Source organism: Anaerobacillus sp. CMMVII (assembly GCF_025377685.1).
Lineage (GTDB): Bacteria > Bacillota > Bacilli > Bacillales > Anaerobacillaceae > Anaerobacillus.
This window is the reverse complement of the sequence record NZ_JACEHK010000002.1, coordinates 288,358-346,028: the sequence shown is the minus strand read 5'-3', so window position 1 is coordinate 346,028 and position 57,671 is coordinate 288,358. Positions and strand designations below refer to the sequence as shown.

The following is a 57,671-nucleotide window of genomic DNA, read 5'->3' as shown; positions in this document are numbered from 1 at the left end:
GGTACAGAAGTGCTATGCCACCTGTAATGATCATCGTGATCGTCAATATCTCTCGTGGCTTCTGGGTATAGTCACTAAACATGCCCCACAATGGCTGAGCAAAAATCATAATTATCGGCCCAATGGAAATGATCGTACCAATCTCTGCTCCCGTTAGACCTACCTCATCTCGTAAATACACACTTAAAAGAGGAAATAATCCTCCAAAACTAAAAAATATTAAAAAATAGACCGATTTAAAAATCGTGACTTCACGCTTTTGCGCCATGAACCTCATCCTTTTATATTGTAGAGTTTAGAGTGTAAAGTGAAGAGTTGTTGTAAAGAAGGGACTCCAAAGCCTCCCTTTGAGCAACTTCTAACTCTACACTCTACGCTCTTAACTATTTTGCTAACTCGTATATCGCTTCTGCGTAAATAGCTGTCGCCTTTAGCAAATCTTCTACCTCGATGTATTCATCCTTTTGATGAGCTAATTCTGGGCGACCAGGAAATAACGCACCGAAGGCAACTCCTGCTTTTAGACTTCTAGCATAAGTCCCTCCACCAGTTGATAGAAGTGTAGCTTTTTCACCTGTTTGCCTTTCATAGACTTGTTGCAATTTTTGGATTAAGGGATGATCCTCTTTTACATAGTGCGGCTTTGCATGTGTCTTCAAATCAATGACAAGACCATTTTCAGCAATAATAGCTTCTAAGGCCATTAGTCCTGCCTCAAAATTATAGGTTACTGGATATCGCCAATTTACTCCCAATTTGCCACTATTCTCCTCAAACTTCATCGTACCCAAATTCATAGTCAGAGGTCCAGTTTGTTCATCCTCATATTCAAGTCCAAACTTTGCTCCTCTTGAATCGTTATAGAAGTGCTGATCGATAAATGCAACGAAATCTGCACCGCTCCCCTCAATTTGTAGAGATTGCAAGTAATGGGCAAGGTAAATCCCTGCATTTATCCCCTTATTAGGCTCCATTCCATGAGCTGAAATTCCAAAAAGCGTAAAGGTTAGCTCTTTGCCATTCACCGTTGTTTCGCCTTGAAGCTGATTTTGTTGCAAGAATAGCGAAAATTGCTCTCTCAGCTCTTCTGTTTTGTTAGTATGAAGAGTAGCCGTTGCAAAATCAGGTACCATATTAAATCTCCTACCTGCTTCAAAAAATCTTAAAGTACCACTCTCACTTCCGTTTGGAAAAACAATTTCAAAATCACAAATACCTTTTTCTGCATTTATGATTGGAAAATCAGCATCAGGGGCAAAACCGATTGATGGCATTTCTTCTGTTTGAAAATAACGATCGACACAACGCCACTGGCTCTCTTCATCTGCTCCGATAATTAACCGAACACGTTTCGAAAGCGGTAGACCTAATTCATTAATAATCTTCATTCCATAAAAGGCAGCCATCGTCGGCCCTTTATCATCAATAGCACCACGAGCATATATTTTTCCATCACGAATTTCTGCTCCATACGGGTCATTTGACCAACCATCCCCTTCTGGAACAACATCAATATGACCTAAAATCCCTACTAACTCCTCGCCAGCACCAAACTCAATATGTCCAGCATAACCATCTACATTTTTGGTATCGAACCCAGTTTCTTCACCTTTTTGGAGCATAAACAGAAGTGCCTTATTAATTTCTTCACCAAATGGAGCATTTGCAGTCGCTCCTTTTTCATCCAAGACACTTTTAATTTTCAATAAACCACACGTATCCTTCAATAAGTTTTCTTTTCTAAGTTCAACTTCTTCTTTCCAGTTAATATGCATTTATTTCTCTCCTGACTATATGTATTTTTTATCAGTAATAGGAACATCTAGTGAGATACACTTTCTCTTTTATTAACGCTCTTTTCTAAAAAATTGTTGCTATTAGCTTTTAGGTCGTAACCAAGCGAATGCTCGGTTCTTCACGCTTTGCGTGAAGCTTTTGAGAATAAATAAGCCATTGGGACAAATAAATTTGTCCCAAAAAGCTTATTTATTCTAAAAAGACGACCTTAAAAGCAACAACGTTTATGAAAACAACCTTTATTAATCATGTATATCGATGTATATTAATGTATATTGATGTATATTGGCGAACGTGAACTTCCATTATCTTTACCATTAATAATTTACTATGCAAACGATTTAACAAAACTGTAATACTTTAACATAACAGTAACACCCAATTCGTCGCTTTCCTTTGCTAAATAGTTGGAATTATTGTACAATTACAATGAAGATTACTTTGTTGTGAAGCAAAGGAAATTGAGATAAGAAAATATCCATGCGTTAAACTAACAAACCAGCATGAAAGTTTTACTATCAGAAAAGTGCAAAGCGCCCTGAAAAAAAGTATTGTGTGCTGTTCCCTGCAAAGCTCAAAAAAAGGCGTATAAAGCTCATGTATTCACCATAAAAATGAAGTAACCTTCATTTATGCAGCTGCCTTAAGTTGTATTAGAAATACACTGTATTTCTTTATGCTTGAAGAAATGAAAAATGATAAGGAGTGGTATTTTGGAAACTTCAACTGATCGGATGTTAAACCGAATTAAGTCCGTCTACCTCTATATTAAAAAAAGGGGAACTGTTTCGACGAATGAATTAGTTGAAGAATTTGGAATAACCCCTAGGACCATTCAACGTGATCTCAATGTACTAGAGTACAACAAGCTCGTCAGAAGTCCTAGTCGCGGCAAGTGGACCACAACAAACAAAAAAACAAAAGTGTCGTAATGTGAGTAAATTTCATAAATCCCTTAATCAAGCTATAGTAGTTGAGAATGTGTATAAGCAACTAATTATAGAACCTAATAGCAGGATTAATGAATTATGAAGTTCACTAAATGTAATATAGTAAAAAAAGCGCAAGGCGCCCGCCTATCGGCGACAAGCAAATGTTCTGTCAGATTAAAAGTGCGCTTTTCACTTTTATATCTGGCAGGTTATTTGACCTCGAGCCAAGAACTTCCATGAGTCAACCTTCTCTGCACCTTTGCGACGAGTAACCGCAGGAGCAGATGTTTTTTTGCGACGAGTAACCGCAGGAGCAGATGGCGCCTGAAGCTAGACACCAAGTTCTAAAAGCGCATATGCTTTCTTATCTTTTAAAAAACTCCCCCGACTCGTTTAGAGTTGGGGCTTTTTTTGAGTTTTGAGTTTTGAGTTTTGGTTTTGGTTTAGCTTCGTAGCCATCACTTACACTAACTCTACACTCTAATCTCTATTCACTAACCTCTCAACCTCTTCATCGGTAAGCTCACGATACTCCCCCAATTCAAGTGTGGGATCTAATTCAAGTGGACCGATCGTGAGGCGTTTTAGATATGTAACTTTTTTTCCTACGGCAAGGAACATCCTCTTTACTTGATGAAACTTCCCTTCAGTAATTGTTAATTCAATTTCTGACGTATCCCCGCTTTTTAATATTACGAGGTCGCCTGGTTTTGTTACGTATCCGTCATCAAGAGTAACTCCCTGTTTGAACTTAGCCGCATCTTCTTCAGTAACAATTCCTTGGATTTTAGCGTAGTAAGTTTTTGGTACATGTTTTTTAGGCGCTAGCAGTTCATGAGCTAATTTACCGTTATTCGTTAGTAAAACAAAGCCTTCTGTATCTTTATCCAATCTTCCTACAGGAAATGGTTCGTAACGTGCATCCTCAAACTCCAATAAATCTACAACTGTTTCATCCTTAGAATCTTCCGTTGCAGAGATAACCCCTTGTGGTTTGTTCATCATTAAGTAAATATATTCCTTGTATTCTATTGCTTCTCCGTTTACGAAAACTTCGTCCTTATCTACTTCAAGATGTGCTTTTGCATCTTTACAGTTACATCATTTACTCGAACAGCACCTGTTTTAAGTAACTTTTTTACTTCTTTTCTACTACCAAAGCCCATATTGGCCAAAAATTTGTCTAACCTCATCCTAAATCCTCTCTTTCCTAATATCAGCAACGATTTTTTGGGCAAAGCCTCCTAATTCATTGTTTAGAAAGGTTTTAATGCTGCCCCGTGTCCCTTGGCAAAGCACCTGCTCTATAACCGGCTTTTGTACCCCGGCTTCTATTAGCTTTTCTTCTAAATTAATGATCATTTCAATTGCTGCCTTGGTTGCTAATGTATTCCCTACTAATACTTCTTCTTCTGTCCCGGTCATAATTATAAAATTTGCACCAAAAAATGGACTAACGGGTCACAATTTACCCCCTCTGGCACAACAAAAAGTCCACTCTGATCCTCAACCATTTGTTTAGCATGCCCAGCTAACTTACAAGGAATAACGTTTCGTATCGTTGAGACATCCTTTGTTAGCAGTGCTGTTGCAAAAGAATAAAATATGACATCTTCTTTAAAATAGCTATGATTGCTTTCTAAAAATGGCACAATTTCTGAAGCGGGTAGCATAAGAAAGACATGACTAGCTTTGTGAAACTCATCTTTCCCTATGTAGGATACCCGCTCGTCTTCAATCTCATCTACCTTGGTTTTGGTACGTGAATATACATATATTTTTTCTTGGTACGAATTTAATTTTAAAATACTTTGGGCAAGTTTACCAATTCCAACTACTAAATACATCTTTTTCACCTTCCTTTTTAAAGATTGTTCCTACTAGTTGTTTTATACTAACCAATTCCTAAACTGAAAAAAGAAAAAGTGATAGGGAATAGTTACTCAATCAACCATTTTCAAAAGCTATTTTAGCATAGATGGTTGCTTTTCAACTATGCAGCCTATAGCATAATCCAAAGTTTGGCGGGCATTTTTTCCTAACTTGTTATTTGAATGAGTAAAGCATGTTAGCGGGAACAACAATTAAAGCTAGTGAATAGCACAAAGATTACGAAAATAGCGTAAAAAAAAGAAGAAAGGCTGCAATCATAAGATTAACAACCTTTAACTTATTCTAAGCTAATTCCTCTGAACCAAACATATAGTGTCGGGTTCGTATGTTTACATTAAGCACAATTCCGATAGCTATCATATTGGTTAATAGCGCGCTACCGCCGTAGCTAATAAATGGAAGAGCTAAACCGGTAATTGGCATAAGACCAATAGTCATGCCAATATTTTGAAAGATCTGGAAGACAAGAAGTCCAATGATACCTGCAACTAAATAGCTGCCATACATATTATTACAGCTAAAAGCAATTATGATCATCCGATAAAAAAGTAAGAAATAAATAACAATTAAAACTGTCGCACCTAGAAAACCAAACTCTTCACCAATAACTGTGAAAATAAAATCTGTGTGAATTTCTGGTACTGCACCACTTTTGGATAATACGCCTTCAGAAAAACCTTTACCATAAAGTTTTCCAGAACCTATGCCCTGCATCGCGTTTAATAATTGATACCCCATATCTCCTGGATCACTTTCAGGGTCTAACCAGCCATAAATCCTTTTTAGCTGATGGGGTTTAATGATTTTTATAAAGATGTCAAAGTAATTGTTATGCAGCCAAACCAAAGTGGTCAAAAACGTAACTATCACCGATCCAAGTACAGCAAAAATTTTCCATGAGATACCAGCCATTAATAGCATCGTCCCCATAATACTTGCGATAACCAATGCTGTGCCTAAGTCAGGCTGAATTAAAATTAGAAAAAATGGTGGGAAGCCAACAGCAAGTACTTTCAAAACAACGATAATATCCTCTTCTAGTGTGCGTTCGCGATGTTCTTTCGTAATTAAGAAGAGCAAATGCGCTAGCGCTAGCACTAAAAGATTTTTACAAATTCTGATGGCTGAAACTCGTTGCCAGCAATGCTGATCCAGCGTTGCGATCCATTTCGTTCAATTCCATAGAACTGTACGATTACTAATAAAATAATCCCAATGACATAAAGAGGGATTGTAAAATTCTTAAACATGTCGTAATCAATCACCATAGCGGCAACCATTAAAATCGTCCCTAATATAAACCAAATCACTTGTCGTTTAACAAAAGCAGCTGGTTCGACATTATATTGTCCTGCCATTGCAGCGCTGTAAATTGCTAGCAAGGATATGCACATTAATAAAAAGATTAAAAAAAGTAATGTATAATCTAACTGTTGAAAATAAGTTTTACGCTCATTCATGGCACTAGTTTCCTCCATAATTTATCAAAAACATCCATAGTGGATTGTTTAAAATTCCTAACTACTAATGTTAACATAGCCCCTTTATTTAAACAAAGGTATTTTTGAGGAAACACTTACAACATTTTGGAATTAATGCTCTTTATGATCCTACAAGAGTATAAATTCGCTTCGGTAAGACAATCTCCACAGTTGTTCCTTTACCTACTTCACTCGTAAAGTTAACCTTACCCTTATGTCCTTCAATTATTTTGTACGTAACTAAAAGTCCTAATCCAGTTCCTTTTTCTTTCGTTGAGTAGAAAGGTTCACCTAGTTTATGTAGACGTTCTCTAGGTATTCCACAACCATCATCTTGAATTTGAATGATAATATGATTTAAATCTTTTTCCTTCAATTGAATCTGGATGCATCCATTTGAATGGCATGCTTCAATAGCATTTTGGATCAGATTAAGAAACACCTGTTTCATTTCATTTTTGTTACATTGTATAACATAGTCTTCTTGAAAGCTTGTATTGATTGTCACACCTTGTAGGTGCGCTTGAGCTTCAAGTAATTGAATAACCTTTACTAATATTTCTGTTATATTAGTTTTTTCCATGTGCTTTATTTCATTAGGCTTGGCTAATGATAAAAACTCATAAATGATAGATTCTGTCCGCTCTAGTTCAGATAGAATAATATCAATATAAAAATCTTTGCATTCTTTAGTTGATTTTACTAGTTGCATAAAGCCCTTGATCGATGTCAATGGGTTTCGTATCTCATGGGCAACACCTGCTGCAAGCTGTCCTACTAATGAAAGTTTCTCTGTTTTCCTTAACCATACTTCCATCTTTTTTGTTCTGTTATATCCAAAAAATAAACTGAAACAATATCTTTCATAGGGTACATTCTAACTGCAAACGTTGCATCTAATAATTCACTGTAAATTTCAAACTTCACGGCAACATTTTGAGCCTTTACGCTTTCATAGTATTGTAGGAGCTCAGTCGTGATAAATTCAGGCAGAACATCCATACATTTATAGCCTAGTAATTTATCACGACTTTTATTCAGTAGCGATACTGCCGCTCTGTTTACATAAATAAAACGAGCTTCATTGTCCAGTGCAACAAATCCATCTGATATACTCTCTAGTATAATATGAATTCTTTCGATGGAGTCATGAAGCTTTTCCTCTATCTTTTTCCGTTCACTAATATCGCGACTAATTAGTAAGATCTCTTTACAGTCATCATCTTTTTTTATGCTTTTTATATTCGTCTCTGACCAACGATAATAACCTTCTTTATGTTGAATTCGGTAACTGATAGAAACAGTTACATTAGAGTCTATTACTTTTCTAAGTGCTTTTTCGAAAATTGGTTTATCATCTACATAGATCAAATCTAATGGTCCTAGACCTTTTAATTCGTTATTTTCGTAGCCTAAATGATCTGTTAATGCTGGAGAAACATAGTCGTATTTTCCTTCTTGAGTCAGAATGATAATTCGGTCGGATGAATTCTCTGCAATTAATCGAAATCTTCTCTCGCTCTCCACTAGTTTAGCTTCCACTTGTTTCTTCTCAGTTATATTTTCTATTTGCCCCATCATGTATAAGACTGAACTTGATTGATCATGGATTAAACTTACACTAACCATACCCCAAACAATATGACCGCTTTTGTGAACAAAGCGTTTTTCCAATTGGTAGTTGTTAATTCTACCGCTAATTAAAGCTTCTATTTTACGCTCGGTTTCCTCTATATCATCTTCATGGGTAAAGCTTTTATATGTTTCGTTAATCAGTTCTTCCTTCTTGTAGCCTAAAAATTTAGAGAAAGCCTCGTTCATATATAGGAACCTACCATCTAATCGAGTAAATACTATGGAGATTGCAGACTTTTGGAACATCGCATTAAATAAAGTTGTATCCATTTTATTTCCTCCTGAATTAACATTAACTCTATAATTAGACACCAATCGTCAATCTCCTTTATAATAGTTTGTCAATAAATAGAACTTAATATTGAAAAAAAATGCCCTTTTGTAGCTGTCGTCTAAAACTAATCTATTAAGTAGAAAAAACCAATTTAATATAAACTTATATTACCAATAATCATACTAAAAAAGATGTTTTAGTAATCTACTAAAACACCTTTTGGTTAGCCAACTTTTTCAAGTTCAATATTCTGTTTGACTTTTCTTGGAGAGCACCTAGCAATGTTAGCTAATATTCCTAAGCTTATTGCTGTTATCATTAGTGACGAACCGCCGTAACTCATAAACGGAAGAGGAATACCTGTTATCGGTAGCACTCCGGAAACTGCCCCTACATTCAGACATACCTGAAGTGCGATTTGAAATGAAATCCCAAATGCTAACAAGCTTCCAAATGGTGTATTAGCTCGGGTCCCTATCACAATCCCGCGAAATACAATCAGCCCTAAACAAGTGAAAACAAATAAAACTCCAAACATACCTAACTCTTCTGCAACAATTGCCATAATAAAGTCCGTATGAGCTTCGGGTAAATAAAATAATTTCTGTACACTTTGGCCAAATCCTGCTCCAGTTACCCCTCCATGTGCCATCGCAATATACGATTGGATTAATTGATACCCTGTCCCAGTCTCATCAGCAAAAGGGTCCATGTACCCAGTAAGCCTATTCATTCGGTACTCTTCTGACTTTGCATATGTCCAGACGACAAAACCAGAAATACTTGCTAAAGATACAAGATGAAACATTTTGGCCCCTGAACAAAATACCATTAAACCTGCAACAGCCAAGATCAAGGAAGCAGTCCCTAAATCCGGTTGTTTCATAATCAGTGCGAAAATGCCAACGATAATAATTAGTGGCGGTAATACACCTCTACCAAACTGATTTATGTACATTTGCTTTCTTGAGTAGACATGTGCGAGATAGATAATCATCCATAACTTTACAAATTCTGAAGGTTGAATGTTGGTGAAACCGACATTGATCCAGCGTGTTGCCCCTTTTACTTCCACTCCTAATGGTGTTAAGACTAAGCCTAATGATATAAACGATACTAAGACAATTAGAAAGACCAACTTTTGATATAAACGGTAAGGAAACATCATGAAAAACAAAAAGAGGATGGTTGATATCGAAATCCACTGAAGTTGTTTTTTAAAAAACCATAAATAATCACCATTATGTCGATCGTAGCCAATGACATAACTAGAACTGTAAATCATGATAAGACCAAATGAGGCTAGTAAAATAACAGCAGCAATCAAAATCCAATCATTTTCTTTTTTTAATGAAACTTCCATTCTACCACCCCTCCTTTTGACTTTCTGATTGGTTTCATTATAGCAGACTGTTATTTCTAGAAAAAGGGATTTCGTTCTACTAGATAATTAATCTGAAAAATAATTTTTTACTAACAATATGGTAAATTATTAAACAACGGCGCTTAACAATGCCCATTTCATTCAAAATTAGGCTTTTATCTAACGCCTTTCATTGTCGCTAGGCATAGACTGTTTACTGAGTGACAGATACCTATTTTAAAAGGAGAGATCTTATGTACGATTACCGACAATTTCCAGATACTCAATTCTTCCCTGGGTTTCCATTTCCACCAACACCAGGTCCTGGACCTGGACCCGGACCTGGTCCTCGTGATCTAGAGCGACGTGTAACTCAATTAGAAAGAACCGTCCAACGGCAATCGCAAGAAATTGAACGATTAAACCGCCGTCTTAGTCGTTTAGAGCGTCAACTAGGCTTCGGTATTGGTGGCCCTCAATACTAATTTTTGTATAGAGTTAAGTTGAAGGTAGCTCTATTAGCTACTTTCAACTCTCTACTCTTTGCTTCTTTTTTAGAAATTTAAATCGTGCTCCTAAAATTTGTCCAGCTAAATTCGTTCTTACCCCTAAATATAAATATGCAAGACCACCTGCACCAACTGATGCTAATAAAACAATTAGGGCATTAAGTCGATTTTCTAATGGTAAAGCAAACATGAGAAGCTCTTTGACCGCTACAACTACTCCTGCCATAATGACGGTAAAAATAAAAATTAAGATGAAACGTTTAAGGATAAAGCGATAATTATAGTTACCGTAATTGCCAATCGCCCATACGTTTACTCCTAAGGAAGTTAGATATCCTAATCCAGTAGCGTAAATTGCTCCGATTGCTTCAAATTGAGATATGAAAAGAACATTTAAAGTAAGTTTGACTAGTAAACCAGCTACCAATCCGATAACCGCAATTCGTTGCCGATTAATTCCTTGTAAAATTGCTGATGTAACAGCAAATAACGAAAATAGAACAGCTACAGGTGCATAGTACCTTAAAATTAACGCTCCAATCTGTAAATCTGCCCCTAAACCAAACAATGTTCCATAAGCAGGATATGCCAAAATGGACAAGCCTATCGCTGCTGGCAAAGTTAAGTAAAGAATGATTTGATAGGTTTGAGTTACTTGTCGTTGTAGTGATAAGTGATCATCATTTATAAATGATTTAGTTATTGTCGGTAATAGCGTAAGTGACATTGCCGTTGCGATTGAGACTGGAATTAAGATTAGCTTATGTGCTGCTTGAGCAAAAGCACCAAATGCTTCTTCTGCTGCAAATTGACTAAAGCCGATCCCCATTAATGCTTTATTAAACGTCATCAAATCTATTGTTTGATAAAGTGGAATTGCAAGCCCGATAAACGATAATGGCAACGCGTATGAAACAAGCTCTTTGTAAATCGTTCTAAGTGGCAGGTTATGATTAACCTTACTTTCAAGAAGTTGTTGTTCCAAGTGCGCTTTTCTTTTATACCAATAAATAAGTAGAACTGTTAAACCACCTAAGGCTCCAACAAATGCTCCGAACGTAGCAAAAGCTACTGCCCATCCAATAGAACCATTCAACATATAAACAATAATAAATGTTAAACAAAGGATAAAAATGATTCTAACTAATTGTTCAACAACCTGAGAAACCGCAGTTGGTCCCATTGATTGGTGTCCTTGGAAGTAACCACGAATCAATGACATGATTGGCACGATTAGGAGTGCTACGCTAACCATGCGGATTGTTAAGATGACATCTTCAATAGAATTTCCTTTTAAATCTTTTCCGTCTACTACCTGGTAAGCAATTGGTCCCGCTAATAAAAATAATAGTAGAAAAGCTATCATGCCCGTTACGGACATAACAACTAAGCCTGATTTAAATAATCTCCGACCCGTTTCGTAATCTCCAAGAGCATTATATTTTGAAACAAACTTTGAAACAGCAAGTGGTATTCCTAGTGTAGCTACGCTTAATAACACAGTATACGGTACATAGCCATATGTATATAATGCTAGTCCTTCTAAGCCCACAATAGCCTTAAAAGGAAATATGTAGATCAGTCCCAATATTTTCGAAATAAAAATTGAGGCCGTTAAAATCAATGTACCTCTTACTAACTTCGAGTCGGCCATAAGACACCTCTTTTTAGTTTATAGTGAATACTTTAAAGTGTATAGTTGTCCGTGGTTTAGCTCTAAAGCTTTTTCCGTGAAACTCTAAACTCTAAACTTCTGACATTCATTTTAGCAGTTTGCATCAGAACGTACAATCACAGACGGGATAAATTATAGTAGTAATTGTCTAGTTTTTTAAATTTAATAGAAAAGGCTATCACTTCTAGAAATTTGTACTATATAATTGAACTGTTATTTATGCTTGTTTTTTAAGGAGAGGTCCAAGAATGCTTTACAGACCGATAGCTGAAGTTACCTCAGGTGACTGTAACGGTAGAAATATTTACGGTGCCAAAAAGACAATTTTAGTGAAAGAAGATATTACTTTAACTGTAGGAATGATTTCAAAGCTTAAAAAGTTGGGCGTTAGCGGTATCTTTGTAAAAATAAAAATTTTCCTACTATCGAACTTGAAGAAAACGTCTCACAGGAAACAAAGCTTGAAACATTAGCTTGTCTTTATTATGTCTTTGATATGATTAATAGTGACCAGGAAATAGATTTGTCACATATTAAAAAAAATGTAGATAAATTAATTCAGGAAATTGAGCTCCATAAAGATCTTCTAGTTCAATTTACTGATATTCGATCAAGAGAAAATGAAGTCTTTATTCATACATTACAAGTCTGTATTGTTGCTACAACAATTGGTGCAAAGCTAGGAATGACAAAAGAAGGTTTAAAGATCGTAGCTACTACAGCCCTTCTACATGAGATGATCAAAAACAATAGTAGTAAAAAGCATTTAATTGAAATAAACAAAATCAGTGCAGACGTTTATTCCTTGTTCCGAGAGAGAAAGCAAAGAGTAGATTTCTTTTTAAGTGATCATATACCCTTTCCCCCATATAAGAGCCATCCCAATAAGGAGGTTCAATTATATGCAGAAATTCTAACAGTAGCTGATTGCATAGATAATCTTTCATCCCAATTTACGTCATATCCAACGTTAAGTCCAAACGATTCTATTGAATTTATGATGATTTTAACTGGAAAAGTTGTACATATTGACGTAATGAACGCATTTATTAGAACTTTCTCTGCGTATCCAAATGGACATGCAGTAGCACTAAGTAATGGAAAACAAGGCTTAGTTATTAGACAAAATCCCGCCTTACCAACTAGACCAGTTGTAGGTGTTTTTGAAGGTGATTTTCAAAAAGAAGAGGCTATTACATTAGATGTTCAAGAATTTAATTTATCAGAGTTACCTACCGTATTTATTACAAATATGGTAAACCAAAATTGTCTTGCCTTAGAAGATAAACAAACAAGTGTAAACGAAATTATAGATTAGGTAACCTAAATGGTTGTCTTTTAATTCTGGATTTTTTGACGAAATTTATGGTAAAGTTATTAAGGTTCCAAAACAAGGCTGTTTCTTCAGTTTGTTGTAGTTCAAATAAATAGGTTATACCAATATTTCAAGTTTTCAGGGCTCTTTTTCTAACTACAACTTGTATATCGAGCAACCAATTTGTTTTAATTCTAAACAATGATTACGAAATGAGCCTTATACAATTTAGATTGGAGTGATAAATAATGAAAAAAATAGGTTACCTACTTACCTGTTTTCTACTTAGTTTCCTAGTAGCTTGTGGCGGGTCAAATACTGAAGGTACATTAATCACGTTTTTAGATGAAACAATTACAGAAAAAGATGCAGAAAATGCACGTGTTACACCTGAAGAGACTTTGGAAGATGCTGCAAAAGATTTATTGTTTCAAGAGATGATGTTGGTAGAAGCAGAACAAGCTGGAATTAGCTTTGATCAGTTTGATCTAGATGCATTAGTAAACCAAACACAACAACTTTTTGAATACGACCAGGAAGCAATTTCTTTTCTAAATGCTAAAAGTGAATTATACAACATTTCACCAGAGGAATATATTGAAACAATATGGAGAGATGGATTACGTAAAAAGTTAATCGCAAATAACTATCTAGCTGAGTTTATTGATTTCCAATCATTGCAACCAGAGGACGTTCAGAGCGAGGTTGAGAAAATCCGCAATGAGCTGTTAGCTAAATACGAAGATCAAATTGAATATCATTTTTAAAATATCTTCTAAGACTAGTTTAGATGCGCTTCATGCCAATTGCTAGACTCCAGAACCAATCATAATGCAGCGGTCATCCTTGTATGGTCGCTGCTTTTTCTTAATGTTAGCCGTAGAAACAAATGAATTTGTCTCTACGGCTCTTTTCATCTCAAGAAGACGACCTAAAGTTTTTAAAAATTTTACTTGCAGATTGAAGCTTTTAGGGTAGTGCCTATCTAAATGTCAGGCATCTTCATTAACAGGCTAGACTTAGCTAGAGTGGAAATACTATGTTATAATACGTAAATTAATTAGAAGGAATCTGGTAGGTGGATACATATGTATGATGTTATTGTAATTGGTGGCGGTCCTTCAGGGCTAATGGCAGCTATTTCTGCTAGTCAGCATGGTGCTAAAGTTCTTCTTGTAGACAAGGGAGACAAATTAGGTAGAAAACTAGCGATTTCTGGTGGGGGGCGTTGCAATGTTACGAACCGAATGGATGAAAAAGAGTTAATTGCTCATATTCCAGGGAACGGGAGATTTATGTATAGTCCGTTCTCCGTCTTTAATAATGAGGATATTATTCTTTTTTTTGAAAAACTAGGAATTAAACTAAAGGAAGAAGATCGTGGTCGGATGTTTCCGATTAGTGATAAAGCATCTACCGTTGTAGATACTTTGTTAAAAAAACTCCGAGACTCGAATGTGCAGATGTGGACAAATACACCAGTCAAAACTGTCCGTTATGAAGATGGGAAAGTAGTAGGGATTAAAACAGAAGATGGAAAAGATATTAAAAGTAAAGCCGTCATTGTTGCTGTAGGTGGAAAGAGCGTGCCTCATACTGGTAGCACTGGTGATGGCTATCCTTGGGCTATAAAGGCTGGACACACCATTACTGATCTATTTCCTACTGAAGTACCTATTACATCAAATGAACGATTCATCAAGGAAAAAGTCCTCCAAGGAATATCACTGCGAGACGTTGGCCTTTCTGTAATTAATCCAAAAGGGAAAACCATTATTCGTCATGAAGGTGACATGATTTTTACCCATTTTGGGGTTTCAGGTCCAATCGCCCTTCGATGTAGTCAGTATGTTGTAAAGGCCTTAAAAAAATTCAAGGTTGATCAAATAGAAATGAGTAGTGATCTTTTCCCACAGAAAAATAGCGAGGAAGTGTTCCAAGAATTAAAGAACATAGCAAAGGAAGGTGAGAAAAAGTCAGTAAAAAACGGCCTTAAAGGATACATGACTGAACGCCTTCTACACTTCTATTTAGAAAAGGCAACGATAGACCCGAACCAAACTTTTGCTACTGTCTCAAATGATTCTCTTCGACAGCTTGCGGCACTCATCAAACATTTTGCTTTCAATGTTAATGGGACGCTTTCTATAGAAAAAGCTTTCGTTACAGGTGGTGGAGTTTCTGTTAAAGAAATAAATCCCAAAACAATGGAATCTAAATTAATGAAAGGCCTGTTCTTTTGTGGAGAGGTATTAGATATCCATGGCTATACAGGTGGTTATAATATCACGGTTGCCTTTTCTACAGGCTATACAGCTGGAAAAGGTGCTGCAGAAATTATATAGTTAGTTCACACTATTAAGAAAAGCGCAAGCGCCCTGTTAAGCCCCGACTAGCAAATGTTCTTCGAGAAAAAAAGTGTGCTCTTTCACTTTTATTCTCGAAGGTTATTTGACCTCGAGGGGCTGGGCGGTGGAGCTAGACAGTTATTACGTTGAAATTTTATACATTCTTATCTTTTAAAAAAGTATGATGGGAAAATTTTTCTTTTCATACTTTTTTGTATAATAAATTGAATTATTAGAATTTTATTGCTATATTTTAACTAGGCTCTTTTCGTAAACATTGCTCCTGCGGTTACTCGTCGCACAAAAAAACTTGTTGCTATTTAACCAAAGATAATTAGAAAAATCCCTTAGTTGAAGAATTCACCCAGTAAAATAAGTAAGAAAAGAGCAATGCTTACTAAATAAGTAGTGAAATCTTAGTGTTCACTTAAGCAATAAACTTTACGAAAACAACCTTTAACTAAAGAGTCGTGTAAGGGGGAAAAAGATGGAGAAAACTGAGTTGTTAATAAAACTAAGAGAATACTTATTTTCTGGGGAGATAGCTAAAGGTGTTTATATCGATGTAAATGTTGAAAAAGAGCCACGTTATTCTCCTGTAGGCTTTCTATTAAAAGAGTTTGGGCTATCAGATCTCGATCTAGTTTATTTAACTGAAAGTATGAAATCAACCTTAGATATTAAAGGCCTTTTAACTGGAGAGGTAAAGTTACCTGAGAGAATTGTGAACAAGGTAAAAGTACCATTAACGTTCCTAGGCTTTAACGAAGCAGATTTATCACTTCTAGAAGAAAAAAATGACGGACTTGTGCACGAAGAGCTTTATATCGCCATCTTTGACCTCCTAAATAATGACCAGTTTGATTACAATAATTGAAAGCGGTTACATTTGATCGATACCTTTCTTAGATACTAGTCAGTACACTACTAATCCTAACTAAACGCTATTAGTAATTGATAAAGTAATCGCCAGGAAGCAATTCCTGGCGATTTTTTCCACAGCTTATTCAAACGAATCGGCAATTTCAACTAATTCCGCGATGGTATATTTCTCGACGTCTCTTTCATCTAAATACATAATAATCCTGTAATTCAACTCACCGTCATCCCAGAGCAGAACTTGTGTCCGGCCATCTAAGATATAAAGTGCCTTTCTGCCGTCACTCAGTTGTACTTGTTGAAAAGATTCCCTCGGTAGTTCGTGTTCACCCGGTGGATCTTCAATTGAAATATGTGACAAAATAAAGACTTGCATTCTATTTTCTTCGTCACTATAATCAATGTTCAAATAAGAAGACCTATATGGAACAATACTACCCTCTACTTGTGTCCATGTGGGCTCAAATGGCATTATGGCAGGCTTTTTAATATCATAAGGAAAATCCTCAATTTTACTTATTGCGATAGCTCCTGACATTGATTGTTGCTGTTGTACAAAATCCATAAAACTCTCAACATCCTCTAATTCGTTGGTTGTCATGTAAATGCCAGTGTGGTCGAAACCAATAAACGTTGGAAATTCTGTCACGCCGAACGCCTCTACATATTCAGAGTCAGGAATTAATATATGAAATTCCTCTAGCCTATCAAGTGAATCAATTGTCATCAACTCTTCATAAATTTGGAATTGTCTTTTCAACTCCGGATCTAGGCTTTCATCCTCACTCCAAGATTCATACGGGATTTCTTCAAAAAAGGCAACGAGGCGAAACTCATAAAAATCCGTTGGCTTTAACTCATTAATAGCCGTTTCTTCATCCATCAACTCCGTCCCTGGGACAACTTGTTCATTCGTAAATAATAGATGCGCTCCGAACAAACCTCCGATTATCAGGAGAAACGTGGTCAGAGCCACAGGAATTGCCGAGTGGAAAAAACGAGCCAATTTTGCTTTTTTGTTTGTACGGTCAATGCTGTTTATTAACATTCTATACGTTTCTTTTTTTTCTATCTCATTTAGGTGGAGATCTTCAAAGCGTTGAAAGGTGCGGTCCAATTCATATTCAGTGTCATGCTGTTTCATGATTGTATCCCTCCTTTTCCATTTGTTGTTTTAATGCTGCCAAGCCCCGAAATAACGTATTTTTTACTTTGCTTTCATTCCAGTTTAAAATTTCGGCAGTCTCCTCAATCGTCAGTCCTTTTATTTTTCGTAATATAATAACCTCCTGATAGGGCCGCTTTAACTTTTTTAACGAACGATATAAAATCTCTTCTGCCTCTCCTAAAGTTGCTAGTTGCTCTGGACAACGTTCGGCCGAAGGATATGTCGTAAATGATTCTACAACATACTGAATTGGCCTTCGCTTTCGCTGAAAATCGATCGTCGTATTTCTTGCAATCTTATATAACCAATTTTTCTCACTAGCCTTTCCCTCAAAACTGGCCAATCCATTGTACGCCCGAAGAAACGTATCGTGCATCAAATCCTTTGCTTCGGCATGGTCACCGATCATCATTAAAATAAAGCGGTAAATCTCATCACTATATAAGCCGTACCACTGTTGAATTTTTTCCTTTGCAAGCTCCTCTTCCAAAGAATACCACCTCTCTTTCTTTATCTATGCACCCTAAAGACGTATGTCTTATAGAAAAGTTTCAATTTTTTTTAAGCTCTTTTCTAAAAGATTGTTGCTACTTGCTTTTTGAAAACAACCTTTTCTAAAGAAGTTCTACTATTTCACCTAAATTGACATTAACACTATACAGAAGTAAAGATGGGATTTTTAGAATTATTTCAAACGTAGGAATTCTTTTACCGAATGAACCCAAAACGAGCAGCAGAGCTAATAGCTAAAGTAGACAGTTTCGATTAAACAGTTTATTAGTTATTTCAACTTACACTTTCAAAAGTCCTACTCCAATCGTAAATTGTTAAGCTAAATCACAAAAAAAATGGAGGATGAATTAATAATTCATCCTCCACTTTTATTCGTTATTCTTTCATTTAGTTAGCGACGAAATTAACCAACTTATTAGGAACTGCAATGACTTTGCGAATAGTTTTCCCTGCTATTTCTTCACTAATTTTAGGATCAGCTTTCGCTAGTTCTTCCATTTCTTCACGGCTTGAATCATTCGGCATAAGCAGCTTACCCTTTAATTTTCCATTTACTTGAACAACAACTTCTACTTCATTTTCGACAAGCATCTTCTCATCAAAGACTGGCCATGCTTCATAAGCTAGCGTGGTACTATGACCTAACTTCTCCCAAAGCTCTTCAGCAATGTGTGGAGCAATTGGTGCAAGTAACTTAACAAACCCTTCTACAAACTCTTTTGGAATCTCGCTTTGCTTGTAGCTTTCGTTTATAAATACCATTAGCTGTGAAATGGCTACGTTAAAACGAAGACCTGATAAATCATCGGTAACTTTTTTCACGGTTTGATGATACACACGTTGATACGCCTCTGACCCTTCAGTTTCAGTAATTGTTGAGCTTAACTTACCATCTTCAGTAATGAACAATCGCCAGATACGGTCAAGAAAACGTCTTGCCCCGTCAAGTCCATTTTCACTCCAAGCAATGGATGCGTCAAGTGGGCCCATGAACATTTCATATAAACGAAGCGTATCAGCACCATGACTTGAAACAATATCATCAGGGTTTACAACATTCCCTTTTGACTTACTCATTTTTTCATTATTTTCACCAAGGATCATTCCTTGATTATATAGCTTTTGGAATGGTTCTTTTGTTGAAACTAGACCTAAATCGTATAAAAATTTGTGCCAGAAACGTGCATATAGTAAATGCAGGACAGCATGCTCTGCTCCACCAATATAGATGTCGACTGGTAACCATTTCTTTAGCTTTTCTGGGTCAGCCAATGCTTCTGAGTTGTTTGGATCAATATATCGTAAATAGTACCAACAGCTACCTGCCCAGTTAGGCATTGTATTTGTTTCGCGTCGGCCTTTCATACCTGTCACCGGATCAACGACATGAAGCCACTCTTTATTATTGGCTAATGGTGATTCCCCAGTATCAGAGGGTCTAATTTGATCCATTTTTGGTAAAAGAAGCGGAAGCTCTTCTTCAGGGACTGCAGTCATTGTACCGTCTTCCCAGTGGATGATTGGGATTGGTTCACCCCAATATCTTTGACGACTAAATAACCAATCGCGTAGACGGAATGTCACCTTGCCATTTCCTTTATTCTGTTCCTCTAACCAAGCAATCATTTTTGCGATCGCTTCTTTCTTGGTTAAACCATTAAGGAAATCAGAATTTACTAATTTACCATCACCAGTATAAGCCGCTTCATCTATATTTCCACCAGAAACAACTTCAACGATTGGTAACTCAAACGCACGTGCAAATTCATAATCTCGCTCATCGTGCGCTGGTACAGCCATAATTGCCCCTGTACCATAAGTAACTAACACATAATCTGCAATCCAAATTGGCAACTTTTCTCCATTGGCAGGGTTAATCGCGTATGCCCCTGTAAAAACACCCGTTTTTTCCTTCGAAAGTTCTGTACGTTCCAGGTCACTTTTCATTGAAATTTTCTTCTGATACGCTTCAACTGCTTCTTTTTGCTCACTAGTAACAATTGATTGAACTAATTTATGTTCAGGAGCTAACACTGCATAAGTTGCCCCAAATAATGTGTCTGGGCGAGTCGTAAAGACTGTAAAAGATGACTCATGGCCTTCAATGTCAAAGTGAATTTCCGCACCTTCTGAACGGCCAATCCAATTGCGTTGCATATCTTTGATGCTCTCAGACCAGTCTAACTCATCCAAATCATCCAAAAGTCGATCTGCATAGGCTGTAATTTTTAACATCCATTGTTTCATTGGACGGCGTTCAACTGGATGACCACCACGTTCACTTTTTCCATCGATCACTTCTTCATTTGCAAGAACTGTTCCAAGTGTAGGACACCAGTTAACCGCAACTTCATCAATATAAGCAAGACCGTTTTCATAAAGCTTTAGGAAGATCCATTGTGTCCATTTATAATAGTTAGGATCAATTGTACTTACTTCACGATCCCAATCATATGAAAAACCTAATGATTTGATTTGACGTCGGAAGGTATCTATGTTTTTTAGAGTAAATTCAGCTGGGTCATTTCCCGTATCAAGTGCATATTGTTCAGCAGGCAATCCAAACGCATCCCATCCCATTGGATGAAGAACATTGTAGCCTTGCATACGTTTCATTCTTGAAAGAATATCCGTAGCTGTATACCCTTCAGGATGTCCAACGTGTAGCCCAGCACCTGACGGGAATGGAAACATATCGAGAGCATAGAACTTCTCTTTATGTTCATCTTCCCCAGTTTTAAATGTTTTGTTTTCCTCCCAATACTTTTGCCACTTTTTTTCTATTTCCTGATGTGAAAAAGACATGTAAATAACCTCCTTGTTTATCTTTCTTATGAAATTTGAGTTTTGAGCTTAATGTAGATTTTTATGCCAAGATGAACTCATCACTCTTACTTTAAAACTTTTAACACCAATATAAAAAACCTCCCACCACTAACGTTAACGTTAGGGACGAGAGGTTAATAACATAATTATTCCCGCGGTACCACCCAATTTAGTGTTGGATACACTCACTTATTTGACACCTTAACGCGGCCGGACGACAAGAGTTACTAAACTTTCACCCTTGCAACTTTTAGGCGAGTTCGCGGATCTCTATGATTGACTTGCACCAACCGTCAATTCTCTAGGCACGAGGTTCCACTACTACTCCTCATCATTGTTTTTACACTTGTTAAGTTCGTTCATAATTTGTATTGTATGAATTTGTCGAATAAAAGTCAAGAGCTTATTCACATTCTTGTCAAAGTTTTTATATTCTATACTGAACAGTTGCTTTTGGTTACTACATAGTACATGTAATTTACATGCACTTCTCGCATTAGATGGTTCCTTTTCAAGCAGAACATCTTCAACTGCTTCAAGTTCTATCAAGCCACATCATAATAGAGTAGTCGCGAGGAAACTGGGATGATTAACTAGCTAACATTCAATTCTTTCTGGACAACAGTTCCTTGTAAACCACGATCATATAAATACGTACTTACGAAACCAATTAGAAAGAAAATCATTAATCCGTAAAACAACGTCTGCATACCAAACAAATCAACGACGACACCAACAAGGAACGGTCCAATCATTCTTCCGCCTGTTGCCACACTATTCACGATCCCTTGGTAAAATCCAGCTTTTCCTTTTGGTGCTAATTGATGAGCGATTGTAGGGACGGCAGGCCAGACGAACATTTCACCAATAGTTAAGATAATCATAGCTACAACGAAGACTACAAATACCTCTGCCTGGGCTACGACAAAAAATGAAACCATAAAAATAGCTAAGCCAAAGTAAATTTGGCCCTTCAACGTATGGAACCATTTCTTTATTAATGCAGAGATTAACGGTTGCCCTAGGACAATCAACGCTCCATTAACTGTCCAAATAACACTATACTGAGTTAAACTAATTCCCAACGATTGAGTATGAACAGAGATCGTGGTTTGCCACTGAACATAGGCAATCCAACAAGTAATAAAGCCTACACATAAAATGATGAGTGCTTTGAATCTAGCCTTATTTTCAATTGCAACGCTTTGATCAAATATATTCGTTTGTCCTGTTTCTGATGTATCTACCTTCATATTTTTATAACCGAAAAAAGCTACTAGGAAGAAGATTACATACATAAATCCATTGGCAAAGAATACATAATCAAATCTGATCGATGCGACAAGACCACCTAAAGCTGCCCCTACGGCAACGCCAAGATTTTGAGCAACATAAATTGAGTTAAATGCTTTTCTCCCTCCCTCTGGCCAAACGGAACCTGCCATTGCATACATTGAAGGGAAGGTTACACCGGAGCCAAACCCTAATCCAATCATTAAAACAACATAATAATACCAACTGTGATTTAACGCTAACGTAAACGCACTTACCATTGTAATGGTAATTCCCAATAAAATGGTTTTGTAGCCACCAACTCGATCAAAAAGTTTGCCACCAATTAAGTTACCAATCACTCCCGCTCCTGCATTTAGCATGAGCACTAATCCAGCGACACTTAATGATTTACCCAATTCCTGGTGAATAAAAATGGTGTTAAGCGGCCACAAAAAAGAAGCGCCTGTTACGTTAATCACCATTCCGATGACAAGCAACCATAACGCTTTAGGCATAATGACCTCTACCTCTCTCTTTATTTCGTTTCTCTAAGAAAATTGTATTCTATGCCATTAGATTTAGCAATGTTATTTTTAGTAAAGACTGTTTTCGAAAAGATTGTTGTTTCAATTAGAGAGTGATGAACTTGAAACATTATTATCTTTGGAAATCTTTCCTAAATTACGATTTGTTTAAAGGAAAAACTATCTGTTTATGCACCGAATTATTTTAAGTAGCCACATTGTTTACGATAGTTACCTAAGACTGTTTTTAATTCATGTAATCTAGGTTGTATACATAAAGCTTTTCCTAGTAGTTTAATGACATTTTGTGATAAAATGCTCAAAAAGCCTACATGAGGAGGATTCATATTGATTGATTTACGAAGTGATACAATTACAAGGCCAACGAAATCGATGCGTGAAGCAATGTACCTTGCTGAGGTTGGTGATGATGTTTATGGAGAAGACCCAACAATCAATGAGCTAGAAAATTTAGCGGCTGAAATGCTAGGCAAAGAGGCTGCATTGTTCGTAACAAGTGGAACACAAGGAAATCAGATTGCTGTCCTAACCCACTGTCGTCAAGGTGATGAGATTATTTTAGATGAAGATTCTCATATTGTCTTTTATGAAGGTGGGGCTATTTCTGCTTTTGCAGGAGTGCAACCACGCACAATAAAGTCAGAAGGTGGTTTTATCGATCCACAAAAGTTGCAAAACGCAATCCGGACGGATGATATTCACTTTCCTGATACTAGTTTAATCTGCTTAGAAAATACCCATAACCGTGCTGGTGGCGTTGCCATTCCCCCAAGTCATATGGAAAAGCTTTATCAAATCGCATCAGATCATAAGATCCCTGTCCATTTAGATGGTGCGCGTCTTTTTAACGCAGCCATTGCTTTAGGAGAGCCACTAACAGCATTTACCCAATATACAACGACTGTTCAGGTATGTTTGTCAAAAGGGCTAGGTGCTCCTGTTGGTTCCATTTTGGCAGGACCTAGAGACTTTATTGAGAAGGCACGAAAATGGCGGAAACGTTTAGGGGGAGGCCTAAGACAGGTAGGTATTCTAGGTGCAGCTGGTTTAATCGCTCTAACTGAAATGGTGGACCGCTTGGCAGAAGATCATGAAAATGCAAAAGTACTTGCGCAAGGCTTAGCGAATCATCCTCTTCTCACCGTAGCAAATAGTGTAGATACAAACATCGTCCTCATTGATATCCAAAAGACGGGGATGCATTCATCACATTTTATCGAAAAACTTAAAGACGTAGGAATTTTAGCAGTAGCTTTCGGCCCAGAAACAGTTCGTTTTACGACTCATTATGATTTAAATAGAGAGAAAATTGAACAAGCTATAGAGAGAGTTTTGAGTTTTGAGTTTTGAGTTTTGAGTTTAAGCATCGTAGTAATTTCATTTTAATATTTACTATCGCTTTTTAGGAAGGATTAATTTATGAATAAAATAATTGAGCAAGTCCCTTTAATGTTTGGCGTTAAAAGGTACCATTCATGGAATTTTCACCTTCGCCAACAGTTTGGTGAAAAGATTTTTAAAATCCCTTTAGATGCTGGTTTTGATTGCCCCAACCGAGATGGTTCTGTTGCTAGTGGTGGCTGCACCTTTTGTAGCGAACGTGGATCTGGAGATTTTGCAGGTGATCGCAAAGATGACCTCATCACACAATTTAATAACATAAAAGAAAAGATGCACTCAAAATGGCCAAACGGTAAATATCTTGGGTATTTTCAGGCATACACAAATACGTATGCGCCTGTAGAACAATTAAGAGAAATGTATGAAGTCATTTTAGAACAAGAAGGTGTTGTTGGTCTTTCCATCGCAACAAGACCCGATTGTTTACCTGATGATGTCGTAGAGTATTTAGGTGAACTGAATAAAAAGACATATTTATGGGTTGAATTAGGCTTACAAACAGTTCACCAGCGGACCGCGGATTTAATCAATCGCGCCCACGATTATCAAACATATGTTGATGGTGTTGAAAAGTTACGAAAACATAACATTCGCATTTGTTCCCATATTATTAATGGACTTCCACTTGAGAATTATGACATGATGATGGAAACAGCTAGAGAGGTTGCAAAGCTTGATGTTCAAGGCATAAAAATTCATCTGCTCCATTTATTAAAGAAAACACCTATGGTAAAGCAATATGAAAAAGGAATGCTTGAATTTATGAGTGCCCAAGACTACATTAAACTTGTCTGTGATCAGCTTGAAGTCATTCCACCAGAAATGGTCATCCACCGATTAACAGGAGATGGACCTGCCGACTTAATGATCGGTCCAATGTGGAGCTTAAATAAATGGGAAGTCTTAAATGGCATCGAGGCTGAGCTAAAAAGTAGAAACAGTTGGCAAGGGAAGTATTATCAAAGGGGGAACTAATAGATGAATGTATTAGGAATCCTACCTTTCGCTAGACAACTCTTACAAAATGTCGTTTCCAAAGGAGACAGTGTTATTGATGGCACTGCCGGAAATGGACATGACACCTTGTTTTTGGCTCAATTGGTGGGTGAGGCAGGTCGTGTCTATGCATTTGATATCCAAGAAACTGCGATTTGTAAGACGAAAGAGCGTTTACTAGAACATAATGCCCTTACACAGGTAACTCTTTTTCAAAAAGGACACCAAGAGGCTAACGGATTAGTTCCAGCAAATGTACATGGAAACCTTGCTGGTGCTATTTTTAATCTTGGGTATCTACCTGGTGGCGATAAAAGTATCGTGACAACACCTGAAACTACACTGAAAGCGATTCATGATATTTTCTTGATGTTAAAGAAAGGCGGCATCATCGTTCTTGTCGTTTATCATGGTCATGAAGAAGGCAAAAAGGAAAAAGCTCAACTTTTAGATTACGTAAGTAACATTAACCAAACAGATGGTCATGTCTTAAGCTATCAATTTTTAAATCAAAAAAATAATCCACCTTTTATTGTAGCGATTGAAAAAAGATAGTTTTTTCAAAACGCTCTTTTCTAAAAGCAACAAGGTTTACGAAAAATTTCAAAATTATTAAATAATGCAATTGACATCTCTTCTACTTTCTATAAAACTTAAAGAAAGGGGGAAGTCAAATGTCATTATTAGATCAGATTTTATCATTTAACGAAGCATTTGTTAGTGAAAAGCAATATGAACCATTTATGACAACAAAGTTTCCAAACAAAAAATTAGTTATCCTAACTTGTATGGACACTCGATTAAAACAATTACTTCCTAGAGCTATAAACCTTCAAAAAGGTGATGCAGTTATTATCAAAAATGCTGGAGCTGTTATCTCTCATCCATTCGGAAGTATTATGCGAAGCATTATCGTAGCGATTTATGAACTAGGTGCCCAAGAGGTGCTAGTCATTGGTCATCATAACTGTGGGATGGCTAGATTAGAAGCAAATTCTGTTTTAGATAAAGCAAAATCAAGGGGAATTAATCAAGAAACTCTAGAGGTTCTGCGGTATTCAGGCGTTAATATCGATTCGTGGTTAAAGGGGTTTAATGAAGTAGAGGATAGTGTGAAACATAGTGTTGAAATCGTTAAGAATCATCCGCTACTACCTAATAATGTCCCTGTTCACGGCCTAATTATCGATCCTGAAACAGGCAAACTGGAAAAAGTAGTTAATGGCTATCAAACAACCATGAGTTTATAAAAATTGAGAGGCTGACAGATGTCAGCCTCTCTTTTCTTCATTAGACAGCGGGTGTTGCCCAAGAAGCACCTATAATCACCAATAAAATAAACAACACAATGATTAACGTAAAGCCACTTCCAGCCCCATATCCAGGAGCCACATGACCTACTGGCATTGCGCCATAACCACAGCCTGCTAGCGGGGCTGCTGCGTGGCCAACCCCATGCATAGGAGCACCATAAGTTGGTGTAGCCGCACCCATAGTAGTACCTGCTGCTGCGCCAGTTACCGGTCCAAATCCTCCATACATAATAACACCACCTTCCCTGTTCCTTAATTCTAACCTATGCAACGAAGTGTGAATGTGGGTTAGGCAAGAGCGGAAATCGATTTGAAAACATAGCGCGTTTCTAGTTATACATATTTTTACCGTAAAAAATTTCATCCATTTCCATTGTTAACTTCTCCGTAATTTCATCTGCTTCTTCTTGATCAAGTGTTTCTTTTTTATAGCCAAATAAATAATTATTTAAATCAAACTCTTTTAGTTTACATTTAGTGTGAAAAATATTTTCTTGATATACATTTACATCGATCATATCAAATAAATTTTTCACATCATCTGGAATGTAATTTTGAATGGAATTAATTTCATGATCAATAAATAATTTATGACCATGGATATCCCTTGTAAATCCACGAACACGATAATCAATTGTCATTACATCCGTCTCAAATGAATGTATTAAATAATTTAATGCTTTTAAAGGGGAGATTTCTCCACAAGTTGAAACATCAATATCTGCTCGAAACGTACTAATCCCTTCATCTGGATGATACTCTGGATACGTATGGACGGTAATATGACTTTTATCTAAAGCCATTACAACCGAATCCGGAAGTGGTCCTGGTGATTCCTCGAATTGGTCTGTAGGTACTTCTACTACTGGCTCTTCAGATATTAACATCGTTACACTTGCACCTTGTGGTACATAGTCTTGTTGTGCAATATTCAAAACGTGAGCACCAATGATATCAGACACAGTCTTTAAAATGTGCGTCAATCTCTCAGCACTATATTGTTCGTCAATATACTCTATGTATGCCTCACGCTCTTCTTTTGTTTTCGTATAACAAACATCATACATATTAAAACTTAATGATTTCGTTAAATTATTAAACCCATGTAATGTTACTCTTTGCTCTGGTGTAAGTTTCATTTTAAAAACTCCCTTACTACGTAATATTAGGTTCAGTTTATTATTTTTATCTTACCCAAAGGCTCTTTTCGTAAACAGAGATTTGGTTGGATAACTTAGCTAGTTGTTAGAAAAGACAGGAGTTTTTTAGGCTCTTTTCTAAAAGATTGTTGCTAATAGCTTATAGGTCGTAACCAAGCGAACGCTTGGTTCTTCACGCTTTGCGTGAAGCTTTTGAGAATAAATAAGCCATTGGGACAAATAAATTTGTCCCAAAAAGCTTATTTATTCTCAAAAGACGACCTAAAAGCCACAAAGTTTACAAAAAGAGCCTAATAAAAAAACGCATATCGACTTGATATACGTTTAGTAAGAATTGTGCAAGCGCCCTTACATTACTTTTCTGTTTCACCTTTTTTATTTCTTCAACCGACGATACATCCAACCATTTATATAGAAAAATATCGTTGACCCTCCACCAATTCGTAGAAGACGCTTGGAAAGTTGACGTACGTTTTCTTGTCTGCGAACTTTTTCATCGGCTAAATAAATCGCTAATAGCCCTTTGGTAATAAAAGAATGAAAAGCTTGGTTCGGTAGACTGTCGATGCTTTTATCAGCTTCTATCGCAAATCGTTCAAGGCGGTTAATTAAATGCTCCTCATTTTCATAATAGAAACAAAAATTTAAATCTCCTCCTTGACGGTCTTCATCTTGATCAATAAAATAATCAAGCATAATATGGAGCCCTTGTACCCAAGGGAAATAACTATTCATTACTTCTTGTGCTTGAGTCCTCGTAAAGTTTTCATTTGTGGCATAGGCTACAAGACAAAAAATGCCTAAAGTTGAACCAGCACATGCCGAGAATTCATACCAACTCATTTCTGGGAGCTGATCTTGATACTGCTTAAACCACTTCTCTAGTCGAGGCACACGTTCTTCTTTTTTAACATGCTTATGCACCTGAAGATCACAATAATATTGAGCAAGTTCTAAATTAAATTCATGAATATTATCTAAGGCTGGTAATTTCCCAATAACCTCTTGGCATGTTGTCACTAATTCATGCAAATACCCACCATCATTTTGTTCTTCACGGTAACGATAATAATTTTCTAGCTTTGCACCAGGTGTTAGAGCATGCAACATTGACTGGTGTAGTGAACGAAAATCCGTAGGATCTAAAGAAGTACTTCGGTCACAGAGATTATCTAAGTAATCACTTATGGTTTGGTAGGCAACGATAAAACGAATAACATCCTCACTGTTTTTTTCAGATAATATTCCATAAATACTTCCACCCTCACAGTGAAATGTCTTTGTATCGATACTCGCTAATGCTTGTTTTCGTAGTTCCTCATTCGGAATCTTACTTGCCTTCTCTTTCCACTCTTTTAAGTTTTTGTGAACACAAGGTAATACGTCTTTATAAATCTTCGCCATCATCGTCAATGGCTGCTTTGGAATACTCAATTCATTAAACTCCTTCAATTATAAAACTTCTTTAATTTAGATGGGACTCAATAAATCCTTTTGCTACATGAAACACTGTTTCCTTTTCAGGCTCATTAAATACTTCATGGTATAGATTTGGAAATTCTTTATAATATTTATCAGTAAGCAATAATTGATTAAACCACCTAAAAACCGCTATTTTATCAACTATTAAATCATCTCCACCCTGTAGAATCAATAGTGGTACATTTGGAAAGCTTGTAACTTTGGCATGACTTTCTTTCATTGCGGTTGTTAACTCGAAATACCAACGAACAGATACTTTTTTTACGATATTAAGGTCAGTTTCATCACGCTTCAGCATTGCTTCACAACGAGTGACTTGTGCTAAATTGGTTGGCAACCGTAGCTTGGGTATAAGTTTATTTAGGATAACTGCGCTAATATGCGTAAGCTTTGACGGAGGATCTACAAGTCCTAAACAAGGAGAAGATAAGATTATGCCGTTTACAGATAATTTTTTTTGTAGCATCGTTTGAATAACTGCTAGACCTCCCATGCTATGTCCCAACATAAAAATAGGTAATTGATATTGCTCTGCACGTTGGTACCACTTTTCAATAATATCGATATATTCCTGGAAAGAATCGATATGTCCTCTTGATTTCGGATTTTTACCTTGGCCAGGCAAATCCCCCATAACTACATGGTAACCTTCGTCTATCAACTTTTGGATTAACCATTGATAGCGAACGTGATATTCATTTGCACCGTGGACAACTACAAAAACACCTTTTGCTTTTTCACACTCCCAAACCCACATTCAATCATCCCCCTATTTACTATCAATTAGCCTATTTTTTTGGTAAAATTTGATCTAAGTTCCTTTGATAAATATATTAGTAATTTAAAAATAACATGACTTTAAGGGGGATTCAAATCGATGATCTATCCTTATAAGGGTAAGTATCCAGAAATTGCTGAAACAGCATTTGTTGCAGATTTTGTTACCGTTACTGGTGATGTAAAAATTGGGCCTTATTCAAGCATTTGGTTTAACACAGTTATTCGCGGTGACGTTTCTCCAACAATAATTGGCGAACGTGTAAATGTTCAAGACAATTGTACACTTCATCAAAGTCCTCAATTCCCTTTAATTTTGGAAGATGACGTTACCGTTGGACATCAAGTATTATTACATAGCTGTTGTATCCGTAAAGGCGCATTGATTGGCATGGGTTCCATTATTTTGGATGGTGCTGAGGTTGGAGAAGGCGCATTCATTGGTGCCGGTAGTCTAGTACCACAAGGTAAAAAAATTCCTCCGAATAGCTTAGCATTTGGACGACCGGCTAAAGTAGTTCGTGAACTAAACGAAGAAGATCTAAATGATATGGCTAGAATTCGACGGGAGTATGTAGAGAAAGGACAATACTACAAAGGTTTACAAGCGAGGGATTAAGTGTTTGCTTTTGTTACTCAAAAAAGTGCCAGGTGTTGATGATCTGGCACTTTCGCATTGCAATAAAGATCATTTATAAGGCTCTTTTCTGGTGGCTTTAGTTTTAATTAATTCTATCAATAAACAAATTTTCTCCGTTTTCAACCATACCGAGAGCCCACACACACACTTGAGGTTGATAACTCTCTAATTCAATTAATAGCCTTGGATTATCATTCATTAGTCTTCTTTTTGAAACTTGCCTTCCTTCCATTTCCACCTTTTCTTTAGATCTTCTTCATTATCTTCTTCTCCATCATCCACTTCGTCTATTTCTTCATTTGTTTCATTTTCATTTTCTTCGGTTTCTTCTTCATCGGCTGGTGGACAACCGATGTTTATCTCATCACCGATAACAATTTCTCCTGTTTCAATCTTCGCATTTGCTTGATGCCCTTTATGAAACGCTGGTCCAAAATTGATAGATGCTCCACCTGATATATTAGTAATTTTCAAATTGCCAATTGTTGTCATTGGAGTTCTAAAAGGTTTCATCAGCCTTCCTCCTTCCATATCCCTCATATATAAGATATGAAACAAAAGGACAACCCGAATAGATAAAAGAACTAGAATCTCTTAAAATATACTCTTGACCCTATTGTAGGTAAGGAAGACTAGTGAAAAAAAGCTAGTCCCAAATGTTATCTGCCCAAATGACAGATTTTATGGAGAAAAGGCATGTAGAATTTTCTACGTGACTGTTTTTACATTTTTTAGGTGATTAAGGATCGTAAAACTCTTCTACGAGACCGCTTTTTACATTTTTTAGGTGATCAAAACTCATTGAACCCTTCTTTGTGACCGAATTCTACATTTTTTAGGATCAAGGCACATTGATCTCTAACTACATGTAAAAATGGCTGTTGAGACTTTCTCAACAGCCAGAAAAAAACTTACTCCACTTTAAACGGCCTTATCCCCCAGATCTCCGTAGCGTATTCGCTAATTGTTCGGTCACTAGAGAATTTCCCCGAATGAGCAATATTAATGATTGATTTTCGCAACCATTCTTTTTGATCACGATAGTTTAAGTCTACTTTTTGGTGAGCTTCTACATAACTGTCAAAATCTTTAAGACAAAATATTCGTCATTATTAGAAAGGATTTGATAGTAGATATCTTTAAATTCTGCTTTATCATTTCCGCAGAAGCCATGTAGTAGTTGATCTAAAATCGTCCGTAGACGATGATCATTATTATAAATATCTCTGGCAACATAGCCTCCATGGCTGTAGTAATGGAGCACTTGCTCTGACGTCAATCCAAAAATAAAGATATTTTCTCGACCGACCATATCATAAATTTCTACGTTAGCTCCATCAAGAGTACCAATCGTAAGAGCGCCATTCATCATGAACTTCATGTTTCCAGTTCCTGATGCTTCTTTACTTGCCGTTGAAATTTGCTCACTGACATCAGCTGCTGGCATAATTTTTTCAGCCATTGATACACTGTAATTTTCTAGAAAAACGACTTTTAATTTACCTTGAATCGACGAATCATTATTAACAACACTTGCCACTGTATTAATCAACTTAATGATCTTTTTGGCAAATGTGTAGCTAGGTGCAGCTTTTGCGCCGAAAATAAAAGTTCGTGGAACGATATTAATATTAGGATTTTCTTTTAACATATTATATAGTTCCATGATATGGAAAACATTTAGTAATTGACGCTTATAGGCATGAAGACGTTTCACCTGAACGTCAAATATCGAGTGTTCATCTACTAAAATACCCGTCTTATCTTTGATATAGTTAGCTAGGATGATTTTATTTTCTTGTTTTACTGCTGAAATCTTTTCTTGGAACGAAGCATCGTTTGCATATTTTAAAATCCCGATTAAATCTCGTGGTTGCTTAATCCATCTTTGACCAATTGCCTCAGTTATACAGGATGACAGTTTTGCATTGGCATTCATTAGCCAACGACGATGGGTAATTCCGTTTGTTTTATTATTAAACTTTTCAGGGAAAATGGTATAAAAGTTATTCATTTCTCGTTCTTTTAGAATATCGGTATGGAGCTTTGCAACCCCATTGACACTAAAACTACCTACAATAGCTAAATGCGCCATGCGGATTTCGTTGTGAGCGATAATTGCCAAGTCACTGATGCGATCAAATTCACCAGGATATTTTTTCCACAACCCCTGACAGAAACGTTCATTAATCTCTTCGGCAATCATGTAAATTCTTGGTAGAAGCTCTTGAAATAAACTGATTGGCCACTTTTCTAGCGCTTCAACTAGTGTTGTATGGTTTGTGTACGCACAAATTTTAGTAGTAATTTCCCACGCTTCATCCCAACCGAAGCCCTCCTCGTCAATAAATAAACGCATAAGCTCTGGAACGATTAATGCTGGATGGGTATCGTTGATATGAAAAACAACTTTATCAGGTAAATCTCTTAAACTTATCGATTTTCGCCGATACGAATCAAAAATACTTTGAAGACCTGCAGAAACGAGAAAGTATTGTTGTTTTAGACGTAGCTTTTACCGTCATAGTGAGAATCGTCTGGATATAGAAATTCTGAGATCGATTCTATCGAGCGTTTATAATTCAAGTATTTATAATAGTTTTCACGATTGCAGGTATGGATATCATTTTCTTGAATAGAAGGTTCCGCACTCCAAAGTCGTAAGGTGTTAACCGTCTTGTTTTCAAATCCTACGACAGGAACATCATAAGGCACCGCTATTACAGTTTCATAGTTTTTATGATCAAAAGAAATTTGACCGTCATTTACATTCGTTTCAACGTAACCTCCAAATCGAACATTTACAGCGCGATCCAAACGGCGGAATTCCCAAACGTATTCTTCTTTTAACCAATAGTCTGGTAGTTCGACTTGATAACCATCAATTAGTTTTTGCTCAAAAAGCCCATATTTGTATCGGATTCCACAGCCATGCCCTGGCAATTGTAAAGACGCCATCGAATCCAAGAAACAAGCAGCTAGCCGACCTAACCCGCCATTACCCAAACCAGCATCATGTTCTTCCTCAGCTATCGAGTCAAGATTAATGCCTAATTCACCGAGCCCCTCTTTAACAAGACTCAAAATTGAAAGATTAAGCATGTTGGATTGTAGTAGTCTTCCCATTAGAAATTCCATTGAAAAGTAGTAAACTTGCTTTTCACCAGTTTGTTGATACTGTTTATTCGTCTTAATCCAATTTTTGCTCACATGCATACGGATCATTGTACCTAACGTATAATAAAAGTCGATAGAAGTAGCCTCATCAAGAGTCTTACTTGAATTCTTGGCTAAAGTCTCAATAAACTCTTTCTTAAACGTTTCTTTATCGTTAAACAAGCTAGATTCTTCTAATCCTACCAATTTATTATTCTCATTTTGAAAACTCATTTAATCCCCCCTGCAACTCTTTGATACAGGTCAACATAGCACCGTGCTGACTTGTTCCAGCTGTTATCTGACTTCGTCATGTTTTTGATTAATGCAGACCATGTTGTCGGATCTTGATAGATAGAAAGTGCATGACGAATCGTGAACAGAAAGTCATGGGCATTATAATTAGCAAAGCTAAAACCATTCCCTTGTAATAGCTCCTCATTAAAAGGTGTCACTGTATCTACGAGTCCTCCTGTTTCTCTAACAATAGGAGCACTCGCGTAACGAAGTGCAATTAGCTGACCAATCCCACAAGGTTCAAAACGGGAAGGCATGAGAAATAAATCACTAGCTGCGTAGATCCTTCTCGCAAAGCCTTCATTAAACGTAATATGGGTAGATACTTTTTCAGGATAGCGCCTAGCAGCATCCTGAAAAAACTGTTCATACACCTCGTCACCTGTTCCTAATATCACAATTTGGATATTTTCTTGGACAAGTTCTTCAAAAACATGAGTAACTAAATCAAGACCTTTTTGTTCCACTAAGCGTGTGACAATTGCAAGCATTGGTGTATCTTCTTCCACAGGTAAACCTATTTGTTCTTGTAATTCTCGTTTATTTTTTACCTTTTTGCCTTTTGCACTGCGGAATGGAAACGAAAGATTTGGATCATTCATTGGGTCATACTCTTGATAGTCAAGACCATTCACAATGCCATACAAATCGTTGCTGCGCTCTCGCAATAGTCCATCTAGCTTTTCACCATAATAAGGGTTTTGAATTTCTTCTGCATATGTTTTACTTACAGTTGTAAGTAAATCTGAATGAACAAGTGCACTCTTTAAGTAATTTACACAGCCATCAAATTCAACCCCATCAAAATGCTCGTCCCCTAACGAAAGGAGTTCTGCTAGGATCACTCTTGGAAAAATACCTTGATACTTCAAATTATGAATCGTAAAAATTGTTTTTATCTCCTGGAAAAATAGATGATTATGATAATGTGTTTTTAAGAATAATGGGATTAACGCTGCTTGCCAATCATGACAATGAATCACATCAGGCTGAAAATCAATTTGTGGCAGCATTTCTAACACTGCACGATTAAAATAGGCAAAGCGCTCTGCATCGTCAAAAAAACCATATAGACCTACTCGTTTGAAATAATATTCGTTGTCGATAAAATAAAATGTTATTCCATCTTTAACGAGCATCTCAACTCCAAGGTACTGGTTTCTCCAGCCGACTGGCACTGTGCTCGTAGAAATTGTCGTCATTTCTTCTTTAAAGCTTTCAGAGATTGCTTCATATTTTGGAATAACAACACGAACATCAACACCCTCTTTATTAAGTTCCCGCGGCAAAGCGCCAATAACATCAGCAAGTCCCCCTGTTTTAATAAAAGGGGTACACTCAGTAGCAACGAATAGGACCTTCATTTCTCCAACATCTCCTCTATAAATCATTCAAAAGTGAGAACGAACGCATCAATCGCTCGTTCTCTAAATTTTTATTTAAACTAAATGAATTTCATAATTTATTAGTTTCGCTATTAAGTTCTATATGCAGTTACGTAACTACATATAGTTGGTTATAGCTTGATTAAGGTAACTATGACATTCACTCAACTAAATTACCTTTTGTTTTGGAATTACAAATGGGATTTGCTCATTACCAATCAAACGTTTTCCTTCAGTTAGGGTAACATCTTTGTCTAAAATTACATTTTCAATCAAGGTATTCTCCTGAATGTCACATCGTTGCATGATGATTGAATTTTTAACAACGGCACCTTTTTTGACAACTACACCTCTAAAGAGAATACTGTTTTCAACAGTGCCTTCAATTATACAACCGTTCCCTACCAATGAATTCTCAACATTGGCTCCTTGTAAATATTTTGCAGGTGGTTCATTTTTGACTTTTGTTAAGATTGTTTGATCACTGAAAAATAATTGGTTATAAAATTCTGGATCTAATAACTGTAAATTATTTTTATAAAAACTTGGTACAGAATTTATCACTGAATGTAACCCTGTATATTCGAATGCTTGCACATTCAAGTGTGACAATTCACTCCCGATACAATCATTAAAGAAATGAGAAGCACCGTGTGCTATTCCATGTTCAAGTAGCTGTAATAACAATTTCTTACTTACAAGATACATGTTCATATAGACATTGTTGTTATATTCCTCATTCGTTACTTTAAGAACACGTCCTTCGTCTGTTGTTTCTAATTTTTGGCACTGTCTATGCTCTGGTTCTAGCATTTCAACTTTTTTGTAGATCACCGTAACGTCTGCATTTGTTTTTACATGTTGTTCAAATACTTCTTGATAGTTAATGTTGCAAATATGTTGACTGCCGGAAATTAGGACATATTCAGCTTTTCCGCGATAAAAGTAGTTTAGGTTATTATGAAAATGTTGTAAGTCACCTTTCGAGACATCTGTTGGATCATTCCAATCTGGTGGTAAGATAAATAATCCCCCGTATTTTGTATCTAAGTCCCACGATTTCCCATTTCCAAGATGGTCCATTAGAGACCGGTACTTTTTCCTTGTAAATACAGCGATGTCAGTCATTCCTGCATTTGTCATATTAGAAATAACAAAATCGATTAGACGGTACCTGCCCCCAAATGGTACAGCAGCACCACACCGAAAATAGGTAAGTTCATTTAAGAAATCTTGTTCATTATCTAAGTTAATTACTCCCATAATCTCCATTAACTACCCCTCCTTAAAAAACCTCAGTATGAACTGTATCTTCTGCCTTAATGTGGCTATTCTCGCCAATTAATGTGATCTCACGTTGTTGACCGACCTCAGCTCGAATAATTGCACCGTCTTCTATAATCGTGTTTTCGCCGATAATAGCTTTTTCAATAATGACATTTTTTCCAATTTTTACATTAGGCATAATAACAGAGTCTCTTACAATGCTCCCCTCACCAATCTGCACCCCAAAGAACAAGATTGAGTGGTCAACTGTTCCATTTACTAAACAACCTTCATTAATTAGCGCCCGATTAACATTAGCTGTTTTCGAAATGAATTGGGGTGGCTGATTTGGATTAACCGAATACATTCTCCAACCAGAGTCATTTAAGTTGAACTTTGGATCGTCATCTAGTAAATCCATATTGGCTTCCCACAAACTTTCCACGGTCCCCACATCTTTCCAGTAACCTTCAAATTGGTAAGCATAAAGTCTCTTTCCTTCTTGAAGGAGGGTTGGTAAGATATTTTTTCCGAAATCATGACTCGAGTGCGGATTCTGTGCATCTTCGATTAAATAACTTTTTAACAGTTCCCAATTGAAAATATAAATTCCCATTGAAGCTAAATTACTTTGAGGATTTGCAGGTTTTTCATCAAATGTATGAATTCTTAAATCCTCCGTCGTATTTAGAATTCCAAATCTACTCGCTTCCTCCCAAGGCACTTCAATCACTGAAATTGAAACATCAGCTTCTTTTTGTTTATGATGTTTTAACATCTTTGCATAATTCATTTTGTAAATATGATCTCCTGATAAAACAAGAACATATTTAGGGTTATATTGTTCGATAAAGTTAATGTTCTGATAGATCGCATCGGCTGTTCCCTTATACCAATCTCCACCATTTTGCGCTTGAAAAGGAGGTAATACAGTTACACCACCGTGCTTACGGTCTAAACTCCAGGCAGAGCCAATTCCAATATAAGAATTTAGAATTAAAGGCTGATATTGAGTCAGTACACCGACCGTATCAATCCCTGAATTAGTACAGTTACTTAAAGGAAAATCAATAATACGATACTTGCCTCCAAAGTAAACAGCTGGTTTAGCTAAGTTTTTCGTTAGTAACTCCAGTCTTTTTCCTTCTCCCCCTGCTAATAGCATTGCGACGCACTCTTTTTTTCTCTTCAACTTGTATACCCTCCTCTTTATTATGCGAAATTGGAATATTAATAGGACGAAAGACCACGAATGATAGGGGTGGAATGGTAATCTCGATCAAATGAGGCTGGTTATGCCAATTCTCTGGAACCGCTCGAATTACCTCACTATTTCCTTGCCCTGATCCACCAAATTCGGATAAATCACTATTAAATACCTCTTTATATTCAGATAGATATGGAACACCAACTTTATAGTTATGGTAAACAACTGGAGTAAAGTTACATATCAGAATTAAAGCATCTTTGGGTTGCTTACCTCTTCTAATAAAGGAAACAATGCTTTGATCACAGTTATTCGGATCAATCCATTCAAAGCCTTCTTGTCGATGGTCTAACTGCCATAACGAAGGTTCTTTTAGGTAAAATTGGTTCAGTGTTTTAACAAAATGATGCATCTTTCCATGCATTTCATATTCTAGAACTTCCCAATCTAAATCTTCTAGTTCCTTCCACTCATCAAACTGTCCGAATTCTCCACCCATAAACAATAACTTTTTCCCAGGATGTGCTGTCATGTACCCATAAAAAGCTCGCAAGTTAGCAAATTTTTGCCAATAGTCACCTGGCATTTTGTTTAGTAAAGATTTTTTCCCGTGGACAACTTCGTCGTGAGATAACGGTAAAATAAAATTCTCGGTAAAAGCATATAGGAAAGAAAAAGTGATTAACGTGTGCTGAAATTTCCGATGAATTGGGTCTAATTCCATGTATTTAAGCATGTCATTCATCCAACCCATGTTCCACTTAAAGTTAAATCCGAGACCACCTAGGTATGTAGGTCTACTCACATTCGGCCACGCCGTTGATTCTTCTGCCATCATTAGTGCCTCGGGGTAATAGTGAAACACTGTTTCATTTAATTTTCTAATAAAAGAAATGGCATCTAAATTTTCATACCCACCATATTGATTGCGTATTTCTTCTTCATCGCCCTTTTTGCCATGATTATAGTAAAGCATGCTTGAAACAGCATCGACTCGTAATCCATCAATATGATAGACATCCATCCAAAAGAGAGCATTAGAAATTAAAAATGAGACAACCTCTGGTCTAGCAAAGTCAAATGTTAACGTCCCCCATTCTTTTTTTTCAGCTATTAACGGATTTTCATATTCGAAAACCGGCTCTCCATCAAATAAACGTAATCCATGGTCATCTTTACAAAAGTGACCTGGAACCCAATCAAGAATGACACCAATCCCTTTTTGATGACAACAATCAACTAAGTACTTGAAATCATCTGGAGTCCCATAGCGACTTGTTACTGAGAAATACCCCGTTATTTGATAACCCCAAGACTTGTCAAAAGGATGCTCAGAGATAGGCAAAATTTCAATGTGTGTATAACCCATTTCACTCACATAGTCGACAAGTTCATGAGCAAGCTCACGGTAGGTGTAAAATTGTTTCTCTTTATTTAAGCGCCATGACCCAAGATGAACTTCATAAATTGAAAGAGGCTCCTCATATATACGCTGTTTTTGTTTCTTCTTTTTTTGCTGCCACTTATCATCATTCCACTTATAGCCACTTAGAGAGGTGATTCGTGAGGCAGTATTCGGTCGGATTTCGGAGTAAAAAGCATAGGGGTCTGATTTTTGGAAAACCTTACCTAGGTTGCTTTCTATTTCATATTTATATAAATCTCCTTCTTTTAGACCTTCAATAAATGTGGTCCATATACCATTCGAAGTAATACGTGTCATCCGATGGTTTTTCCCAATCCACTGATTAAAGTTTCCAACTACATTGACCTGGACCGCATTAGGAGCCCAAACAGTAAATCGAACACCACTTTTTCCTTTTACAGTATGTAAATGTGCTCCTAAGAAAGTGTAGCTTTTAAACAAACTACCTTGATGAAATAAATAAAGGTCGTGATCACTAAGTTTTGCAGTAGGTATCACAAACTCCTCCTCTTATATAAATTTCTAAATGAATACATTTCACAATTCATTATTTTCGCAACAACATATAGATTGATTTCGCTCGGTTAAGGCAATTATGAAATTCAATTAAAAGAATTATCAAAATCTTTTAATAAATTTCGACGAAACAAGATGTGATACCTTTATATTAATAACATTCATGACAAATTTTCAGATAAACCTTGTGACAAAATATCACAAAATATAACGTTTTTCTTTTTTATTAAAAATCCCAAATTGAAGAATTGTTATCATAGCTACAAAGGAAACGTTTGCAATAACGGAGATTAATTGACAAAAAATTGTGACAGAATTGTGACATTTTTTAATAAAAAAAGCTGACTCTTTTTTCTAAGAAAAAGAATCAGCTTTTTTTATTATTTAATTTAATGCCTGAGCTTTTAATGCCGCAGCTTTATCAGTGAATTCCCAAGGAAGTTCTACATCTGTACGGCCAAAGTGACCATAGGCAGCCGTTTTCTTATAAATAGGACGACGTAGATCTAGCATCTTGATGATACCTGCTGGACGTAGATCGAAATTCGAACGAACTACTTCAACAAGTACTTCTTCAGAAACTTTTCCTGTTCCAAAAGTATCGATAGAAATAGATACTGGTTGAGCTACCCCAATTGCATAAGCAAGTTGAACTTCACAACGGTCTGCTAATCCTGCAGCTACGATATTTTTTGCAACATAACGGGCTGCGTATGCAGCTGAACGGTCAACTTTTGTTGGATCTTTACCAGAGAATGCGCCTCCACCGTGTCTGGCATAACCACCGTAAGTATCTACAATAATTTTACGACCTGTTAAACCAGCATCACCTTGTGGTCCACCAATTACGAAGCGTCCTGTAGGGTTAATGAAGTATTTTGTTTCTTCATCAATTAAATTTTCAGGGACAACTGGCTTAATTACATACTCTTTTAGGTTGCGTTGAATTTGCTCCAAAGAAACCTCTGGATGGTGTTGTGTTGAGATAACAATGGTATCAATTCTGATAGGATTATTATTCTCATCGTATTCAACTGTTACTTGTGTTTTACCATCAGGACGTAAATAAGGTAAGATTTCTTCTTTACGAACCTTCGTTAAACGACGAGCGAGCTTATGTGCTAAAGAAATCGGTAAAGGCATTAATTCTGGTGTTTCATTGTTTGCATAGCCAAACATTAATCCTTGGTCGCCAGCACCTATTGCTTCAATTTCTGCATCTGACATTAAACCTTCACGTGCTTCAAGAGCTTGGTTAACACCTTGAGCAATATCTGGTGACTGTTCATCAATTGATGTTAAAACAGCACATGTTTCAGAGTCAAAGCCATACTTGGCACGATTGTATCCTATTTCACGAATAGTCTCACGAACAATCTTAGGAATATCAACATATGTAGATGTTGTAATTTCACCTGCAACTAATACTAAGCCAGTAGTTACTGACGTTTCACAGGCGACACGTGCATTTGGATCTTTGCTTAGAATTGCATCTAGAATCGAATCGGAAATTTGGTCACAAATTTTATCAGGATGACCTTCAGTTACACTTTCTGATGTAAATAAACGACGAGTTTTCTTTTCTGTCATTTTTTGTACCTCCTTTATCCATTTTAGGATATGTTCTTCTTTGATACGGTACTCATTTTCCCTTTTGACTAAATAGTCAACAGAATTTGATTAATGAAAGAACAAATCATTTCCTTATTAAACTTAGCTTGTCCATTGAACCTATGTTTACACTAAGCATTGGGCATTTTTCATTGGTTTTTATTTTCACCAATGATTAGAACCCTCATACGAAAAAAACCTTTCCATCTTGAGGAAAAGGTTTTGATTATCCGCCTTTCGCCTCTTATCGATCAAGACCACAGTCTTGCAGGTTAGCACCTTTTCACTAATGTGATATGCAAGCTAATCAAGCTTACAAATTAGTGTTGGTTGCCGGGTTTCTTCGGGCCTGTCCCTCCACCGACTCGGAATAAGAGTATCCGTTCGGCTCATATCATATCGCACAAGATATCCAATGTCAACCATTTTTCGTTGATATTGGCTAATTTTGTCGAAGACCAATCCCTCTTTGTATAACACATTTAACCTAGCATTAACGTGACATTTTTTGAATTATACTATCGCTCAATTCCTTGAGAAAATTGCAACTGTCTACTGTTAGCTTCTTTATTGATTAAAAATAAACAAAAAAAAATTAGTAAAAAAAGTAAATAGTATAGACTATTAATTTGAATGTGTTATACTAATTAATATCAAAGAACATAATTACAGCATATATTAAAAAATATAACAATTTTTATAAGGAAAGGTTTTGGTGCGAATGAGTACACTTAGTTATGAAACAGAGCTGGATAATATTTTAAAAGGTGCAAATATCTGTCACGACTTATCGGTATCACAATTGGTTGAAAGATCACTTGATCGAAAAGAGGGAATTCTAACTTCTACAGGTGCACTTCGCGCTACAACTGGAAAATATACTGGTCGATCACCTAAAGATAAATACATCGTTGAAGAAACTTCTGTGAAAAACAAAATTAATTGGGGTTCGGTAAATCAACCTATTAGTAAAGAGGTTTTTGAGAATTTATATAAAAAGGTCCTTGCCTATCTCAAAACGAAAGATGAAATTTTCGTTTCGAAGAACTTCGCTGGCGCAGACAAAAGCTACCGCCTGCCAATCCGCGTAATAAATGAATACGCTTGGCACAATCTGTTTGCAAGACAATTGTTCATTCGACCATCAGCAGCTGAATTAGCTACTCACGAAGCAGAATTTACGATTATTTCAGCACCAGGCTTCAAAGCTGATCCAACAGTTGATGGAACTAAATCAGAAACATTTATCATCATTTCATTTGAAAAACGTACGGTCCTTATTGGTGGAACTGAGTATGCTGGAGAAATCAAAAAATCAATTTTCTCAATTATGAACTATCTATTACCTGAAAAAAATGTTTTATCGATGCATTGCTCCGCAAATGTTGGTGATGAAGGCGATGTAGCTTTATTCTTCGGTCTCTCTGGAACTGGAAAAACGACACTTTCTGCTGATCCTAATCGCCATTTAATTGGTGATGATGAACACGGTTGGTCAAACACTGGTGTCTTCAATATTGAAGGTGGCTGCTATGCAAAATGCATTAATCTATCTGAAGAAAAGGAACCACAAATCTACAATGCTATTCGATTTGGTTCAGTCCTTGAAAATGTCATTTTAGATGAACAACGGATGCCTGATTATGATGACACTACTCTAACTGAGAATACACGTGCTGCGTATCCACTAGAGCTTATTCCAAACTCAATGATCCCAAGTGTAGCTGGACATCCTAATACAATTATCTTCTTAACTGCTGATGCTTTTGGAGTTTTACCTCCTATCAGTAAGCTTACGAAAGAACAAGCTATGTATCATTTCTTATCTGGTTATACTAGTAAGCTTGCTGGTACAGAACGTGGTGTTACAAGTCCAGAAGCAACATTCTCAACATGCTTTGGTGCACCATTTTTACCACTTCCAGCAAACCGCTATGCAGAAATGTTAGGGAATAAAATAAATTTACACAGTGCCCAAGTATTTTTAGTGAACACGGGTTGGTCCGGTGGCGAATACGGAGTTGGTAAACGTATGAATTTAGCTTATACTCGTGCAATGGTACACGCTGCACTCCAAGGTGAGTTAAATAATGTTGAAACGGTAGTTGATCCTATTTTCGGATTAAATATTCCAGCTCGTTGCCCAGGAGTGCCAGATGAGGTTTTACAGCCAAAAGAAACATGGAAAGACAAGGAAGCATACGAAGTCAAGGCTAGAGAGCTTGCACAGAAATTCCAAGAAAACTTCAAGAAGTTTACACAAATTTCTGATGAAATACGAAATGCTGGACCTACCCTATAATTATCTAAATTAATAATTCATCTAAAAAAGTGGCTGACAATTGTCGGCCACTTTTTTTCCGTTAATTCATAAATTTAATCCTCCTTTTTTTATGTAGTTAAACACACTTCTAGGCGTATGCACATAGACTATCACATCACAAAATACTACATTTGCAATTATCAGGAGGAATTCACATGAAAGGCTTAGGAAAAATATTTATTTTAAGTTTTATTACAATTTTGTTTTTAGTTGGGTGTTCATCTAGTTCAGACACAGATAAAGTACGTGTTGCAGAAGTGACAAGATCGATCTTCTATGCCCCACAATACGTAGCTATTTCTCAAGGTTTTTTTGAAGACGAAGGAATTGAAATTGATTTAACAACAACTTGGGGTGGCGACACCACAATGACCACACTCTTAGCAAATGGCGCTGATGTAGCCTTAGTAGGTGCAGAGACTTCTATTTATGTTTATGCTCAAGAGGCAAATGATCCGCCAATTAATTTCGCTGCCTTAACACAAACTGATGGGACATTTCTTGTTTCAAGAGATCCAATTGATAACTTTGATTGGAATATGCTAAAAGGAAGTACATTTCTCGGACAACGAAAAGGTGGGATGCCACAAATGGTCGGAGAACATGTACTAAAGAAGCATGGGATTGATCCTCATGGTGACTTGAATTTAATTCAAAATATTGATTTTGGAAACATTCCAAGTGCCTTTGCTTCGGGAACTGGTGATTTTGTACAATTATTTGAGCCAACAGCGACACAATTTGAAATTGATGGTATCGGTCATATTGTCGCATCCTTTGGCGCAGAATCTGGAACTGTTCCTTACACTGGATTTATGGCAAAAAGGAGTTATATTGAAAAAAATAGCGATGTGCTAGAACGTTTTACAAGAGCTTTATATAAAGCACAACAATGGGTACAAACGAGCTCAACAGAAGAGATCGCTAAAGCAATTGAACCATTCTTTAATGACACACCATTAGAAGTTATTGAGAACGTTGTAGAAAATTATAAATCACAAGGCTCCTATGCTACAAATCCAAGAATCAAAGAAGAAGCTTGGGAAAACCTTCATATCATTATGGATCAAGCTGGTGAATTACCAATGACAGTTGAATATAGTGAACTTGTAAATACTGAGATTGCAGAGAAGGTAACTAAATAGCCTCAGTGTAGAGTGTAGAGTGTTGAGTGTTGAGTTGGTGGTGGTATTGCTTCGATGAAACCTCAGAGCAAACCTTAGGAACAACTCATCACTCAAAACTCAAAACTCTCAACTTAAAAGGGAGGGTTTTTGCATTGTCAATTGTAAGTATTAAAAATGTCAATAAAACATTTTTTTCACAAGAAGCTGCAACTACCGCCCTCAAAGATATTTCGCTCTCCGTTGAGAATGGGGAATTTGTTTCCCTTATTGGTCCTAGTGGTTGTGGAAAAACGACGCTACTATCTTTAATTGCAGGCCTTATCCAACCGACGGATGGAGAGATTAATATTGAGGGTCAGCAAATATTGCGGCCATCAGCTAAAACAGGTTATATGCTACAACAGGATTATTTATTTCCATGGTTAACAATTGAACAAAATATAACACTTGGTCTAAGGACTATGAAAATCTTAAATGAAGAGACAAGAAGCTATTCCTTAACTCTACTAGATAAAATGGGGCTTCTAGATAAAAAAGATGATTATCCAAGTCAACTTTCAGGCGGGATGCGTCAACGTGTAGCACTTGTGCGCATGTTAGCAACTGAGCCTAAACTCCTTTTATTAGATGAGCCATTTTCTGCTCTAGACTATCAAACCAAACTAAAGCTTGAGGATCTTGTCTCACTAACTATTAAAGAACAGAGAAAAACCGCAATCTTAGTTACACATGATATTGGAGAAGCTATCGCCATGTCGGATCGAATTGTATTGTTGTCCGCACGTCCTGGTAAAATTCAAAATATCTTTAAAGTTCCCGATTTGTTAAGAGAGCTCACGCCGTTTCAAGCAAGAAATCATACTGAATACTCAAAGCTCTTTCAACTAATATGGAAGGAGTTGGAAGGTCTTGAAGAAGAACGTATCTAGATTACATGATCAATATAAGCAAAAAAAGCGGATTGAAAGCATTCAAATTCGAATTAGCCAATTAAGCATTCTTGTGTTTTTCTTCGCCTCATGGGAATTATCAGGAAGAATGCGTTGGATTGACCCATTACTTTTTAGTATGCCATCAAGGGTATGGAAGTTGTTTGTAGAAAAGATCCAAGATGGAACACTACTTACCCATACAACGGTAACTTTATTCGAAACGATTGCTGGGTTTATTCTAGGTACCCTTATTGGTACGATGATCGCCGCAACTCTTTGGTGGTCACCTTTTTTATCACGAGTCTTTGACCCATATCTTGTTGTGCTCAACTCCATGCCCAAAATAGCTCTTGGACCCATCCTAATTGTCGGACTCGGACCAGGGTATTTATCGATCATTGCCATGGGGGCACTAATTTCTGTTATTATTACGACCCTTGTTGTCTATAATGCCTTCAAGGGGGTCGATGATAATTATATAAAGGTTGTGCAAACCTTTGGAGCCACAAAATCACAAGCATTTAAATCCGTCATTTTACCAGCCACCGTACCTACAATTATATCAACCTTGAAGGTAAACGTTGGCTTATCTTGGGTAGGAGTTATTGTTGGTGAATTTCTCGTATCAAAGCAAGGTTTAGGCTATATGATTATTTACGGATTCCAAGTCTTTAACTTTAACTTAGTCATACTAAGTTTACTAGTAATTGCTGTTCTAGCGACTATCATGTATCAGGCTGTAGAGGTACTTGAACGAAGACTAATCAAACATTTGAGATAGGAAAAACGTACTAGTTATTTAACTAGTACGTTTTTTCGTTGTCTTATAAAATATCTAACTTTACAATTAACGCTAATAAAATTTGTAATAATAGTTGAATGTTTAAGGCAACTTGTGTGTCTGTCGTTGTCACGTTAACTCCTTGAGAATTATCAATAACTATCTTCTGGAGCGTTTGCTGCTTCGTTTTTGTTGTTTGCAATAAGTCTTGAGTAATTCTTTCTGCTTGCGAACTATCAGCAATAGAAATACTAATAATTAACGCAATCGCAGCTTGCAAGGATGCCTGTAGCGAAATAGCTGCTTTTGTATCTGTTGTACTTACGCGAACATCACATGAATTCATAATGTGGATTAGCTCTTCAGAAAGTTGAATTTCTTTATTCATTTGTTCTGCACTTACACTTAAGTTGTCACTCATTTTTTTTGCTCCTCCTTAACTCGTGATAATGTATCCTATGTAATAGTCCATTCTTTGATTGGACAGATGTATAGGGCAGATCACTCATTTTGATATCATCGGATTACAAAACCAAAAAACAGTCTTAGGTACCTGGAGAAGTACCTAGACTGTTCTTTTATTATTTCCTATTGCTAACAACCCATTGCATGCTATAAGTTAATACATCATCTTTCATGATGAAACTAAATTTTTTATCAAATCTTACATTAGGAGGAAGCTCTTTAAGTAATATTGGTCCTACTGTTTCATAATAATGCTCTCGATCATCAAGTCGTTTAATCCTGGCAAAGTAAACGTTCTTTATTATATGATCCTGTTTTGCTGTTACACGATATTGACCTAAGTAAGTAAGTGTATCTACGACCCCGCCTGTTTCTTCATACACTTCTCTTCTTGCTGCTTCTTCAGGAGTCTCCCCCAACTCAACTTTACCACCTGGAAATTCAATTCCACGATCTTCATGACGAGTTAAAAGCCACTCTTCTTGAAACTTACACACAACCCAGACATGTCTTGGGTCGTTCGAGAACGGATGATCATCATAGGAAAACTCTACTTTATTTTTATAAAAATCAATAAATGAAAAAACCTGACTATCCAAGGTACCTACTGACACTCCATTCTCCAATGATTTTAATTTTATTATACACAACCTCTCTACAAAAAAGCATTGAATTTGCACTTAATTAATCATCTTCTGTAGGTTTAATAAAAACAAACGTAATAAATACAGAGAGGAGGCTAATCAATGTAATGACCAAGAATAAAGTGAAATGCGAAGCTTTCATTAAAACAGCAACAATGGGAGGACCTAGAGCAACCCCCACAAAGCGCATACTACTATATACAGATGTAATCGTACCTCTTTGATCTTTTTCAATTCCTTCAGTAACTAGCGCATCTAAGCTAGGTAATGCAAAACCAATCCCGAGTCCTGAAGCAAACATTGCAGTTAGTAATACGTATATATCCTTGGAAAAGGCAACAGAAAAATTAGCTATCGTTAAAATGACCAAGCCGATAACTGTAATAATCTTCATTTTCATTTTTTCTTGTCCAATTGTTTTACCAGTAATAAATGATGAAAAACATAAAGCTGCTAATGGTATAGCTAAAATAATCCCTTTTTTAATACCATCAATATTATGTTGTTCTTCAAGCATTGTCGATAAGTAAAATAAAACACCAAAAAGAACAAACATGCAGATACAACCGACCACAAATACTGCATATAGCCAACGACCTTCGTTTTGAAATGTGCTTTTTATTGCGCGAATAAACTCATCAAGTTTTGGCGGCTTTGATGATATTGGGGGTGATTCAACAAGAAATATCATCATTAAAATTGAGATAAGACAAAATACCGGAAATGCAAAAAACGGCATAAACCACACCCAAGCTGCAAGTACAGCACCTAGGATAGGACTTAGTACTTTTCCAAATGTATTGGAAGTTTCAATTACACCTAATCCGTTACTCACATCGCTTTCATCTTGGAAAAGATCTCCAACCAAAGGCATAACGATCGGTGCAGCACCAGCAGCACCAACTCCTTGCAAGAGACGCCCGATAATAATTAGTCCATATGCATCTTCTACCTGCCAGGATGCCCAACCGGAAATTAAACCACCAATTGCTGCTAGTACAAGACTTGGAATGATAATTTTCTTTCTTCCATATTGATCAGACAAATAGCCTGCAATCGGGATAAGAATGATCGCAACTACAGAGTATACAGTTATAATCATACTTACTTGTAATGAACTTATTTTCAGTTCTTTTTCAATTGTTGGAAGGACAGGGATCAACATTGAGTTCCCAAGTGTCATCACTAAGGGAATAGAAGCTAAGGATACAAGATCCCACGTTTTTTTATCCTCCATAAGAACCTCGCCCTCTTTTTTCATATTCTTATCAGAATTCTCTCTTTAGTATTTAAAAAATGATTAGTTCTATTCATCAAAACCATTTACAGAGGGCTATTTTTATTCCCATGAATATTTTCAATCACTTCTGGATAGATTACAAATGCCCATTTATTTTAGTGAATTTCATCATACATGAAGCTCATTTATAAAAAATAGGTGGAATAAATTTACGGTTTCTATATTAGGAGGAATTATTTAATGCAACAAGGTAAAGTAAAATGGTTCAATGCAGAAAAAGGCTTTGGTTTTATTGAAGTAGAAGGACATGACGACGTTTTTGTTCATTTTTCTGCTATTCAAGGCGATGGTTTCAAAACTCTTGAAGAAGGTCAAGCAGTGAGCTTCGAAATTGAAACTGGCAACCGCGGTCCACAAGCCGTTAACGTTGAAAAAATATAAGTAAAGAAGAAAGCTGTCTTTCTAACTATAAGGATATAATAGAAGGTAGCAAAAAAAAGAAAGAGGATGGACTTAGTATGTCCATCCTCTTTTAATAATCCATAAGGTTGTTATTATTAAATTTTTAGGGCGTAGCCAGTCAAGACCCTTTTACTTAACTTTAAAAACTTTTACGGCTTCACGTAGTTGGTCTGCAAAATTTGATAATTTGACTGCACTTGCTGCTACCTCTTGAATCGAAGCAGTTTGTTCCTCAGTAGATGCTGCTACATTTTGCAGGAATTGCCCTGATTGTTCAGTTAATTCTTTTACTTTATTTGTCATTACAACCATTTCATCCACACCAGCAGTTACTTGCTGTACGCCTGCCGTAACCTCTTGTAATTGTGATGATACGCCCTCAACGGATGATGAAATGTTTTCAAACACCTTACCAGCATCACTTATAATAGTAATACCTTCTTTAACCGCATCTTTACTATCCGTCATTGCAGCAACCGCTAACTTTGACTCATGTTGAATTTCAGTAATCAATTGACTGATTTGCTGCGCCGATTTTCCAGATTGCTCAGCGAGCTTTCTAACTTCATCTGCTACAACTGCAAACCCCTTCCCCTGTTCTCCTGCCCTAGCAGCCTCAATTGCTGCGTTTAATGCAAGTAAGTTTGTTTGGTCTGCTACAGCAGTTATTAAACTAAGTATTTTGTTGATTTCAGTTGACTTTTGACTTAGATTATTAACAACTTGAGAAGATTCTTCAGTCTTAATATTAATAATCTTCATCTGCTCAACTGCATTTATGACAACATGATTACCTGTATTTGCTGCTTGGTTCGTCTTAACCGAAGCATCCGTAACGTTTTGAATATTCGTTGTAATTTGTAACATTCCAGCAGATATTCCTTCTACCGTCTCTGCGGCTGCATCGGTGCTATCAATTTGTTTATCGGCTGAAAAAGCCACTTCCTGTATCGCTTCGCAAATTTGCTCTGTGGCCTTTGACGTCTGCTCAGAGTTTATACTTAATAATTCAGATGAGGTAGCAACCTCATTCGAAGTATGAATGACATCGTCGATTAAGTTCTTCAGATTAATTTTCATGTTTTCGAAACTCTTAGTCAAACAACCAATTTCATCTTCAGAATCAACCTCGATAACCTTCGTAAAATCACCATTTCCTGCTGCATCCATTACTTTCGTAACATTCATTAGGCGCCTGGAAATTCGTTTTGTATACCAAATGAGGACAAAGAAGATAGCAACAAAGGCAGTCGCTAGAATAACAAAAAACATTTGCATGGTTTCTTTGACAACTTCTTCAATAAAGGCTTGAGAAGCACCTACATACCAAATCCCAATTGTTTCTCCACTAGCATCACGAATTGGCATATAACCCGTTTGAACAGTTTCCCCAACTACATTTGCTTCTCCATAAAAAGTCTCACCTTTGCCTAGTACAACGCTAGATACCTCTTCTGAAACCTGTGTTCCTATAGCACGTTGCTCATCTCTAATGACGTTCGTAGTTACCCTTGTATTACCTAAGAAAATAGTTACAGTTCCATCCGTCAGCTCAGCAATTTCATCAACCAAATCAAAATTACCCGAGACCTTCATTGCCCCTTTATAAAGTTCTCCTGCTTTCTCTGACCATTCCCCTGGATATTTTGCATTAATAAACTCATATCCAAACGGTAAATCTGTTTTTACTTTTTGAATTGCTGCTAACTCTGCACCACTTTCAACTTGTTTCATGACAACTACGCTCATAACCACTGATAAAACTAGTAATATGCTAAGGACAAGCATATTGATCTTAGCAGCTAACTTTAAGCTTTTAAACACTTTACTTCCCCCTTGTTAAGTTATCTCTATCTCTATTCATTTATGTAAAGGCTCTTTTCGTAAAAATTCTTGCTTTTCTAGACTAATTGTTGAGTAAACGTATATTTTTTCCCCATAATTTAAGTCGTAAGTTAGAAAAGATGCCCCGAGACCTTAAAGTTTTAGGTTTTAAACACTCTAATTAAAAAAAACAGAAACAACCTATGTAAAGAACGCCTATGATAATGACGTAATTTGTAGAAATTCGTCATAATATAGTTTACTTTAATATTTACTAATAAGATAGAACTTTCATCACACCATATAAAAAAAAGAAAAAGGTAAGGCGGAAACACCTTACCTCAACTAACTATTCAGTCTTCTTGCTTTCTTCAGCTTGTTTTTCAGTATCTTTCTTTTTGTCATCGTCATCATTAAAGTCACTAGTTAATTCTCGTGTAGACTTCTTAAATTCTTTTAATGTTTGACCTACTGCTCTTCCCATTTCTGGAAGCTTCTTTGGTCCAAAGATGATCAATGCAATAACTAAGATTAAGATTAAACCTGGAATTCCAATATTACTAAACATGTTTACTCACCCTCAATTCAGATAATTTTTTTACTATAATTACACGACTTCTAAATTAACGCTGAACGACTTTGTAACCACCTAATTGTTCAACCATTTTGATAAATTCTGATGACTCGATAACTTCTAAAAATAATTTCCCTCCGTCACTTTCGTAGAAAGCCTTTGTCATGACTAAATCATAGCTTTCATCAGCAACTGGAACAAAATCTAGTCCCATGGTACTAGCTGCAGAATATACACCTAATCCAACACTATTTTCCTTTTCTTTTACCTCAGCAGCTACACTTAAGTGAGAGAACATTTCTCTTTCATAACCTTGAATTTGCTCAGAAGTGAAAGAATGCTTTTTTAATAATGAGTCAAATAGTATTCTTGTACCAGCTCCTCGCTGGCGATTAACGTATGCGACACCTTTTTCAACGATATCTTCGAGTGTCTTTATATTTAGCGGATTCCCTTTTGGAACAATCCAGCCCTGTTCACGTTTTAAAAATGGGATAACAACAACTTCTTGACCAGAGAGATACTTTTCTACATAAGGCTGATTATAAGTTTCTGTTTCAGGGTCTAAGAGATGAATTCCTGTTACATGTGCTTCACCTTTTCTAATCGCCATGATCCCAGCTAAACTCCCTACATGAGAAGAGATAATTTGTCTATTTACGTCTTTTTTCTTTAGTAACGATGAGACAATATCTATCGATAAATCATGGCTACCAGTAAAGAGTACACCTTTCTTAATCGACTGAAGTGGCTTGTATAGTTCAATTTCAACCTCTTCGCCCTGCTCTAAACCTTGACTATCTGCAGGAACAACTAAAATGCCATCAGCACGGACCATTGACATTGTTACACCTGCAGCTCTTGTTAATGGATTCGCGATGTATTCACCATTTACAAACCCTACATTCATGCGTACGAAATCTTCCGCTCCCATGTTTGAGACAACTCTTCGACCTAAACGAACGTTTAAAGTTTCCCTTTTAGGTTCCTGGATTCCTTGGTAGTGGTAAACTAACGGTCTCAAAAACCATTCTAAGGCCAAATATGCAGAAACTGGATAACCCGGAACCCCAATGATTGGCTTTCCTTTTACCTCACCTAAAATTACCGGCTTCCCTGGACGCGTAGCAATTCCATGTGTGTATACATGACCTAATTCATTAATGACATGAACGGTGTAATCTTTAGATCCCGCTGAAGACCCGGCGTTAATAATGATCATATCAGCTTCGTCAGCTGCTTTTTCAATCGCTTGCCGGATGTGCATTGGATTATCAACCACAATATCAAAAAGCAGTGGATCACCGCCCCATTCTTGTACAAAGCTTGAAAAAACAGTACCATTGAACTCGATGATGTCACCTGGTTTCATTGGCGAACCAGGTTGCACCAGTTCATTTCCTGTTGGTAGGATCGCAACTTTTGGCTTTTTTACTACAGGGAGCTCAAGCACACCTCCAGCAAGTAATGCTCCAAGATCAACTGGTCGAAGGATATGACCTTGTGGCAAAATCATTTCCCCACAAACGACATCCTCACCAACTGGACGAATATTTTGCCAAGGAGTTGCTGGTGCAATTATTTCTATTGTTTCAGAGTCAATCTCTTGAATGTCTTCCACCATAATCACGGCATTGTATTCGCTAGGAATTGGATTTCCTGTATCAACGTAGATATAGTCTACATTTCTTTTCAAATGAAGTGGCCGTTGTTCATGTGCTTCATAGGTATCTTCTGCTCGAACAGCAACCCCATCCATCGCTGATGCATGATAATGTGGCATTGATAGATTCGCAAATATAGGCAATGCCGTAACTCTACCAAGTGCAGCCCTTGTTGCTACAGTTTCAATTTCAGGAATTAATTTTGCTTTTTCTATAAGTTCTTCTTTTGCCTGTTGTCTAGGTTTATCTTGCAAATAAACTTTGCGGTTAAATTCCTTATCACTCATAAAATGTCCCCCTAGCGTAACAGAATTGCCGGTACAAACTCACCTTGTCTTGCACCTTCATATTCCGCTTTAATTTCAACAATTCCATCACTTTGTACAAGTGTTGAAATAAGACCAGACTTTCCGATAATTGGTTCTGCCCACCAGTCACCCTCTTCTTCAGTAAGCTTCACTCGGATATAGTCAGTTCTTCCCATTGCCGAATGGATATTTTTCTTTACTCGGACTTGAACTCGGTCTAACGTGTTACGGGACATTTCACCACTTAGTTTCTTTACAACTCTTTCCCCGAATAACGAAAAAATGACCATTGCAGAAGCTGGGTGTCCAGGTAAGCCAACCACCGGCTTTTCACCTGCCATTGCCAAAATTGTTGGTTTACCTGGTTTAACTGAAATACCGTGAATAAAGACCCCAGGCTCTCCAAGAGATTCAATGACTTTCGTTGTATAGTCTTTGGCACCAACAGAGCTTCCTCCTGAAAGAACAAGACAATCTACTTGATCAAAAAGTTCTTTCGCGCGGCGTTGATATTCACTGTAGTCGTCTGTTACAATGCCACCATATATGGCAGTAGCGTCCCATTCTTCTACTAGACTTGTAATTGTAAGAGCGTTAACATCTCTTACTTGACCAATCTGTAATTGTTCAGTCTTATAAGGAACTATTTCATCTCCGCTAGATAAGTAACCTATCGTAAGTTGCTTAAAGACCTTCACATGTGTCTTTCCTATTGCGGCAATTGCTCCTAATTCTTGTGGTCGGAGTTTTGTACCTTTTTCAATTAGTACTGCTCCTTCTTTGACGTCTTCTCCAACTTGAATGACATTTTCACCGGGAGCTACTTGCCTATATAGATTTAATAACCCAGCTAGATCTTCACAATGTTCAATCATGATAACGCTATCACTATTAGGTGGCATCATCCCTCCTGTCGGGATATAGATAGCTTCACCTACACCAAGGGGCGTTGACGCTTCTTCCCCCATTTTCACACTACCTGCTACATTTAAAAAGCCGGGCATTGTTTCTGAGGATCCAAATGTCTCTTTCGCTTTTACAGCGTAACCATCAACTGTAGATCTTGGAAAGCTAGGCACATTCTCAGTTGCCACGATATCCTCAGCTAATATTCTGTGAAGCGATTTTTCTAGCGTAATTTCTTCAACCACTTTAACAGCTTTTACTAAATCTTCAATAAGAGTAAATGTTTCTTCGACCGTTTTTACTTTAAAAAATTGCATACTATCATCCCCACTCTTTTTTTCGAGAGTTGCTATTTTCCGTCATATTTTTTGCTTCTTCATATTCCGAAGGATGATTCATATTATAGAAAACTTGTTCAAGATTAGCAATTTCTTTGATTTGAAGATCCTCTTCTGAACTATAATTCACATGTATTCGATCCAACAAATGTTTCATTCGTAATTGCTCAGTTTCTAAACAATTTTCTAACGTTGGTAAGACTGATTTATTATAAACTGCAAATAAAGGGTGCTGTTTACCAGCAATCACTGGGACAACTGCATCAAACCCTTCACTGTGGTCTACTAAATGCTTTGCAATATATGGCGAAATAAACGGCATATCACAGGCAATAATGAGATTAGTTTCTCGTTTTGCAGCAAGCAATCCAGCATGTATTCCTGCTAAGGGTCCCTTGTCCCTTACTTTATCCTTGACGATAGGAAGATTTAGAAACTGATAAGCAGCTTCATCGTTAGCTACAATCAAAATATCCTCAAAAAGATCTGCGATACTATTTTTGATTTTTTCAATCGTAGATACTCCATCAAGAGGTAACAACGCTTTATTTTGCCCCATCCGACTAGACTTTCCTCCAGCTAATATAATAACCCCTGCCTTCATGTGAAAACCCCTTCTCATAGTTTTGAGTTTTGAGGCTTATAAGATGAGCTGCGAAGCTTTACCCACACCAACTCATAACTCAAAACTCTTAACTCTTAACTCTTAACTAGCTCTTTACCTCTTCTTCCTCCGTTATACCGAAGCCATTCTCTTGTGCAACGAAATCGAGGTGAAGTGTTGTTAAATCAAGTAAAAACGCAGTTTGTTTCTTGAAAAGTTTTCTTGTGTCAATAATTTTAATATAGCCATTACATTTCCCACACACTTCTAGCTTAGAGTTTTTCTCTTCCTCAATATTATAGTAGCTTAGACTTTCGTGATCTTCATTGCCACAAAGTGAGCAGTGTAAGCGTTTTTGATTCCATTTTGCTTCACAGCGTGGACAAACAATCATCTTTAAACCTTTTCCTTCAAGAACCGCTAAGCGAATTGGTTCTCCACAACAAGGACAACTTCCCTTTGTATGGACAGTCGCCAATTCATCTTTGTAAACATCAGATACGACTCTTAAATACGGGCGTAAACTATGTTCTGCTAAAAAGTAAGGGAACCATTCTGCTAGTCCTTCCTTCTCAGCAAAAGAATGGAAGTAAATCTGGTTAAATGCTAAAACTTCAGTAACCCATTTCTTAACTATCTCATCATTAAGTATTTCTTTAAGTTTTGTTACATCATTTTGTAACTTTTCATCTTTCTCTACTAAATAATCTGCTAAATCGAAAATCCATTCTTTGTATAAATCATAATTAACATTCACCATTGTTTGCGCAATAATAGGTACATGTTTATGTTGTAATGGTTGCTTTTCAACTACAGAACTTTTATCTAACGATTCAGTCCACTTTGTTTGTTTATTTGAAATATCTGTTTGTAATGCTAAATATTCTTCTGAGATTACTGTTGACTTCATAATCTATCACCTCAAGTTTTGATTTTAAAGCATTGGATGTTGAATGTTGAATTATGAATACTAGAAATGTGCAATGAAAAGCTCATCTCTTCCTATGCTTTTCTCGTTCGTAATCATAAAATCTAACCATGTAAGCGGCATTAATTGACTCATAAGTCAAAATTCAAAATCCAATTCAAACCTAGTATACCAAAACAACTATATGACCATGTGTGATTAATTACACGTTAGAGTTGATTGAGGATATAGAGGCTCTTTGGTATCAATGCCAATCTTTATTTGTCTTGAAAAAGCATCATTAAATGCTAATGAATGAAAAGGAATAGCTGTCCACTTGGGACAGCTTCCTTTTTCATTATTAGGAACACTTATGCTCCTTTACCCTTTTTCACAGGCTTATCTTCTTTAATTTCACCTTTTGCTACTAACTCATCATACCAAGCGCCATGATGTTCTTTTGCATATTCTACTGGTACGTCTCCTTTTGTCATCCCTTGCATTGAAGCTTTAGACCCTGGATGTCCAACTGACAAGTAAATATGACCAATCACAACCGCAGCAGCTAATCCAAAACCAATATTATGGATTGGGTAAGCCCATTGTACTACTCCCGTTGAGAATAGGTGTGGCATCCACATTACGATACCAGAACCAATTAACATGACAGCACAAAGCAATTGTAATAAAGAGTTAATCTTCTCACCCGCATTATAGAAATCTTGCTTCGGCATATCTTTTACATGACCACCGAAGAACTCTTTTGGAAACTTTGCAAAAAATTGAAAATCGTTCTTTTTCCAAGTAAACATTTGTTTAATCCAATGAAAGAAACTTTTTGGATCAGTAATCAAGATGAAGAATACTGGAATGATAAACATCACTGCAAAGATACGATGTAATAATCGTAAGTTTTCAGGACCACCAAAAACTCCGTACATCCAGCTAAAGAACTCTGTATAAAGTGGTAGACCTGTAATATATAATCCGAAGAAGGCTAATGCATTCACCCAATGGACAATGATGACCTGCTTGCTAAAACGCTTTACTGTCTTTTGTTTACTACTCATCATGGTCTCCTCCTTCTTCCCCTTGCTTGTTAAATAGCTTATTAGAGATAAATCCACCAATAACAGCCATTGTTGTTACACCAAGCATTGCTTTACCAAGCGGTTGCGCATAATCCTTCCAAATTGTCGCTGAAGTAGGAACCTTAGGGTTTTCTGGTAATCCATAAACACTTGGCTTTTCAGCTAATAAATAGAATGTTTGTGTACCATCTACACCAATTGGGTTGTAGATGTTCGCATTTGGATAGCGATCTTTCACTTGTGCTAAACGCTCCTCTGCTAGAGCGATCATTTCTTCCTTATCACCATAAACTAGTGCATCCATATGACAAACCTCAACACACGCAGGCTTCATGCCTTCTTGAAGTCTATCAACACACATTGTACATTTTTGTGCTTGTTCATATTCTTTACCCTTCTCATCGACAAGAGTTGCTAATT

The 57,671-nt window shown here is 36.7% G+C and carries 50 protein-coding genes, 3 pseudogenes, 1 riboswitch and 1 other annotated feature (2 of these 55 only partly in view); of the genes and pseudogenes, 17 read left to right on the top strand and 36 right to left on the bottom strand.

Annotated features, from left to right (window positions below):
* Positions 1–268, bottom strand: partial view of an MFS transporter gene (locus tag H1D32_RS05775; RefSeq protein WP_261177256.1) — the 5' end (the start) only. Its footprint begins 896 nt before the window's first position; 268 of the gene's 1,164 nt are visible here — the first part of the coding sequence; it begins with the start codon at positions 266–268; its stop codon lies beyond the left edge, outside the window.
* A 115-nt stretch (positions 269–383) separates the two neighbouring features.
* Entirely contained in the window at positions 384–1,775 is a 1,392-nt protein-coding gene (pepV, locus tag H1D32_RS05770) for a dipeptidase PepV (RefSeq protein ID WP_261177255.1), read from the bottom strand.
* Positions 1,776–2,510: 735 nt separating this feature from the next.
* Here pepV and H1D32_RS05765 point away from each other — a divergent pair.
* Entirely contained in the window at positions 2,511–2,729 is a 219-nt protein-coding gene (locus H1D32_RS05765; RefSeq protein ID WP_261177254.1) for a DeoR family transcriptional regulator, read from the top strand.
* Positions 2,730–3,209: 480 nt separating this feature from the next.
* Here H1D32_RS05765 and H1D32_RS05760 read toward each other — a convergent pair.
* From H1D32_RS05760 to ftsW, 7 genes and pseudogenes are all read right to left on the bottom strand, one after another.
* A pseudogene (locus H1D32_RS05760) lies at positions 3,210–3,922 on the bottom strand (pseudouridine synthase).
* Position 3,923: 1 nt separating this feature from the next.
* Positions 3,924–4,154 (bottom strand): hypothetical protein, encoded by a 231-nt coding sequence (locus H1D32_RS05755; RefSeq protein ID WP_261177252.1) that lies wholly within the window; start codon positions 4,152–4,154, stop codon positions 3,924–3,926.
* 2 nt (positions 4,155–4,156) lie between these two features.
* Positions 4,157–4,576: an NAD(P)-binding domain-containing protein gene (locus tag H1D32_RS05750; RefSeq protein WP_261177251.1), complete on the bottom strand. Its 420-nt coding sequence runs from the start codon at positions 4,574–4,576 to the stop codon at positions 4,157–4,159.
* Positions 4,577–4,904: 328 nt separating this feature from the next.
* A pseudogene (gene rodA / locus H1D32_RS05745) lies at positions 4,905–5,980 on the bottom strand (rod shape-determining protein RodA).
* Positions 5,981–6,224: 244 nt separating this feature from the next.
* Positions 6,225–6,920 (bottom strand): ATP-binding protein, encoded by a 696-nt coding sequence (locus H1D32_RS05740; RefSeq protein ID WP_261177249.1) that lies wholly within the window; start codon positions 6,918–6,920, stop codon positions 6,225–6,227.
* Positions 6,905–8,008: a PAS domain-containing protein gene (locus H1D32_RS05735; protein WP_261177248.1), complete on the bottom strand. Its 1,104-nt coding sequence runs from the start codon at positions 8,006–8,008 to the stop codon at positions 6,905–6,907. The genes H1D32_RS05740 and H1D32_RS05735 overlap by 16 nt, the downstream gene beginning before the upstream one ends.
* A gap of 227 nt (positions 8,009–8,235) precedes the next feature.
* Positions 8,236–9,375: a putative lipid II flippase FtsW gene (ftsW, locus tag H1D32_RS05730; protein ID WP_261177247.1), complete on the bottom strand. Its 1,140-nt coding sequence runs from the start codon at positions 9,373–9,375 to the stop codon at positions 8,236–8,238.
* 254 nt (positions 9,376–9,629) lie between these two features.
* On the opposite strand from ftsW, the gene H1D32_RS05725 reads away from it, so the two are divergent.
* On the top strand, positions 9,630–9,860 hold the full coding sequence (locus tag H1D32_RS05725; RefSeq protein WP_261177246.1) for a hypothetical protein: 231 nt from the start codon (positions 9,630–9,632) through the stop codon (positions 9,858–9,860).
* Between the two features lie 43 nt (positions 9,861–9,903).
* On the opposite strand, the gene H1D32_RS05720 is transcribed toward H1D32_RS05725, so the two are convergent.
* Positions 9,904–11,538, bottom strand: coding sequence for a putative polysaccharide biosynthesis protein (locus H1D32_RS05720; protein WP_261177245.1), 1,635 nt, complete (start codon positions 11,536–11,538; stop codon positions 9,904–9,906).
* 269 nt (positions 11,539–11,807) lie between these two features.
* Between H1D32_RS05720 and H1D32_RS05715 the strand changes: the two genes are divergently transcribed.
* The 5 genes from H1D32_RS05715 to H1D32_RS05695 all read left to right on the top strand — a co-directional run bounded on the left by H1D32_RS05715 (position 11,808) and on the right by H1D32_RS05695 (position 16,099).
* Positions 11,808–12,032, top strand: a complete 225-nt coding sequence (locus H1D32_RS05715) for a hypothetical protein (protein WP_261177244.1) — start codon at positions 11,808–11,810, stop codon at positions 12,030–12,032.
* Between the two features lie 50 nt (positions 12,033–12,082).
* Complete coding sequence (locus tag H1D32_RS05710; RefSeq protein ID WP_261177243.1) at positions 12,083–12,877, top strand: HD-GYP domain-containing protein; 795 nt, start codon at positions 12,083–12,085, stop codon at positions 12,875–12,877.
* Positions 12,878–13,122: 245 nt separating this feature from the next.
* Positions 13,123–13,641: a hypothetical protein gene (locus H1D32_RS05705; RefSeq protein WP_261177242.1), complete on the top strand. Its 519-nt coding sequence runs from the start codon at positions 13,123–13,125 to the stop codon at positions 13,639–13,641.
* Positions 13,642–13,962: 321 nt separating this feature from the next.
* Complete coding sequence (locus tag H1D32_RS05700) at positions 13,963–15,219, top strand: BaiN/RdsA family NAD(P)/FAD-dependent oxidoreductase (protein ID WP_261177241.1); 1,257 nt, start codon at positions 13,963–13,965, stop codon at positions 15,217–15,219.
* Between the two features lie 490 nt (positions 15,220–15,709).
* A complete protein-coding gene (locus tag H1D32_RS05695; RefSeq protein ID WP_261177240.1) occupies positions 15,710–16,099 on the top strand; it encodes a hypothetical protein in 390 nt (129 codons plus the stop codon).
* A 126-nt stretch (positions 16,100–16,225) separates the two neighbouring features.
* On the opposite strand, the gene H1D32_RS05690 is transcribed toward H1D32_RS05695, so the two are convergent.
* The 4 genes from H1D32_RS05690 to H1D32_RS05675 all read right to left on the bottom strand — a co-directional run bounded on the left by H1D32_RS05690 (position 16,226) and on the right by H1D32_RS05675 (position 22,398).
* Positions 16,226–17,245, bottom strand: a complete 1,020-nt coding sequence (locus tag H1D32_RS05690) for a hypothetical protein (RefSeq protein WP_261177239.1) — start codon at positions 17,243–17,245, stop codon at positions 16,226–16,228.
* Positions 17,232–17,759 (bottom strand): RNA polymerase sigma factor, encoded by a 528-nt coding sequence (locus tag H1D32_RS05685; RefSeq protein ID WP_261177238.1) that lies wholly within the window; start codon positions 17,757–17,759, stop codon positions 17,232–17,234. The genes H1D32_RS05690 and H1D32_RS05685 overlap by 14 nt, the downstream gene beginning before the upstream one ends.
* Before the next feature lie 410 nt (positions 17,760–18,169).
* The gene (leuS, locus tag H1D32_RS05680) at positions 18,170–20,587 is read right to left on the bottom strand and encodes a leucine--tRNA ligase (RefSeq protein ID WP_261177237.1); all 2,418 of its coding nucleotides are present in this window, start codon (positions 20,585–20,587) and stop codon (positions 18,170–18,172) included.
* Between the two features lie 140 nt (positions 20,588–20,727).
* Positions 20,728–20,952, bottom strand: a binding site (T-box leader).
* 249 nt (positions 20,953–21,201) lie between these two features.
* Entirely contained in the window at positions 21,202–22,398 is a 1,197-nt protein-coding gene (locus H1D32_RS05675; RefSeq protein WP_261177235.1) for an MDR family MFS transporter, read from the bottom strand.
* 357 nt (positions 22,399–22,755) lie between these two features.
* Between H1D32_RS05675 and ltaE the strand changes: the two genes are divergently transcribed.
* The 4 genes from ltaE (at position 22,756) to H1D32_RS05655 (ending at position 26,075) form a co-directional block, all read left to right on the top strand.
* Complete coding sequence (ltaE, locus tag H1D32_RS05670) at positions 22,756–23,778, top strand: low-specificity L-threonine aldolase (RefSeq protein ID WP_261177234.1); 1,023 nt, start codon at positions 22,756–22,758, stop codon at positions 23,776–23,778.
* Between the two features lie 69 nt (positions 23,779–23,847).
* Positions 23,848–24,804 carry a tRNA modification radical SAM protein MnmL/YtqA gene (gene mnmL / locus H1D32_RS05665; RefSeq protein WP_261177233.1) on the top strand — a complete coding sequence of 319 codons (957 nt, stop codon included), beginning with the start codon at positions 23,848–23,850 and terminating at the stop codon, positions 24,802–24,804.
* Between the two features lie 3 nt (positions 24,805–24,807).
* Positions 24,808–25,380 carry a tRNA 5-(aminomethyl)-2-thiouridylate-methyltransferase MnmM gene (gene mnmM / locus H1D32_RS05660; RefSeq protein WP_261177232.1) on the top strand — a complete coding sequence of 191 codons (573 nt, stop codon included), beginning with the start codon at positions 24,808–24,810 and terminating at the stop codon, positions 25,378–25,380.
* Between the two features lie 119 nt (positions 25,381–25,499).
* Positions 25,500–26,075, top strand: a complete 576-nt coding sequence (locus tag H1D32_RS05655; RefSeq protein WP_261177231.1) for a beta-class carbonic anhydrase — start codon at positions 25,500–25,502, stop codon at positions 26,073–26,075.
* A 40-nt stretch (positions 26,076–26,115) separates the two neighbouring features.
* Here the strand turns inward: H1D32_RS05655 and H1D32_RS05650 are convergent, their stop codons facing one another.
* The 4 genes from H1D32_RS05650 to H1D32_RS05635 all read right to left on the bottom strand — a co-directional run bounded on the left by H1D32_RS05650 (position 26,116) and on the right by H1D32_RS05635 (position 29,537).
* Complete coding sequence (locus H1D32_RS05650; RefSeq protein WP_314733353.1) at positions 26,116–26,367, bottom strand: YjcZ family sporulation protein; 252 nt, start codon at positions 26,365–26,367, stop codon at positions 26,116–26,118.
* A gap of 100 nt (positions 26,368–26,467) precedes the next feature.
* Positions 26,468–27,277, bottom strand: a complete 810-nt coding sequence (gene speD, locus H1D32_RS05645) for an adenosylmethionine decarboxylase (RefSeq protein WP_261177230.1) — start codon at positions 27,275–27,277, stop codon at positions 26,468–26,470.
* A 396-nt stretch (positions 27,278–27,673) separates the two neighbouring features.
* Positions 27,674–28,732 carry a tetraprenyl-beta-curcumene synthase family protein gene (locus tag H1D32_RS05640; protein ID WP_261177229.1) on the bottom strand — a complete coding sequence of 353 codons (1,059 nt, stop codon included), beginning with the start codon at positions 28,730–28,732 and terminating at the stop codon, positions 27,674–27,676.
* 31 nt (positions 28,733–28,763) lie between these two features.
* Positions 28,764–29,537 carry an alpha/beta hydrolase gene (locus H1D32_RS05635; protein ID WP_261177228.1) on the bottom strand — a complete coding sequence of 258 codons (774 nt, stop codon included), beginning with the start codon at positions 29,535–29,537 and terminating at the stop codon, positions 28,764–28,766.
* A gap of 120 nt (positions 29,538–29,657) precedes the next feature.
* Between H1D32_RS05635 and H1D32_RS05630 the strand changes: the two genes are divergently transcribed.
* Positions 29,658–30,176 (top strand): gamma carbonic anhydrase, encoded by a 519-nt coding sequence (locus tag H1D32_RS05630; RefSeq protein WP_261177227.1) that lies wholly within the window; start codon positions 29,658–29,660, stop codon positions 30,174–30,176.
* Between the two features lie 219 nt (positions 30,177–30,395).
* On the opposite strand, the gene H1D32_RS05625 is transcribed toward H1D32_RS05630, so the two are convergent.
* The 7 genes and pseudogenes from H1D32_RS05625 to metK all read right to left on the bottom strand — a co-directional run bounded on the left by H1D32_RS05625 (position 30,396) and on the right by metK (position 41,040).
* Positions 30,396–30,710 (bottom strand): spore germination protein, encoded by a 315-nt coding sequence (locus H1D32_RS05625; protein WP_261177226.1) that lies wholly within the window; start codon positions 30,708–30,710, stop codon positions 30,396–30,398.
* A 398-nt stretch (positions 30,711–31,108) separates the two neighbouring features.
* A pseudogene (locus H1D32_RS05620) lies at positions 31,109–33,536 on the bottom strand (glycogen/starch/alpha-glucan phosphorylase).
* Between the two features lie 47 nt (positions 33,537–33,583).
* Positions 33,584–35,014, bottom strand: a complete 1,431-nt coding sequence (glgA, locus tag H1D32_RS05615; RefSeq protein WP_261177225.1) for a glycogen synthase GlgA — start codon at positions 35,012–35,014, stop codon at positions 33,584–33,586.
* 189 nt (positions 35,015–35,203) lie between these two features.
* On the bottom strand, positions 35,204–36,307 hold the full coding sequence (glgD, locus tag H1D32_RS05610) for a glucose-1-phosphate adenylyltransferase subunit GlgD (RefSeq protein WP_261177224.1): 1,104 nt from the start codon (positions 36,305–36,307) through the stop codon (positions 35,204–35,206).
* Positions 36,308–36,320: 13 nt separating this feature from the next.
* Positions 36,321–37,466, bottom strand: a complete 1,146-nt coding sequence (locus H1D32_RS05605; RefSeq protein ID WP_314733370.1) for a glucose-1-phosphate adenylyltransferase — start codon at positions 37,464–37,466, stop codon at positions 36,321–36,323.
* Complete coding sequence (gene glgB, locus H1D32_RS05600) at positions 37,408–39,429, bottom strand: 1,4-alpha-glucan branching protein GlgB (RefSeq protein ID WP_261177607.1); 2,022 nt, start codon at positions 39,427–39,429, stop codon at positions 37,408–37,410. The genes H1D32_RS05605 and glgB overlap by 59 nt, the downstream gene beginning before the upstream one ends.
* A gap of 405 nt (positions 39,430–39,834) precedes the next feature.
* Positions 39,835–41,040 (bottom strand): methionine adenosyltransferase, encoded by a 1,206-nt coding sequence (gene metK / locus H1D32_RS05595; protein WP_261177222.1) that lies wholly within the window; start codon positions 41,038–41,040, stop codon positions 39,835–39,837.
* Between the two features lie 262 nt (positions 41,041–41,302).
* A riboswitch (SAM riboswitch) is annotated at positions 41,303–41,438 on the bottom strand.
* A gap of 344 nt (positions 41,439–41,782) precedes the next feature.
* Between metK and pckA the strand changes: the two genes are divergently transcribed.
* The 4 genes from pckA (at position 41,783) to H1D32_RS05575 (ending at position 46,224) form a co-directional block, all read left to right on the top strand.
* Positions 41,783–43,363: a phosphoenolpyruvate carboxykinase (ATP) gene (gene pckA, locus H1D32_RS05590; RefSeq protein WP_261177221.1), complete on the top strand. Its 1,581-nt coding sequence runs from the start codon at positions 41,783–41,785 to the stop codon at positions 43,361–43,363.
* A gap of 176 nt (positions 43,364–43,539) precedes the next feature.
* Positions 43,540–44,529, top strand: coding sequence for an ABC transporter substrate-binding protein (locus H1D32_RS05585; protein ID WP_261177220.1), 990 nt, complete (start codon positions 43,540–43,542; stop codon positions 44,527–44,529).
* 134 nt (positions 44,530–44,663) lie between these two features.
* Positions 44,664–45,440, top strand: coding sequence for an ABC transporter ATP-binding protein (locus H1D32_RS05580; RefSeq protein ID WP_261177219.1), 777 nt, complete (start codon positions 44,664–44,666; stop codon positions 45,438–45,440).
* On the top strand, positions 45,421–46,224 hold the full coding sequence (locus H1D32_RS05575) for an ABC transporter permease (RefSeq protein WP_261177218.1): 804 nt from the start codon (positions 45,421–45,423) through the stop codon (positions 46,222–46,224). Before H1D32_RS05580 ends, H1D32_RS05575 begins: the two co-directional genes overlap by 20 nt.
* Before the next feature lie 43 nt (positions 46,225–46,267).
* Here H1D32_RS05575 and H1D32_RS05570 read toward each other — a convergent pair whose 3' ends face one another.
* The 3 genes from H1D32_RS05570 to bcbE form a co-directional block, all read right to left on the bottom strand.
* The gene (locus tag H1D32_RS05570; RefSeq protein WP_261177217.1) at positions 46,268–46,645 is read right to left on the bottom strand and encodes a spore coat protein; all 378 of its coding nucleotides are present in this window, start codon (positions 46,643–46,645) and stop codon (positions 46,268–46,270) included.
* A 160-nt stretch (positions 46,646–46,805) separates the two neighbouring features.
* Positions 46,806–47,303 carry an RNA deprotection pyrophosphohydrolase gene (gene ytkD, locus H1D32_RS05565; RefSeq protein ID WP_314733352.1) on the bottom strand — a complete coding sequence of 166 codons (498 nt, stop codon included), beginning with the start codon at positions 47,301–47,303 and terminating at the stop codon, positions 46,806–46,808.
* Positions 47,304–47,373: 70 nt separating this feature from the next.
* Positions 47,374–48,570 carry a bacillibactin exporter BcbE gene (bcbE, locus tag H1D32_RS05560; protein ID WP_261177216.1) on the bottom strand — a complete coding sequence of 399 codons (1,197 nt, stop codon included), beginning with the start codon at positions 48,568–48,570 and terminating at the stop codon, positions 47,374–47,376.
* A gap of 243 nt (positions 48,571–48,813) precedes the next feature.
* Here bcbE and cspD point away from each other — a divergent pair, with 243 nt between their 5' ends.
* On the top strand, positions 48,814–49,014 hold the full coding sequence (gene cspD, locus H1D32_RS05555; protein ID WP_261177215.1) for a cold-shock protein CspD: 201 nt from the start codon (positions 48,814–48,816) through the stop codon (positions 49,012–49,014).
* Positions 49,015–49,164: 150 nt separating this feature from the next.
* Here the strand turns inward: cspD and H1D32_RS05550 are convergent, their stop codons facing one another.
* From H1D32_RS05550 to H1D32_RS05515, 8 genes are all read right to left on the bottom strand, one after another.
* Positions 49,165–50,859: a methyl-accepting chemotaxis protein gene (locus H1D32_RS05550; RefSeq protein WP_261177214.1), complete on the bottom strand. Its 1,695-nt coding sequence runs from the start codon at positions 50,857–50,859 to the stop codon at positions 49,165–49,167.
* A gap of 349 nt (positions 50,860–51,208) precedes the next feature.
* Positions 51,209–51,427, bottom strand: coding sequence for a twin-arginine translocase TatA/TatE family subunit (gene tatA / locus H1D32_RS05545; RefSeq protein ID WP_261177213.1), 219 nt, complete (start codon positions 51,425–51,427; stop codon positions 51,209–51,211).
* A gap of 55 nt (positions 51,428–51,482) precedes the next feature.
* Positions 51,483–53,384 carry a molybdopterin biosynthesis protein gene (locus H1D32_RS05540; protein ID WP_261177212.1) on the bottom strand — a complete coding sequence of 634 codons (1,902 nt, stop codon included), beginning with the start codon at positions 53,382–53,384 and terminating at the stop codon, positions 51,483–51,485.
* 11 nt (positions 53,385–53,395) lie between these two features.
* Positions 53,396–54,628: a molybdopterin molybdotransferase MoeA gene (locus H1D32_RS05535; RefSeq protein WP_261177211.1), complete on the bottom strand. Its 1,233-nt coding sequence runs from the start codon at positions 54,626–54,628 to the stop codon at positions 53,396–53,398.
* A gap of 4 nt (positions 54,629–54,632) precedes the next feature.
* The gene (mobA, locus tag H1D32_RS05530) at positions 54,633–55,253 is read right to left on the bottom strand and encodes a molybdenum cofactor guanylyltransferase (protein WP_261177210.1); all 621 of its coding nucleotides are present in this window, start codon (positions 55,251–55,253) and stop codon (positions 54,633–54,635) included.
* Between the two features lie 106 nt (positions 55,254–55,359).
* Positions 55,360–56,163 (bottom strand): formate dehydrogenase accessory protein FdhE, encoded by an 804-nt coding sequence (locus tag H1D32_RS05525; RefSeq protein WP_261177209.1) that lies wholly within the window; start codon positions 56,161–56,163, stop codon positions 55,360–55,362.
* Between the two features lie 368 nt (positions 56,164–56,531).
* On the bottom strand, positions 56,532–57,233 hold the full coding sequence (locus tag H1D32_RS05520; RefSeq protein ID WP_261177208.1) for a formate dehydrogenase subunit gamma: 702 nt from the start codon (positions 57,231–57,233) through the stop codon (positions 56,532–56,534).
* Positions 57,223–57,671: the 3' portion of a 4Fe-4S dicluster domain-containing protein gene (locus H1D32_RS05515; protein ID WP_261177207.1), read on the bottom strand. It continues 370 nt past the right edge of the window; the window shows 449 of its 819 coding nt (coding positions 371–819); its start codon lies beyond the right edge, outside the window; it ends in the stop codon at positions 57,223–57,225. Before H1D32_RS05515 ends, H1D32_RS05520 begins: the two co-directional genes overlap by 11 nt.

Bases quoted from the DNA above. Each gene is read 5' to 3' on its own strand.
- pepV (WP_261177255.1), bottom strand. From the start codon at position 1,775: ATGCATATTAACTGGAAAGAAGAAGTTGAACTTAGAAAAGAAAACTTA.
- H1D32_RS05755 (WP_261177252.1), bottom strand. From the start codon at position 4,154: ATGACCGGGACAGAAGAAGAAGTATTAGTAGGGAATACATTAGCAACC.
- H1D32_RS05750 (WP_261177251.1), bottom strand. From the start codon at position 4,576: ATGTATTTAGTAGTTGGAATTGGTAAACTTGCCCAAAGTATTTTAAAA.
- H1D32_RS05740 (WP_261177249.1), bottom strand. From the start codon at position 6,920: ATGGAAGTATGGTTAAGGAAAACAGAGAAACTTTCATTAGTAGGACAG.
- H1D32_RS05735 (WP_261177248.1), bottom strand. From the start codon at position 8,008: ATGGATACAACTTTATTTAATGCGATGTTCCAAAAGTCTGCAATCTCC.
- ftsW (WP_261177247.1), bottom strand. From the start codon at position 9,375: ATGGAAGTTTCATTAAAAAAAGAAAATGATTGGATTTTGATTGCTGCT.
- H1D32_RS05725 (WP_261177246.1), top strand. From the start codon at position 9,630: ATGTACGATTACCGACAATTTCCAGATACTCAATTCTTCCCTGGGTTT.
- H1D32_RS05720 (WP_261177245.1), bottom strand. From the start codon at position 11,538: ATGGCCGACTCGAAGTTAGTAAGAGGTACATTGATTTTAACGGCCTCA.
- H1D32_RS05715 (WP_261177244.1), top strand. From the start codon at position 11,808: ATGCTTTACAGACCGATAGCTGAAGTTACCTCAGGTGACTGTAACGGT.
- H1D32_RS05705 (WP_261177242.1), top strand. From the start codon at position 13,123: ATGAAAAAAATAGGTTACCTACTTACCTGTTTTCTACTTAGTTTCCTA.
- H1D32_RS05700 (WP_261177241.1), top strand. From the start codon at position 13,963: ATGTATGATGTTATTGTAATTGGTGGCGGTCCTTCAGGGCTAATGGCA.
- H1D32_RS05695 (WP_261177240.1), top strand. From the start codon at position 15,710: ATGGAGAAAACTGAGTTGTTAATAAAACTAAGAGAATACTTATTTTCT.
- H1D32_RS05690 (WP_261177239.1), bottom strand. From the start codon at position 17,245: ATGAAACAGCATGACACTGAATATGAATTGGACCGCACCTTTCAACGC.
- leuS (WP_261177237.1), bottom strand. From the start codon at position 20,587: ATGTCTTTTTCACATCAGGAAATAGAAAAAAAGTGGCAAAAGTATTGG.
- H1D32_RS05675 (WP_261177235.1), bottom strand. From the start codon at position 22,398: ATGCCTAAAGCGTTATGGTTGCTTGTCATCGGAATGGTGATTAACGTA.
- mnmL (WP_261177233.1), top strand. From the start codon at position 23,848: ATGAATAAAATAATTGAGCAAGTCCCTTTAATGTTTGGCGTTAAAAGG.
- mnmM (WP_261177232.1), top strand. From the start codon at position 24,808: ATGAATGTATTAGGAATCCTACCTTTCGCTAGACAACTCTTACAAAAT.
- H1D32_RS05655 (WP_261177231.1), top strand. From the start codon at position 25,500: ATGTCATTATTAGATCAGATTTTATCATTTAACGAAGCATTTGTTAGT.
- H1D32_RS05650 (WP_314733353.1), bottom strand. From the start codon at position 26,367: ATGTATGGAGGATTTGGACCGGTAACTGGCGCAGCAGCAGGTACTACT.
- speD (WP_261177230.1), bottom strand. From the start codon at position 27,277: ATGAAACTTACACCAGAGCAAAGAGTAACATTACATGGGTTTAATAAT.
- H1D32_RS05635 (WP_261177228.1), bottom strand. From the start codon at position 29,537: ATGTGGGTTTGGGAGTGTGAAAAAGCAAAAGGTGTTTTTGTAGTTGTC.
- H1D32_RS05630 (WP_261177227.1), top strand. From the start codon at position 29,658: ATGATCTATCCTTATAAGGGTAAGTATCCAGAAATTGCTGAAACAGCA.
- H1D32_RS05625 (WP_261177226.1), bottom strand. From the start codon at position 30,710: ATGAAACCTTTTAGAACTCCAATGACAACAATTGGCAATTTGAAAATT.
- glgA (WP_261177225.1), bottom strand. From the start codon at position 35,014: ATGAAGGTCCTATTCGTTGCTACTGAGTGTACCCCTTTTATTAAAACA.
- glgD (WP_261177224.1), bottom strand. From the start codon at position 36,307: ATGGAGATTATGGGAGTAATTAACTTAGATAATGAACAAGATTTCTTA.
- H1D32_RS05605 (WP_314733370.1), bottom strand. From the start codon at position 37,466: ATGCTATTAGCAGGGGGAGAAGGAAAAAGACTGGAGTTACTAACGAAA.
- metK (WP_261177222.1), bottom strand. From the start codon at position 41,040: ATGACAGAAAAGAAAACTCGTCGTTTATTTACATCAGAAAGTGTAACT.
- pckA (WP_261177221.1), top strand. From the start codon at position 41,783: ATGAGTACACTTAGTTATGAAACAGAGCTGGATAATATTTTAAAAGGT.
- H1D32_RS05585 (WP_261177220.1), top strand. From the start codon at position 43,540: ATGAAAGGCTTAGGAAAAATATTTATTTTAAGTTTTATTACAATTTTG.
- H1D32_RS05570 (WP_261177217.1), bottom strand. From the start codon at position 46,645: ATGAGTGACAACTTAAGTGTAAGTGCAGAACAAATGAATAAAGAAATT.
- bcbE (WP_261177216.1), bottom strand. From the start codon at position 48,570: ATGGAGGATAAAAAAACGTGGGATCTTGTATCCTTAGCTTCTATTCCC.
- cspD (WP_261177215.1), top strand. From the start codon at position 48,814: ATGCAACAAGGTAAAGTAAAATGGTTCAATGCAGAAAAAGGCTTTGGT.
- tatA (WP_261177213.1), bottom strand. From the start codon at position 51,427: ATGTTTAGTAATATTGGAATTCCAGGTTTAATCTTAATCTTAGTTATT.
- H1D32_RS05540 (WP_261177212.1), bottom strand. From the start codon at position 53,384: ATGAGTGATAAGGAATTTAACCGCAAAGTTTATTTGCAAGATAAACCT.
- H1D32_RS05535 (WP_261177211.1), bottom strand. From the start codon at position 54,628: ATGCAATTTTTTAAAGTAAAAACGGTCGAAGAAACATTTACTCTTATT.
- mobA (WP_261177210.1), bottom strand. From the start codon at position 55,253: ATGAAGGCAGGGGTTATTATATTAGCTGGAGGAAAGTCTAGTCGGATG.
- H1D32_RS05525 (WP_261177209.1), bottom strand. From the start codon at position 56,163: ATGAAGTCAACAGTAATCTCAGAAGAATATTTAGCATTACAAACAGAT.
- H1D32_RS05520 (WP_261177208.1), bottom strand. From the start codon at position 57,233: ATGATGAGTAGTAAACAAAAGACAGTAAAGCGTTTTAGCAAGCAGGTC.